The organism is Alloalcanivorax gelatiniphagus, assembly GCF_005938655.1.
Lineage (GTDB): Bacteria > Pseudomonadota > Gammaproteobacteria > Pseudomonadales > Alcanivoracaceae > Alloalcanivorax > Alloalcanivorax gelatiniphagus.
Map to the genome: position 1 here is coordinate 171,683 of NZ_VCQT01000027.1, position 57,400 is coordinate 229,082.

Annotated in this window: 52 protein-coding genes (2 of these 52 cut by a window edge); 19 read left to right on the forward strand and 33 right to left on the reverse strand. The window is 65.6% G+C overall.

The window, feature by feature from the left end; translation table 11 throughout:
- The 11 genes from lpxD to rpsB form a co-directional block, all read right to left on the reverse strand.
- On the reverse strand, positions 1-795 hold the 5' portion of the coding sequence (gene lpxD / locus FGS76_RS08550; protein ID WP_138772209.1) for a UDP-3-O-(3-hydroxymyristoyl)glucosamine N-acyltransferase. The gene continues 222 nt to the left of window position 1, outside the view; only the first 795 of its 1,017 coding nucleotides appear in the window; the start codon lies at positions 793-795; its stop codon lies off the left edge, out of view.
- 4 nt (positions 796-799) lie between these two features.
- On the reverse strand, positions 800-1,294 hold the full coding sequence (locus FGS76_RS08555) for an OmpH/Skp family outer membrane protein (protein ID WP_138772210.1): 495 nt from the start codon (positions 1,292-1,294) through the stop codon (positions 800-802).
- Between the two features lie 9 nt (positions 1,295-1,303).
- Positions 1,304-3,676: an outer membrane protein assembly factor BamA gene (bamA, locus tag FGS76_RS08560; RefSeq protein ID WP_138772211.1), complete on the reverse strand. Its 2,373-nt coding sequence runs from the start codon at positions 3,674-3,676 to the stop codon at positions 1,304-1,306.
- Entirely contained in the window at positions 3,673-4,986 is a 1,314-nt protein-coding gene (gene rseP / locus FGS76_RS08565) for an RIP metalloprotease RseP (RefSeq protein WP_138772212.1), read from the reverse strand. Before rseP ends, bamA begins: the two co-directional genes overlap by 4 nt.
- A complete protein-coding gene (gene ispC, locus FGS76_RS08570) occupies positions 4,980-6,188 on the reverse strand; it encodes a 1-deoxy-D-xylulose-5-phosphate reductoisomerase (protein ID WP_138772213.1) in 1,209 nt (402 codons plus the stop codon). Before ispC ends, rseP begins: the two co-directional genes overlap by 7 nt.
- Positions 6,185-7,009, reverse strand: a complete 825-nt coding sequence (locus FGS76_RS08575) for a phosphatidate cytidylyltransferase (protein ID WP_138772214.1) — start codon at positions 7,007-7,009, stop codon at positions 6,185-6,187. Before FGS76_RS08575 ends, ispC begins: the two co-directional genes overlap by 4 nt.
- Positions 7,003-7,788 carry a polyprenyl diphosphate synthase gene (gene uppS, locus FGS76_RS08580; protein ID WP_138772215.1) on the reverse strand — a complete coding sequence of 262 codons (786 nt, stop codon included), beginning with the start codon at positions 7,786-7,788 and terminating at the stop codon, positions 7,003-7,005. The genes FGS76_RS08575 and uppS overlap by 7 nt, the downstream gene beginning before the upstream one ends.
- 90 nt (positions 7,789-7,878) lie before the next feature.
- Positions 7,879-8,436: a ribosome recycling factor gene (gene frr, locus FGS76_RS08585; protein ID WP_138772216.1), complete on the reverse strand. Its 558-nt coding sequence runs from the start codon at positions 8,434-8,436 to the stop codon at positions 7,879-7,881.
- Between the two features lie 16 nt (positions 8,437-8,452).
- Positions 8,453-9,196, reverse strand: a complete 744-nt coding sequence (pyrH, locus tag FGS76_RS08590) for a UMP kinase (protein ID WP_205717222.1) — start codon at positions 9,194-9,196, stop codon at positions 8,453-8,455.
- A gap of 268 nt (positions 9,197-9,464) precedes the next feature.
- The gene (gene tsf / locus FGS76_RS08595) at positions 9,465-10,343 is read right to left on the reverse strand and encodes a translation elongation factor Ts (RefSeq protein WP_138772218.1); all 879 of its coding nucleotides are present in this window, start codon (positions 10,341-10,343) and stop codon (positions 9,465-9,467) included.
- A gap of 64 nt (positions 10,344-10,407) precedes the next feature.
- On the reverse strand, positions 10,408-11,166 hold the full coding sequence (rpsB, locus tag FGS76_RS08600; protein ID WP_138772219.1) for a 30S ribosomal protein S2: 759 nt from the start codon (positions 11,164-11,166) through the stop codon (positions 10,408-10,410).
- A gap of 309 nt (positions 11,167-11,475) precedes the next feature.
- Here rpsB and map point away from each other — a divergent pair, with 309 nt between their 5' ends.
- From map to dapE, 6 genes are all read left to right on the forward strand, one after another.
- On the forward strand, positions 11,476-12,252 hold the full coding sequence (gene map / locus FGS76_RS08605; protein ID WP_138772220.1) for a type I methionyl aminopeptidase: 777 nt from the start codon (positions 11,476-11,478) through the stop codon (positions 12,250-12,252).
- Between the two features lie 33 nt (positions 12,253-12,285).
- Entirely contained in the window at positions 12,286-14,985 is a 2,700-nt protein-coding gene (locus FGS76_RS08610; RefSeq protein WP_138772221.1) for a [protein-PII] uridylyltransferase, read from the forward strand.
- Between the two features lie 18 nt (positions 14,986-15,003).
- Complete coding sequence (gene dapC / locus FGS76_RS08615; RefSeq protein ID WP_138772222.1) at positions 15,004-16,185, forward strand: succinyldiaminopimelate transaminase; 1,182 nt, start codon at positions 15,004-15,006, stop codon at positions 16,183-16,185.
- A gap of 86 nt (positions 16,186-16,271) precedes the next feature.
- A complete protein-coding gene (locus FGS76_RS08620; protein ID WP_138772223.1) occupies positions 16,272-16,616 on the forward strand; it encodes an ArsC family reductase in 345 nt (114 codons plus the stop codon).
- Between the two features lie 38 nt (positions 16,617-16,654).
- Positions 16,655-17,689 carry a 2,3,4,5-tetrahydropyridine-2,6-dicarboxylate N-succinyltransferase gene (gene dapD, locus FGS76_RS08625; protein WP_138772224.1) on the forward strand — a complete coding sequence of 345 codons (1,035 nt, stop codon included), beginning with the start codon at positions 16,655-16,657 and terminating at the stop codon, positions 17,687-17,689.
- Positions 17,690-17,806: 117 nt separating this feature from the next.
- Positions 17,807-18,934 carry a succinyl-diaminopimelate desuccinylase gene (gene dapE, locus FGS76_RS08630; RefSeq protein ID WP_138772225.1) on the forward strand — a complete coding sequence of 376 codons (1,128 nt, stop codon included), beginning with the start codon at positions 17,807-17,809 and terminating at the stop codon, positions 18,932-18,934.
- Positions 18,935-18,967: 33 nt separating this feature from the next.
- Here dapE and FGS76_RS08635 read toward each other — a convergent pair whose 3' ends face one another.
- Positions 18,968-19,171, reverse strand: coding sequence for a hypothetical protein (locus FGS76_RS08635; protein ID WP_138772226.1), 204 nt, complete (start codon positions 19,169-19,171; stop codon positions 18,968-18,970).
- A gap of 355 nt (positions 19,172-19,526) precedes the next feature.
- On the opposite strand from FGS76_RS08635, the gene FGS76_RS08640 reads away from it, so the two are divergent.
- Positions 19,527-21,119 (forward strand): aldehyde dehydrogenase family protein, encoded by a 1,593-nt coding sequence (locus tag FGS76_RS08640; RefSeq protein WP_138772227.1) that lies wholly within the window; start codon positions 19,527-19,529, stop codon positions 21,117-21,119.
- Here the strand turns inward: FGS76_RS08640 and FGS76_RS08645 are convergent.
- From FGS76_RS08645 to FGS76_RS08655, 3 genes are read right to left on the reverse strand one after another with little or no spacing between them, the layout of a single operon-like run.
- Entirely contained in the window at positions 21,097-21,390 is a 294-nt protein-coding gene (locus FGS76_RS08645) for a PIN domain-containing protein (RefSeq protein WP_138772228.1), read from the reverse strand. The genes FGS76_RS08640 and FGS76_RS08645 overlap by 23 nt on opposite strands.
- A 56-nt stretch (positions 21,391-21,446) precedes the next feature.
- Positions 21,447-22,391 (reverse strand): DMT family transporter, encoded by a 945-nt coding sequence (locus FGS76_RS08650; protein ID WP_138772229.1) that lies wholly within the window; start codon positions 22,389-22,391, stop codon positions 21,447-21,449.
- Positions 22,388-23,257, reverse strand: a complete 870-nt coding sequence (locus tag FGS76_RS08655) for a Dyp-type peroxidase (RefSeq protein ID WP_138772230.1) — start codon at positions 23,255-23,257, stop codon at positions 22,388-22,390. The genes FGS76_RS08650 and FGS76_RS08655 overlap by 4 nt, the downstream gene beginning before the upstream one ends.
- A 169-nt stretch (positions 23,258-23,426) precedes the next feature.
- Between FGS76_RS08655 and plsB the strand changes: the two genes are divergently transcribed.
- Entirely contained in the window at positions 23,427-25,985 is a 2,559-nt protein-coding gene (plsB, locus tag FGS76_RS08660; protein ID WP_138772231.1) for a glycerol-3-phosphate 1-O-acyltransferase PlsB, read from the forward strand.
- Positions 25,986-26,091: 106 nt separating this feature from the next.
- On the opposite strand, the gene FGS76_RS08665 is transcribed toward plsB, so the two are convergent.
- From FGS76_RS08665 to FGS76_RS08685, 5 genes are all read right to left on the reverse strand, one after another.
- Positions 26,092-26,832 (reverse strand): class I SAM-dependent methyltransferase, encoded by a 741-nt coding sequence (locus tag FGS76_RS08665; protein WP_138772232.1) that lies wholly within the window; start codon positions 26,830-26,832, stop codon positions 26,092-26,094.
- On the reverse strand, positions 26,829-27,626 hold the full coding sequence (locus FGS76_RS08670) for an undecaprenyl-diphosphate phosphatase (protein ID WP_138772233.1): 798 nt from the start codon (positions 27,624-27,626) through the stop codon (positions 26,829-26,831). Before FGS76_RS08670 ends, FGS76_RS08665 begins: the two co-directional genes overlap by 4 nt.
- A 272-nt stretch (positions 27,627-27,898) precedes the next feature.
- Positions 27,899-28,333, reverse strand: coding sequence for an acyl-CoA thioesterase (locus FGS76_RS08675; protein ID WP_138772234.1), 435 nt, complete (start codon positions 28,331-28,333; stop codon positions 27,899-27,901).
- Between the two features lie 58 nt (positions 28,334-28,391).
- On the reverse strand, positions 28,392-29,054 hold the full coding sequence (gene tsaB / locus FGS76_RS08680; protein WP_138772235.1) for a tRNA (adenosine(37)-N6)-threonylcarbamoyltransferase complex dimerization subunit type 1 TsaB: 663 nt from the start codon (positions 29,052-29,054) through the stop codon (positions 28,392-28,394).
- Positions 29,032-31,047, reverse strand: a complete 2,016-nt coding sequence (locus FGS76_RS08685) for a DNA repair helicase YoaA (RefSeq protein ID WP_138772236.1) — start codon at positions 31,045-31,047, stop codon at positions 29,032-29,034. Before FGS76_RS08685 ends, tsaB begins: the two co-directional genes overlap by 23 nt.
- Before the next feature lie 103 nt (positions 31,048-31,150).
- On the opposite strand from FGS76_RS08685, the gene mobA reads away from it, so the two are divergent.
- Positions 31,151-31,705 (forward strand): molybdenum cofactor guanylyltransferase, encoded by a 555-nt coding sequence (gene mobA, locus FGS76_RS08690; RefSeq protein WP_138772237.1) that lies wholly within the window; start codon positions 31,151-31,153, stop codon positions 31,703-31,705.
- 117 nt (positions 31,706-31,822) lie between these two features.
- Here mobA and FGS76_RS08695 read toward each other — a convergent pair whose 3' ends face one another.
- The 3 genes from FGS76_RS08695 to FGS76_RS08705 all read right to left on the reverse strand — a co-directional run bounded on the left by FGS76_RS08695 (position 31,823) and on the right by FGS76_RS08705 (position 34,828).
- Positions 31,823-32,209 carry an SCP2 sterol-binding domain-containing protein gene (locus FGS76_RS08695; RefSeq protein ID WP_138772238.1) on the reverse strand — a complete coding sequence of 129 codons (387 nt, stop codon included), beginning with the start codon at positions 32,207-32,209 and terminating at the stop codon, positions 31,823-31,825.
- 132 nt (positions 32,210-32,341) lie between these two features.
- Complete coding sequence (locus FGS76_RS08700) at positions 32,342-33,637, reverse strand: ammonium transporter (RefSeq protein WP_240692474.1); 1,296 nt, start codon at positions 33,635-33,637, stop codon at positions 32,342-32,344.
- A gap of 321 nt (positions 33,638-33,958) precedes the next feature.
- Positions 33,959-34,828: a tetratricopeptide repeat protein gene (locus tag FGS76_RS08705; protein ID WP_138772239.1), complete on the reverse strand. Its 870-nt coding sequence runs from the start codon at positions 34,826-34,828 to the stop codon at positions 33,959-33,961.
- 233 nt (positions 34,829-35,061) lie between these two features.
- On the opposite strand from FGS76_RS08705, the gene FGS76_RS08710 reads away from it, so the two are divergent.
- Positions 35,062-37,518: an acyl-CoA dehydrogenase gene (locus tag FGS76_RS08710; protein ID WP_205717223.1), complete on the forward strand. Its 2,457-nt coding sequence runs from the start codon at positions 35,062-35,064 to the stop codon at positions 37,516-37,518.
- 141 nt (positions 37,519-37,659) lie between these two features.
- On the opposite strand, the gene FGS76_RS08715 is transcribed toward FGS76_RS08710, so the two are convergent.
- The 3 genes from FGS76_RS08715 to FGS76_RS08725 are packed head-to-tail and all read right to left on the reverse strand — an operon-like array spanning position 37,660 to position 40,305.
- Positions 37,660-38,466 (reverse strand): ABC transporter ATP-binding protein, encoded by an 807-nt coding sequence (locus FGS76_RS08715; protein ID WP_138772241.1) that lies wholly within the window; start codon positions 38,464-38,466, stop codon positions 37,660-37,662.
- Between the two features lies 1 nt (position 38,467).
- Positions 38,468-39,289 (reverse strand): ABC transporter permease, encoded by an 822-nt coding sequence (locus FGS76_RS08720; protein ID WP_205717224.1) that lies wholly within the window; start codon positions 39,287-39,289, stop codon positions 38,468-38,470.
- A gap of 5 nt (positions 39,290-39,294) precedes the next feature.
- Positions 39,295-40,305 (reverse strand): ABC transporter substrate-binding protein, encoded by a 1,011-nt coding sequence (locus FGS76_RS08725; protein WP_138772243.1) that lies wholly within the window; start codon positions 40,303-40,305, stop codon positions 39,295-39,297.
- Positions 40,306-40,495: 190 nt separating this feature from the next.
- On the opposite strand from FGS76_RS08725, the gene FGS76_RS08730 reads away from it, so the two are divergent.
- Positions 40,496-41,413 carry a LysR family transcriptional regulator gene (locus FGS76_RS08730; RefSeq protein WP_138772244.1) on the forward strand — a complete coding sequence of 306 codons (918 nt, stop codon included), beginning with the start codon at positions 40,496-40,498 and terminating at the stop codon, positions 41,411-41,413.
- Positions 41,414-41,439: 26 nt separating this feature from the next.
- Here FGS76_RS08730 and FGS76_RS08735 read toward each other — a convergent pair whose 3' ends face one another.
- Positions 41,440-42,150: a TetR/AcrR family transcriptional regulator gene (locus tag FGS76_RS08735; protein ID WP_240692475.1), complete on the reverse strand. Its 711-nt coding sequence runs from the start codon at positions 42,148-42,150 to the stop codon at positions 41,440-41,442.
- Between FGS76_RS08735 and FGS76_RS08740 the strand changes: the two genes are divergently transcribed.
- From FGS76_RS08740 to minE, 4 genes are all read left to right on the forward strand, one after another.
- Entirely contained in the window at positions 42,143-43,717 is a 1,575-nt protein-coding gene (locus tag FGS76_RS08740; RefSeq protein WP_205717225.1) for a DHA2 family efflux MFS transporter permease subunit, read from the forward strand. The two genes, FGS76_RS08735 and FGS76_RS08740, sit on opposite strands and share 8 nt — an antisense overlap.
- Before the next feature lie 255 nt (positions 43,718-43,972).
- Entirely contained in the window at positions 43,973-44,686 is a 714-nt protein-coding gene (gene minC / locus FGS76_RS08745) for a septum site-determining protein MinC (RefSeq protein WP_138772245.1), read from the forward strand.
- A 37-nt stretch (positions 44,687-44,723) separates the two neighbouring features.
- Entirely contained in the window at positions 44,724-45,536 is an 813-nt protein-coding gene (gene minD, locus FGS76_RS08750; RefSeq protein ID WP_138772246.1) for a septum site-determining protein MinD, read from the forward strand.
- Positions 45,537-45,538: 2 nt separating this feature from the next.
- Complete coding sequence (gene minE, locus FGS76_RS08755; RefSeq protein ID WP_138772247.1) at positions 45,539-45,793, forward strand: cell division topological specificity factor MinE; 255 nt, start codon at positions 45,539-45,541, stop codon at positions 45,791-45,793.
- Between the two features lie 273 nt (positions 45,794-46,066).
- Here the strand turns inward: minE and FGS76_RS08760 are convergent, their stop codons facing one another.
- The 6 genes from FGS76_RS08760 to FGS76_RS08785 form a co-directional block, all read right to left on the reverse strand.
- Entirely contained in the window at positions 46,067-46,846 is a 780-nt protein-coding gene (locus FGS76_RS08760; protein ID WP_138772248.1) for a 3-hydroxybutyrate dehydrogenase, read from the reverse strand.
- Positions 46,836-48,035, reverse strand: a complete 1,200-nt coding sequence (locus FGS76_RS08765) for a branched-chain amino acid ABC transporter permease (protein WP_138772249.1) — start codon at positions 48,033-48,035, stop codon at positions 46,836-46,838. The genes FGS76_RS08760 and FGS76_RS08765 overlap by 11 nt, the downstream gene beginning before the upstream one ends.
- Positions 48,036-48,048: 13 nt before the next feature.
- Complete coding sequence (locus FGS76_RS08770; RefSeq protein ID WP_138772250.1) at positions 48,049-49,107, reverse strand: branched-chain amino acid ABC transporter permease; 1,059 nt, start codon at positions 49,105-49,107, stop codon at positions 48,049-48,051.
- 30 nt (positions 49,108-49,137) lie between these two features.
- Positions 49,138-49,863 (reverse strand): ABC transporter ATP-binding protein, encoded by a 726-nt coding sequence (locus tag FGS76_RS08775; protein WP_138772251.1) that lies wholly within the window; start codon positions 49,861-49,863, stop codon positions 49,138-49,140.
- 1 nt (position 49,864) lies between these two features.
- The gene (locus FGS76_RS08780; protein WP_138772252.1) at positions 49,865-50,665 is read right to left on the reverse strand and encodes an ABC transporter ATP-binding protein; all 801 of its coding nucleotides are present in this window, start codon (positions 50,663-50,665) and stop codon (positions 49,865-49,867) included.
- A gap of 160 nt (positions 50,666-50,825) precedes the next feature.
- The gene (locus FGS76_RS08785) at positions 50,826-52,046 is read right to left on the reverse strand and encodes a substrate-binding domain-containing protein (protein WP_138772253.1); all 1,221 of its coding nucleotides are present in this window, start codon (positions 52,044-52,046) and stop codon (positions 50,826-50,828) included.
- A gap of 324 nt (positions 52,047-52,370) precedes the next feature.
- Here FGS76_RS08785 and FGS76_RS08790 point away from each other — a divergent pair, with 324 nt between their 5' ends.
- The 4 genes from FGS76_RS08790 to FGS76_RS08805 all read left to right on the forward strand — a co-directional run.
- Complete coding sequence (locus FGS76_RS08790; RefSeq protein ID WP_138772254.1) at positions 52,371-53,030, forward strand: TetR/AcrR family transcriptional regulator; 660 nt, start codon at positions 52,371-52,373, stop codon at positions 53,028-53,030.
- Positions 53,027-53,782 carry an enoyl-CoA hydratase/isomerase family protein gene (locus FGS76_RS08795; protein ID WP_138772255.1) on the forward strand — a complete coding sequence of 252 codons (756 nt, stop codon included), beginning with the start codon at positions 53,027-53,029 and terminating at the stop codon, positions 53,780-53,782. Before FGS76_RS08790 ends, FGS76_RS08795 begins: the two co-directional genes overlap by 4 nt.
- A 99-nt stretch (positions 53,783-53,881) precedes the next feature.
- Complete coding sequence (locus FGS76_RS08800; RefSeq protein ID WP_138772256.1) at positions 53,882-56,353, forward strand: NHL repeat-containing protein; 2,472 nt, start codon at positions 53,882-53,884, stop codon at positions 56,351-56,353.
- 105 nt (positions 56,354-56,458) lie between these two features.
- Positions 56,459-57,400: the 5' portion of an acyl-CoA synthetase gene (locus tag FGS76_RS08805; protein WP_138772257.1), read on the forward strand. 576 nt of this gene lie beyond the right edge of the window; only the first 942 of its 1,518 coding nucleotides appear in the window; it begins with the start codon at positions 56,459-56,461; its stop codon lies off the right edge, out of view.

Genomic DNA, 57,400 nt, shown 5'->3' on the forward strand with positions numbered 1-57,400 from the left:
CATGCATTGGGCGCCGATGCGCGTGCTGCCGGCGATGCCCACCTTGCCGGCGATGGCGGTGTGATCACCGATCACCACGTTATGGGCCACCTGGATCTGATTATCCAGGATCACCCCATTGCCGATCACGGTATCGTCGATGGCGCCCCGGTCCACGGTGGTGCCGGCGCCAATTTCCACGTCGGCGCCGATGCGCACACCGCCCACCTGGGCGATCTTGGTCCAGCCGTCGGCACCGGGCGCGAAGCCGAAACCGTCGGCACCCAGCACGCAATGGGCGTGTATGATAGAGCGCGGCCCGATGGTGACACCATGGTAAATTGTAACATTTGGCCAGATATGACAGCCGTCGCCGATCTCACAGCGCGCGCCGATCACGGTGTTGGCGCCAATCACCACGCCCTCGCCGATCACCACGTCCGCCTCGATCACCACATTGGGCCCGATGCTGGCCGACGCCGGCACCCGCGCGGCGGGGTCCACCACCGCCGAGGGGTGCACCCCGGGCGGGGCCACCGGCGCCGTGTCGAAGTGCCGGCTGACGCGGGCATAGGCCATGTAGGGGTCGCTCACCACCAGCGCCGCCACCGGGCAATGTTCGAGCTGGTCGGCGCGCAGCAGCACCGCCGCCGCGCCGGTGGTTTCCAGCTGCGAGCGATAGCGCGGATTGGCCAGAAAGCTGAGCTGGTCGCCCCGGGCGGACGCCAGGGTGCCGAGGCCGCTGACCTGGAGATCCTCCGGGCCGTGCAGCTCGGCACCCAGTTCCTCGGCGAGAAAAGCCAGAGTCACCGCCATCGGATTACTTCATGCTGTTGAGTTGTTTGGTGACAGCGCCGGTGATGTCCATATTGGATTGCACATACACCACCGCCTGGGCGTTCATCACCACGTCCAGATTCTCACGCTCGGCCACGGTTTCCACCGCCTGCTTGAGCTTGGGCTCCATCACTTCCAGGATTTCCTGCTGGCCCTTGTTCAGTTTGCGCTGGGCGGACTGACGCAGGTTCTGCAGCTCGATCATCTTTTGCTGACCCTTGGTTTGCAGGTCCTGGCGCTCGTCCTCGCTCATGGTCATGCCTTCTTTTTCCAGGCGACCGCGCAGTTTTTCCACTTCACCACCGAGACGGTCCAGGCGGGCCTGTTCGTCCTTGAGGGAGGATTCCAGTTTGCCAAAACGGTCCTGGAATTCACTGGCCTGTTGCAGCGCACCGATGGGGTCGACAACCCCGATGCGTTGTTCGGCGGCGGCAAGGACGGGCAGCATCAGCAAAGCGGCAAGCAATGTTTTTTTCATGATTGACTCCTAAAAGGTTTGTCCCAGGGAGAACTGGAACACTTCCGTGTCATCACCGGACTGGTCGTTGAGCGGCGTGGCCAGGTTAAAGCTCAGGGGCCCGATGGCGGTGAGCCAGCTCAGACCGATACCGGCGGAAGCACGCAGTTCGTTGGTGTCGAATTCGTCGAGTCCGTTATCGTCATTGGTATCGAACACATTACCCGCGTCCACGAACAGGAAGGTGCGCACGCTGCGCGATTCCGTCGCGAACGGGGTCGGGAAGATCAGCTCCAGGCTGGCTTCGGTGAGCAGGTTACCACCGATCGGGTCCGGATCGGGATCACCGACGCCACGGTTTTCATAATAAAGCGCCGGTGAACGGGGACCCAGGGAGCGGGATTCATAGCCACGCACCGAGCCGATGCCACCGCCGTAGTAGGCTTCGAAGAACGGCAGGCCCCGGTCGTCGGCGTAGCCGTCACCGTAGCCCACGTTGCCTCGGGTGCGCACGGTCCAGCGGTTGGTGATCGGGAAGTACTTCTCCCCTTCCCAGCCGACCTTGTAGAACAGGTAGTCGGAGCCCGGCACCGCCGCTTCCAGGCGGAAGGTGCTGGCCCAGCCCCGGTCGGGCAGGATGCCCCGGTTCAGGGTGCTGGTGCGCAGCGAGGCGTTGAATTTGAACTCGTTGAACTTGTCGCCTTCACGCTGCAGGAAGTCGTTGATGGCCACGGCGATGTAATCGCCCTGCTGCACCTTGGTCTGCTCGATACCACCGCCGAAGTTCAGGCGGGTGTACTCGGAGATCGGGTAACCGAAGGTGACGTTGCCGCCGGCCCGGTCCGCCCCATAGGAGGACAGGCGGGTCTCGTCGAAGTCGATCTTCGAGTAGAACAGGCTGAAGCCACGGCTGACACCGTCCAGGGTGTAGTACGGGTTGTAGTGCGAGAAGCTGTAGGAATCGCGGATGTCACTGCGGCTCAGGGAGAACGACACCCGGTTACCGTTACCACGGAAGTTGTTCTGGCTGATGTTGGCGCCGAAGATCACGCCGGAGGCATCGGAATAGCCCACGTTGGCGCCAATCGAACCGGACGGCTGCTCCTGCACGTCGTAGTTCACGTCCACCAGGTCATCGGCGCCGGGCACCCGGTCGGTTTTCGCTTCCACGGTGGAGAAATAGCCGAGCCGCTGCAGACGCTCCCGGGAAAGGTCGATCAGGGAGGTGTTGGCGGGGGCGTCCTCGAACTGACGCAGCTCCCGGCGCAGCACTTCATCCTCGGTCTTGATGTTGCCGCTGAAGCCGATGCGGTTCACATAGACGCGGCGGCCCGGGTCCACGTAGAAGGTCACGTCCACGGTATCACCGTCGCCGGTTTCCTGCTCCACGCCACGCACTTCGGCGAAGGTGTAGCCCTCGTTGCCGAGGCGGCGCTTGATCAGATCACTGGTGTAGGTGACCAGCTGCTGGCTGAACACCTGACCTTTCTGGATCACCACCAGCGGTTTCAGTTCTTTCTCATCCACCACCAGGTCGCCGGACAGCCGCACGTCGTTGACGCGGAACTGCTTGCCTTCGGCCACGTTGACGGTGATCAGCACGCGCTCGCGGTCCGGGGTCACCGACACCTGGGTGGATTCGATGGAGAAGTTGATATAGCCCCGGTCCAGGTAGTAGGAGCGCAGGCGCTCCAGGTCACCGGCCAGACGCTGGCGGGAATACTTGTCGTCGCCCTTGATGAACGACCAGAAATGGGAGGGGCTGAGTTCGAAGTCTTCCAGCAACTCCTCGTCGCTGAACAGGCTGTTGCCGACGATGTTGATGTCGCTGATGCGCGCCGCCTTGCCTTCGTAGATCTTGATCTTCAGCGCCACCCGGTTACGCGGCAGCGGCGTCACCTCGGTTTCGATGTCGGCGCCGTAGCGGCCCTGGGCGATGTACTGCCGCTCCAGCTCACCGGAGATCGCCTCCAGGGTGGAGCGCTGGAACACCTCGCCCTCGGCGAGACCCGCCTGGGTCAGGCCCTTGCGCAGGTCTTCCTCCTCGATGGACTTGTTGCCCTCCAGCTCGATGCGGGCGACGCTCGGCCGCTCGGCCACCACCACCACCAGATCGTCGCCGTCGCGGCCCAGCTGCACGTTCTCGTAGTTGCCGGTGGCGAACAGGCGCTTGACCGCCTCGCGCACCGCCGCCTGGTCGATGGTGTCACCGGCCTGGATCGGCAGGGCCGCGTAGACCCGCTCCACCGGAAGCCTCTGCAGCCCCTCGATGCGGATGTCGCGGACCTTGAACGGCAGACCGGCTTCGGTCTGCGCCTGGGCCGGGAAGAAAATACAGAAACAGACGATAACCAGGGTGGCGCCCAGCAGGCGTCTCAGGGAGGTATTTGCGGCGAAATTCATGAAAACTGTCGCACCAGGTCGTTATAGATGGCCAACAACATGAAACTGACCACCAGCGTCAGCCCGACGCCCTGCGCGGTACTCAGGAACCGCTCAGGCAGGCTGCGCCCGCGTATCATTTCAATGATGCCGAAGAGAATCCAGCCACCGTCCAGCATGGGCACGGGCAGCAAATTGATGATCCCGAGCGTGATGCTCAGGTAAGCCAGCAACATCAGGAAGCTGGCGAAACCCACGGCGGCGCTTTCACCCGCCACCTGGGCTATGGTCACCGGGCCGCCGAGACTGTCCAGCGGCAAATGACCGGTAAAGAGTTTGGCCACGCTGGCCCAGATCACATTGACCTGCTGGCCGAAGCGGTCGGCGGCGGCGCCCACCGCCTGGGCCGGCGCGTAGGTGTGTTCCACCAGACCGCCAGGGCCGACGCCCAGCTGCCCCACGGTGGCGCCTTCGAACTGCACCGGTTGCGGATACAGGGTCAGGTCCAGCACCCGGCCGTCGCGCAGCACGGTGGCCGGCAGGGCCTGGTCGGCGCTGCTCTGCAGCAGCTCCCGCCAGGCCCCCCAGCCCGCCACCGGCTCGCCGTTGGTGGTCAGAACCAGATCGCCGACCTGGACGCCGGAGCGCACCGCGCCGCTGTCCTCGGCGATGCGGCCGATCTGCACCGCCGGGCGCAGGCCCAGTACGGTGAGCGGCGACTGGTCCGGGGCCGCCGACCAGCTGGCCATGTCCAGGGCCCGGGTGGCGATGTCGCCATCCGCCTCACGCACCTTCACCGGCACCGGCGCGTCCTCGCCCAGATGCAGCACCAGGGCGCTGATCACGTCCTGCCAGCCTTCCACCTCGCGGCCGTCCACCGCCAGCCAGCGGTCGCCGGCCTGGAAGCCGGCCTCGGCGGCCGGGGATTGCGCCACCGGCAGGCCGATCACCGCCAGGCTGTCGCGCTGGCCCACGGACATCATCAGCAGCCAGTAGATCAGGAAGGCGAGAATGAAATTGAACACCGGCCCGGCCGCATAGGTGATCACCCGCTGCCAGGCCGGCTTGCCGGAAAATTCCTCGTCGTCGCGGGCGTCCGGCGGCAATTCGCCGTCGCGGCGGTCCAGCGGCTTGACGAAGCCGCCCAGAGGAATGGCGCTGATCACCCAGTCGGTGCCCTTCTTGTCGGTGAAGCGCAGCAGACGGGGGCCGAAACCCACGGAAAAGGTGAGCACGCGCACGCCAAAGGCACGCATGGCCAGAAAGTGACCCCACTCATGGAAGGCCACGATGACCAAGATGGTGACGACAAAGGCCAACAGCGTCAGCATGCCCACTCCTTGATAAGGCGCCGGGCCAGAACCCGGGCCTCACTGTCCACATTCATGACCGCGTCCACGTCGGCGCAGTCCGGGGCCGGCAAACCGGCCAGGGTATCCTGCACCACCGCCGCGATGCCGTTGAAACCCAGCCGCCGGTCGAGAAAAGCGGCCACTGCTTCCTCGTTGGCGGCGTTGAGCACCGCGGTGGCGGCGCCACCGGTCTCCATCGCCTGCCGGGCCAGGCCCAGGCAGGGGAAGGCGGCGTCGTCCGGGGCCCGGAAATCGAGCCCCGCCAGGGTCCGGAAATCCAGCGTCTCGGCGCCGGAGTCGATGCGCTCCGGCCAGGACAGCGCGCAGGCAATCGGCGTGCGCATGTCCGGGGTGCCCATTTGCGCCAGCACCGAACCGTCCAGGTATTCGACCATGGAATGCACCACGCTTTGCGGGTGAATCACCACGTCGATGCGTGCCGGCGGCACATCGAACAGCCAGCACGCCTCGATGAACTCCAGCCCCTTGTTCATCAGGGTGGCGGAATCCACGGAAATCTTGGGTCCCATGTCCCAGTTGGGATGGCGCACCGCCTGTTCCGGCGTCACCGTCTCCAGCCGCGCCCGGTCCCAGCCCAGGAAAGGGCCACCGGAGGCGGTCAACAGCAGCCGCCGCACCCCCGGCCCGACGCCCTCCCGGGGCAGGCACTGGAAGATGGCGTTGTGCTCCGAGTCCACCGGCAGCAGGGTGGCGCCGTGACGGCGCACCGCGTCCATGAACAGGGCGCCGGTGACCACCAGGGTCTCCTTGTTGGCGAGCAGGATCTTCTTGCCCGCCTCCACCGCCGCCAGGGTCGGCCGCACGCCGGCGGCGCCGACGATGGCGGCCACCACGGTGTCCGCCTCGTCCAGGGCCGCCACCTGGGCCACGCCCTGATGGCCGCCCAGGACCTCGGTGTCTGACCCGGCCTCCCGGAGATGGTTCCGAAGCAACTCGGCGCCGGCCTCATCGGCCAGTGCCGCGTAGCGCGGGCGCCAGTGCAGGCAGTGCTCGGCCAGTTCCCGCCAGCGGTGGCCGGCGGTGAGGCCCACCACCCGGTAACGTTGCGGATGGCGGGCCAGCACATCCAGGGTCTGGCGGCCGATGCTGCCGGTGGCGCCGAGAATGGTAACCGCTTCGGGGGCTGTCGTCTCCCCGCTGGGGCCGCTCGGGCCGCTCAAAGCTGGCCTCCGGGGAGCGCGAACCAGTTGAGCCCGGCCAGCGCCACCGGCAGGGCCGCGGTGACGCTGTCGATGCGATCCAGCATGCCGCCGTGGCCGGGCAGCACCGTGCCGCTGTCCTTGATGCCCCGCTGGCGCTTGACCATGCTTTCGAACAGGTCACCCAGCACCGAGGCCAGCACCGTCAGCAACGCCACCAGCATCAGCGCCGGCAGGCGCGCCTCCAGCCAGCCGGTGTAGAACACCGCGGCCACCACCAGCAGCGCCAGCAACGCGCCGCCGATCAGCCCTTCCACGGTCTTGCCCGGGCTCACCCGGGGCGCCAGCTTGTGGCGGCCCAGGGCGCGGCCGGCGAAATAGGCGCCGGTGTCCGCCGCCCACACCCAAACCAGAATGAACAGCAGCGCCCAAGGGCCCGCCAGCCCCAGGGCGCCGTGGTCCTGCAGCTCCACCACCGCCATCCAGGACGGCACCAGCACCAGCCAGCCCACCGGCACCATCACCGCCGGCCGGAACCAGTAGCCGGCGTTGCGCGGATAGCCCAGCACCGCCACCAGCGCCAGCAGCCACCACAGTGGCAGCAGGGTGAACAGCCAGGCCGGTCGGAATACCTCGGTGGCCACCATCAGCAGCGCCAGCGACAGGCACCAAAGCAGGCGCAAGGGGCGGCTCAGAGCGCCGATCATGCCGGCCCATTCCCAGCCGCCGACCAGGAAAAAGGCCCCGGCCACCACGGCGAACGGCAGGCGCTCCAGGCCGAACACGGCGCCCAGCACCACCGGCAGCAGTACCAGAGCGGTGATCACCCGCAATTTCAGCATTCGGATTCTCCGTCGGCGCCGAGTTGTTCACCGGAACGCCCGAAACGACGCTGCCGGCCGGCGTAATCGGCCAGAGCGGCGTCCAGTTCGTCGCCGTCGAAATCCGGCCACAGGGCCGGCGTGAAGTAGAGCTCCGCGTAGGCCGCCTGCCACAGCAGAAAATTGCTCAGGCGGTGCTCGCCGCCGGTGCGGATCAGCAGGTCCAGCGGCGGCAGGTCGGCGGTGGAGATGCGCTCGCCCAGGGCGACCGCGTCGATATTGTCCGGGTCCAGCGTGCCGTCGCGCACTTCCCGGGCCAGGGACGCGGCGGCCTGGGCCAGATCCCACTGGCCGCCGTAGTTGACCGCCACCACCACCGTCATGCGGTCGTTGCCGGCGGTGCGCCGCTCCGCTTCCACCATGCCGTCGCGCAGGGTCTTGTCGAAGGCGGAACGGTCGCCGATAAAGCGCAGCCGCACCCGGTGGTCGTGCAGCTGGTCCACCCGCTGGCCCAGCGCGTTGACGAACAGGCCCATCAGATGATTGACCTCATCCTCCGGGCGGCGCCAGTTCTCGGAGCTGAAGGCGAACAGGGTGACCACCTCCACGCCGTGGCGGGCGGCGCGGCGAATCACCTTCTGCAAGGTGTGTTCGCCGGCACGGTGCCCCTCCGCGCCGGGCAGACCCCGGCGCCGGGCCCAGCGATTGTTGCCGTCCATGATGATCGCCACGTGGCGGGGCACCGCGCCCTGGTGGCTATCGATATCCGGTGCCGAGGAGTCGGGTTTATTATCGTCCATAAAAAAGGTCGGGCTGCCGACCAGCGGCATCCCGACGTCACCGTTCGATTGTATTCGGACAACGGCCGGAGGGGGCAGCACCCCACCCGATCACACCGTCATCAGTTCCTCTTCCTTGACCTTCAGCATTCTGTCCACTTCAGCCACCATCTTGTCGGTGAGCTGCTGGATCTGTTCCTCGCCGTGACGGGCCTCGTCCTCGGAGATTTCCTTCTCCTTGAGCAGGTCCTTAAAGTCGCCGTTGGCGTCCCGGCGAATATTACGGATCGCCACCTTGGCATGTTCGCCCTCGGCGCGCACGTGCTTCACCAGGCCCCTGCGGGTTTCCTCGGTGAGCGGCGGCAGCGGCAGGCGGATGACCACGCCGGCGGTGGACGGGTTGAGGCCCAGGTCCGAGGTCATGATCGCCCTTTCGATGTCCGGCACCAGGGACTTGTCGAACGGCGTGACCAGCAGGGTACGGCCCTCTTCCACGGAAATGTTGGCCAGCTGGTTGAGAGGCGTGTCCGAGCCATAATAGGACACGTGCAACCCATCCAGCAGGCTCGGATGGGCCCGGCCGGTGCGGGTTTTCTTGAGTGCCACGTCCAGCGCATCCAGGCTTTTCTTCATGCGCGACTGGGCGTCTTTCTGAATATCGTCGATCACCTTTGTTCCTCTCTGACTATTGCTCTCTGGCGGCTTCCACCAGGGTGCCTTCGCTGCCGCCCAGCATCAGGTTGAGCAGCGCGCCCTGCTTATTCATGTTGAACACGCGCAACGGCATGTCGTGGTCGCGGCACAGGCAGATCGCGGTGAGGTCCATGACGCCGAGCTTGCGGTCGATGACCTCGTCGTAGCTCAGACGCTCGTATTTTTCAGCGTTGGGATTGGTCACCGGATCGTCGTTGTAGACACCATCCACCTTGGTGGCCTTGAGCACCACGTCGGCGCTGATCTCGATGCCACGCAGGCAGGCGGCGGAATCCGTGGTGAAAAACGGATTGCCGGTGCCGGCGCAGAAAACCACCACTTCGCCGTTCTTCAGGTGCCGGTTGGCGTTGCGGTGGTCATAATGCTCCACGATGCCACTCATGGGAATGGCCGACATCAACCGGGTACGGATGTTGGAGCGCTCCAGGGCGTCGCGCATGGCCAGGCCGTTCATCACCGTGGCCAGCATGCCCATATGGTCGCCGGCCACCCGGTCCAGGCCCGCGGTCTGCAGCGCCGCGCCACGGAACAGGTTGCCGCCGCCGATCACCAGGCCCACCTGCACGCCGATACCCACCAGTTGGCCGATCTCCAGGGACAGGGTGTCCAGCACCCGGGGGTCGATACCGAACCCCTCTTCACCCGCCAGCGCCTCACCGCTCAACTTCAACAGAATACGGTTGTAGCGCGGCGAGCGCTCCTTGTTCTTGGCCATCTCTTGTTCTCCGCCACTCATGAATACCCGCCGTTTGTCCGACCGCCGGTGATGCTCCGGCGGTTAATGAAACCATTTGGGGGCGGCCAAGCCAAGGCACCCTGCCGATTTGGCCGGTTTTCCCACCCCCGGTGCTCTCCCGATGTGCCATCGGGTCCAACCTCCGGCCGGTCGCGCCCACCGGCGCACCAGCCGAAAAAAACGCCTTGCTGGACCTGGCCAACAAGGCGTTTTTGCGCGGCAGCGCGACAAACCAGGTCCCAGGGGACTACTGTTTTGCCTGTGCCATGACTTCGGCGGCGAAGTCCACCTCTTCCTTCTCGATGCCCTCGCCCACCACCAGGCGCTCAAAGGCCACCACTTCGGCACCGGCGTCTTTCACCAGTTTGCCCACGGTGGTGTTCGGATCCTTAACGAACGGCTGATCGTTGAGGCTCACTTCCTTGAGGAACTTGTTGATGCGGCCACCGACCATCTTCTCGACGATCTCGGCGGGCTTGCCTTCCATGTCCGGCTGGGCGCGGATGATTTCACGCTCCTTGTCGAGCACTTCGGCGGGCACTTCGTCGGACTTGACCACCATCGGGCTGACGGCGGCCACGTGCATGGACACGTCCTTGCCCAGCTCGGCGTCGCCACCGGTCAGAGCCACCAGCACGCCGATTTTGCCGCCGTGCACGTAGGAACCGACCAGACCTTCGGCGTTCAGACGCACCGCGCGGCGCACCTGGATGTTCTCACCGATCTTCTGAACCAGGCCCTGGCGGGCCTCTTCCACGGTACCGCCACCCTCAACGCTGAGTTCGGCGATCTTGGCCACGTCCACTTCGTCCGCGGCCAGGGCGGCGGCGGCCACCTTGTCGCAGAAGCCCAGGAAGTTGTCGTCACGGGCCACGAAGTCGGTTTCGGAATTGATTTCCACCATCACGGCGCGCTTGTTGTCGTCGCTGGTGGCCACTACCACGGCACCCTCGGCGGCGGTACGACCGGCTTTTTTGGCGGCTTTCGCCTGGCCGGACTTGCGCAGATCATCAATGGCCTTCTCGATGTCACCACCCGCTTCGACCAGGGCGTTCTTGCATTCCATCATGCCCAGACCGGTGCGCTCGCGGAGCTCTTTCACCATTGCAGCAGTTACAGCAGCCATGCTTACCTCTTGAAACTTTGAATTCGGGGAATGCGTGGGGCGGGCCGTGGCCCGCCCCGGGTGATCAGCCTTCGGCCTGCTCGTTCTCGGCCTGGGCGTCCTCGACTTCGACGAACTCGCTTTCACCACCGCCCTGGGTCTGGGCGTACTCGCGGCCTTCCAGGATGGTGTCGGCGGCTGCCTGCACATACAGGTGGATGGCGCGGATGGCGTCGTCGTTGCCCGGGATCACGTAATCGATGTCATCCGGGTTGGAGTTGGTGTCGACCACGGCCACCACCGGAATACCCAGCTTGCGGGCTTCCTGAACGGCGATGTCCTCGTGATCCACGTCCACCACGAACAGAGCGTCCGGCAGGCCACCCATGTCCTTGATGCCGCCGATGGAGCGTTCCAGCTTCTCCATCTCACGGTGACGCATCAGCGCTTCTTTCTTGGTCAGCTTGCCGAGGGTGCCGTCCTGCTCCTGGGCTTCCAGGTCGCGGTAGCGCTTGATGGACTGACGGATGGTTTTCCAGTTGGTCAGCATGCCACCCAGCCAACGGTGATCCACGTACGGCATGCCGCAACGCTGGGCTTCCTCGCGGACCGCCTTCTGCGCGGCGCGCTTGGTGCCGACGAACAGGATCTTGTTGTTGCTGGCCGCCAGCTTGTTCAGGAACGCCATGGCGTCGTTGAACAGCGGCAGGGTGCTTTCCAGATTGATGATGTGAATCTTGTTGCGTGCGCCGAAGATGTAAGGCTTCATCTTCGGATTCCAGTAACGGGTCTGGTGGCCGAAGTGCACGCCTGCCTTCAGCATATCGCGCATGGTTACGCTCATTGAGGTTATCTCCTGGGTTAGGCCTCCACGCCCCCCATGACTCAACCCCCTTCCCGAAGGAGCGTCCCGAAGGACGCTGGGGCACCCAGAGCCATGTGCCGGAGCGTGTGTGTGATTTCCCTTCGCCGACACCCAGCGGGTACAATGACGCACCGTTTGGCGGCGTCCTGGCCGCCGGGATCGAGGAAGGCGCGCGCTTTATACCACAGCCCCCCTTCACGGGCAACGGAAAAGCGGCCGGCGCGACCCGTCACCGCCCGCTTTCCAGCCGCCCAAGCCACTGAAAATGCTGGAGTTTCCCTTTTCACCATGAATGTCACGCTGAAAACACCGGACGACATCGCCAAAATGCGCGAGGCCGGCCGCCTGGCCGCCGAAGTGCTGGAACTGATCGGCGAGCATGTGCGCCCCGGCGTCACCACCGAGGACCTGGACCGCATCTGCCACGACCATATCGTCAATGAGCAGAACGCCATCCCCGCCTGCCTGGGCTACCGGGGCTTCCCCAAATCCGTGTGCACCTCCGTGAACCATGTGGTCTGCCACGGCATCCCCAGCGACAAGAAGGTGCTCAAGAAAGGCGACATCATCAATATCGACGTCACCGTCATCAAGGACGGCTGGCACGGCGACACCAGCAAGATGTTCTACGTGGGCGAGCCCTCGGTGCTGGCCAAGCGCCTGGTGGACACCACCCGCGAGTGCATGCTGGCCGGCATCAAGATGGTCAAGCCGGGTGTGCGCCTGGGCGACATCGGCCACCGCATCCAGAAACTGGCGGAATCCGAGCGCTTCTCGGTGGTGCGCGAATACTGCGGCCACGGCATCGGCCAGGTGTTCCATGAAGAGCCCCAGGTACTGCACTACGGCAAACCCGGCACCGGCCTGGAACTGAAGGAAGGCATGGTGTTCACCATCGAACCGATGATCAACGCCGGCAAGGCCGCCAACAAGGTGCTGCCGGACGGCTGGACGGTGGTCACCAAGGACCGCAAGCTGTCCGCCCAATGGGAGCACACCCTGGCGGTCACCGCCGACGGCTACGAAGTGCTCACCGCCCGCCGGGAAGAAACCGACCTTTATTAAGGACGCCATCATTAAGGAAGCAACGCCGCCGCTATGGATTTGACGCCTCCGCTCAGCCCCGACCAGCTGCTCGACGCCCTGCGCGACAGTGACCAGCCCGGCCAACGTGCCCGCGCCTTCCTGGAGGAGGGCCAGGCCCGGCTCGACCAGGCCTTTGATCAGGTCCCGGTGGCCGAGCTGGTGCATGCCCGCGCCCGCCTGGTGGACCGGGTACTGGTGGCCGCCTGGTCGTTGTTTCAGCTGGACCGCTTCGCGGACGTGGCGCTGGTGGCGGTGGGCGGCTACGGCCGTGGCGAATTGCACCCGCACTCCGACGTGGACCTGATGGTGCTGTTCCGCGACACCCCGGCCCAGGACGCCTGCTCCGCCCTGGAAGGCTTCGTCGCCTTCCTGTGGGACATCGGCCTGGAAATCGGCCACAGCGTGCGCACCCTGGACGAGTGCGAAAAACTGGCCGGCCAGGACATCACCGTGGCCACCAATATCATGGAAGCGCGCACCCTGGCCGGCGACGACCAGGTACGCCAGGCCCTGTCCGACCGCACCGGGCCGGACCGCATGTGGCCCACGGACCGCTTCTTCGCCGCCAAGTGGGAAGAGCAGACCGCCCGCCACCGCAAGTACAACGACACCGAATACAATCTCGAACCGGATCTGAAAAACGCCCCGGGCGGCCTGCGCGACGTGCAGATGATCGCCTGGGTGGCCAAGCGCCATTTCGGCGGCGACAGCCTGGAAGCCCTGGTGGACGCCGGCTTCATCACGCGCACCGAATTCGACGCGGTGACCCGCTGCCTGGACTACCTGTGGCGGGTGCGCTGGCAATTGCACTCGCTCACCGGCCGCAACGAAAACCGGCTGCTGTTCGACCACCAGCGGCAACTGGCGGAGCGGCTTGGCCACCAGGATTCCAACGCCAACCTGGCGGTGGAACTGTTCATGAAGGAGTTCTACCGGGCGGCGCTGGCCCTGTCGGTGCTCAACGACATGCTGCTGCAGCTGTTCGACGAAGTAATCCTGCGCGCCGGCCAGCCCGAGCAGGTGCGCCCGCTCAACCGCCGCTTCCAGGTGCGCAATGAATACCTGGAAATGAGCGCGCCGGATATTTTCCGCAAGCACCCCTCGGCGCTGCTGGAAGCCTTCGTGCTGATGGCCCAGAACCCGGACCTGAAGGGCATCCGCGCCGCCACCGTGCGCGAGCTGATCCATTGCCGGCGGCTGATCAACGACGAGTTCCGCGACAACAAGGCCAACAGCGCCCTGTTCATGCAGCTGCTGCGCAGCCCCCATGCCCTGTTCACCCAGCTGCGCCGCATGAAGCGCTACGGCATTCTCGGCAAGTACCTGCCGGAGTTCGGCCGCATCGTCGGCATGATGCAGTACGACCTGTTCCATATTTACACGGTGGACGCGCACACCCTGCTGGTGGTGAAGAACATGCGCCGCTTCCGCTATGAGGATCAGCGCGATGCCTTCCCGGTGGCCTGCGAGGTGTTCTACCGCCTGCCCAAACCGGAACTGCTGTACGTGGCCGGCCTCTACCACGACATCGCCAAGGGCCGTGGCGGCGACCACTCGGAACTGGGCGCCGACGACGCCATCGCCTTCTGCCAGCGCCACGGCCTGACCGCCTGGGACGCCAAGCTGGTAGCCTGGCTGGTGCGCAACCACCTGACCATGAGCGTCACCGCCCAGCGCAAGGACATCTCCGACCCGGACGTGGTGCACGAATTCGCCCGCACCGTGGGCGACCTGGTGCATCTGGATTATCTGTACGTGCTGACCGTGGCCGACATCAACGCCACCAACCCGGCGCTGTGGAATTCCTGGCGCGCCTCGCTGCTGCGTCAGCTGTACCTGGAAACCAAACGCGCCCTGCGCCGTGGCCTGAACAACCCCCAGGACAAGCAGGACTGGATCGACGAGACCCGCGACGAAGCCCTCAAGCTGCTGGCCGAACGGGACCACGACATCCGCGCCATCGAAACCCTGTGGGCCAACATCGGCGACGAATATTTTCTGCGCGAAACCCCCTGGGACATCGCCTGGCACACCGAGGCGCTGCTGGAACGCAGCAACAACCAGGACCCGCTGGTGCTGATCCGTGAATCGGAAACCGGCCAGCAGGGCAGCCAGGGCGACGGCGGCTCACAGATCTTTATCTACACCCCGGACACCCGCAATCTGTTCGCCGCCACCGTGAACGCCCTGGACAGCCTGGGCCTGACCATCATGGACGCGCGCATTATCACGAGCGCCGACGGCTTCAGCCTGGACACCTATATCGTGCTCGACGAACACGGCACGCCGATCGGCGACGACTGGCCGCGCATCGAGCACATTCGCAAGACCCTCACCGAAACCCTCAAGCACCCGGAGCAGTTCGGCACCACGGTGAGCCGCCGCATGCCGCGCCGTAACAAACACTTCGACGTGCCCACCCAGGTGACCATCAGCAACGACATCGTCAACGACCGCACCGTGGTGGACGTGCAGACCCTGGACCGCCCCGGTCTGCTGGCGCACATCGGCCGCATCTTCGTGCACTTCGAGTTGCTGGTGCAGAACGCGCGCATCGCCACCCTGGGGGAAAAGGCCGAGGACGTTTTCTTCGTCACCGACCTGGACGGTCAACCGGTATCCGACCCGCAATTGTGCGAACGCCTGCGCGATACCCTGACCCAGGAACTGGACGACCGCAGTAAGGACGACGCTCTCTCCGTCACTATCTAGCCCCTGACAAGGAACACCATGAATCCCGATCTGGAACGGTTGCATCCGTACCCGTTTGAAAAACTCGGCGCCCTGTTCAGCGGGCTGCCGGTGGCGGACAAACCGCACATCGCCCTGTCGATTGGCGAGCCGCAGCACCCGTCACCGGACTTCGTGCAACAGGTGCTGCGCGACAACACCGCCCTGCTCTCGCGCTACCCGGCCACCGCCGGCCTGCCAGAACTGCGCCAGGCCATCGCCGGCTGGCTGACCAGGCGCTTCAAACTCAGCGGCGTGGACGCGGGCCGCCAGGTGCTGCCGGTGAACGGCACCCGGGAGGCCCTGTTCGCCTTTGCCCAGGCGCTGCTCAACCGCGCCGACGATCCGCTGGTGTTGATGCCCAACCCCTTCTATCAAATCTATGAAGGCGCCGCCTTTCTCGGCGGCGGCGAACCGGTGTACCTGCCCTGCACCGCCGCCAGCGGCCTGCAGCCGGACTTCGACGCCGTCGACGAAGCGGTGTGGAAGCGCACCCGGCTGCTGTTTATCTGCAGCCCGGGCAACCCCACCGGCGCGGTGCTCAGCAGCGCCCAGCTCAAGGCGCTGATCCAGCTCGCCGACAAGTTCGATTTCGTGATCGCCTCCGACGAATGCTATTCCGAGATCTACCGCGACAAGGCGCCGCCGGGTCTGCTGCAGGCCTGCGCGGAACTGGGCCGCCACGACTATCGCCGCTGCGTGGTGTTTCACTCGCTCTCCAAGCGCTCCAACCTGCCCGGCCTGCGCTCCGGCTTCGTGGCCGGCGACGCCGATATCCTGGCCGGCTTCCTGCGCTACCGCACCTATCACGGCTGCGCCATGCCCGTGCATCACCAGCTGGCCAGCATCGCCGCCTGGAACGATGAAGCCCATGTGGCCGCCAACCGCGCCCTCTACAACGAGAAGTTCAAGGCGGTGCTGGACATTCTGGGCGAGCCACTTAAGGTATCCGCCCCGGACGCCGGCTTTTACCTGTGGCCGAAAACCCCGGTGGACGATGAAACCTTCGCCCGCCGGCTCAAGGCCGAGGAAAACGTGACGGTGCTGCCCGGCCGCTACCTGTCGCGCACCGTGGACGGCCGCAACCCGGGCAAGAACCGGGTGCGCATGGCGCTGGTGGCGGAGCTGGACCAATGCATCGAAGGCGCGCAACGCATCCGCGCCCTGATTGAAAGGCTGTAACGGTATCGCGGCTGAAGCCGCTCCTACCATGCCGATCACGGTAGGAGCGGCTTCGGCCGCGACCCCAGCACGAAGGAAGAACCACGATGACCACCCTCTACGGCATCAAGAACTGCGATACCATGAAGAAGGCCATGAAGTGGCTGGACGAACAGGGCGTGGACTATCATTTCCACGACTATCGCAAGGAAGGCGTGCCCGAAGCCGCGCTGCGTGAATGGATCGCGGAGCTGGGCTGGGACACGGTAATCAACCGTCGCGGCACCACCTGGCGCAAGCTGGACCCGGCCACCCGCGAAAACATGGACGCCGACGGCGCCGTGGAACAGGCGCTGGCCAATCCGTCCCTGATCAAGCGACCGATCCTGCGTACCGAAAAACACCTGCGCGCCGGCTTCAACGCCGACGAGTGGAAGGCACTGATTCAGTAAGCGCCGGCGCCGACCGCGCCACGCTAAAGGAGAATGACATGAGCACGATTTTCGCAATGGCACTGGGCTGCGGCACCAAGAACCGCGACGAGCAATGGCTGGAAGTGTTCTACCCGGACCCGTCCCTGAAACCGGACCCGAAACTGGTGGAAGTGGTCCGCGAGGAAGTGGGCTACGAAGGCGGCAACGCCGCCCTGGAACTGACCCACCGGCAGATCCAGCACCTCGCCCGGGAATGGCGCGAAGCCGGCTTCGAACACGAAGCCAGCTACGCCATCGCGTTCCAGGAAAGCGAGCGCCCGGTGGTGCTCACCATTCTGGAAACCGACGCCGAGCCCGCTTCCACCCCGGAGGCCTACCTCAAGCTGCACCTGCTCTCCCACCGTCTGGTCAAACCCCACGGCGTGGTGCTCAGCGGCATCTTCCCGCTGCTGCCCAACGTGGCCTGGACCAATGAAGGCGCCATCGACCTGAACGAACTGCCCGAGCGGCAACTGCTGGCGCGCCTCAACGGCACGCTGCTGGAAGTGAACAGCGTCGACAAGTTTCCCAAGATGACCGACTACGTGGTGCCCACCGGCGTGCGCATCGCCGACACCGCCCGCATCCGCCTGGGCGCCTACGTGGGCGAAGGCACCACCGTGATGCACGAAGGCTTTATCAACTTCAACGCCGGCACCGAAGGCCCGGGCATGATCGAAGGCCGCATCTCCGCCGGTGTGTTCGTCGGCAAGGGCTCCGACCTGGGTGGCAGCTCCTCCACCATGGGCACCCTGTCCGGCGGCGGCAACATCGTCATCTCCCTGGGCGAAAACTGCCTGCTCGGCGCCAACGCCGGCACCGGCATCCCCCTGGGCGACCGCTGCACCATCGAAGCCGGCCTGTACATCACCTCCGGCACCAAGGTGGAAGTGCTCGACGAAAACGGCGAAGTCGCCAACACCGTCAAGGCCCGCGACCTGGCCGGCCAATCCGACCTGCTGTTCCGTCGTAACTCGGTGAACGGCGCGGTGCAGTGCCAGACCAACAAAAGCGCCATCGCCCTCAACGAAGAACTGCATAAGCACAACTGACCAGTTGAAAGTTAAAAGTTAAAAGTTGAAACGCGGGCGAGGCGCCAGAATCACTGTATTGGCGCCGGCCCGCGCCTTGTAACTTTCAACTTGAAACTTTCAACTCATGGAGACTTCATGAGTCGCACACTGGATTACGCCAAGGAACTCATCCGCCGCCCCTCGGTCACCCCCGAGGACGAAGGCTGCCAGGACTGGATGATCGAAAAACTCGAAGCCCTGGGTTTCCGGTGCGAAACCCTGTGGTTCGAGGAAGTGCGCAACCTGTGGGCGCGGCGCGGCGAGGGCGGGCCGCTGTTCGTGTTCGCCGGCCACACCGACGTGGTGCCCACCGGCGCGGTCGAGCACTGGCGCCATGATCCGTTCGTTCCCACCGAGGAAGACGGCCTGTTGTACGGCCGGGGCGCCGCCGACATGAAAGGGTCCATCGCGGCGATGATGGTGGCGGTGGAAGAGTTCGTGGCCGCCCACCCGGACCACGGCGGCAGCATCGGCTTTCTGATCACCGCCGACGAGGAAGGCCCCTCGGTGAACGGCACCGTCAAGGTGGTGGAAACCCTGCAGGCGCGCAACGAAGCCATCGACTACTGCCTGGTGGGCGAGCCCTCCTCCACCGACACCGTGGGCGACGTGATCAAGAACGGCCGGCGCGGCTCCCTGGGCGCCGTGCTCACCGTCAAAGGCGTGCAGGGCCATGTGGCCTACCCGCACCTGGCCCGCAACCCGGTGCACGATGCCGCCCCCGCCCTGGCGGAACTGGCCGCCACCGAGTGGGACCGGGGCAACGACTTCTTCCCGGCCACCAGCTTTCAGATTTCCAACATCAACGCGGGCACCGGCGCCACCAATGTGATCCCCGGCCGCTGCGAGGTGGTGTTCAACTTCCGCTTCTCCACGGAACTCACCGAGGACGAACTGCGCCACCGCACCGAAACGGTGCTGAACAAGCACGGGCTGGATTACGAGATTGAATGGAAGCTCTCCGGCCAGCCGTTCCTCACCGACCGGGGCGCTCTGGTGGACGCCACCGTGGCCGCGATACAACAGGTCACCGGCCGCGACACCGAACTGTCCACCGCCGGCGGCACCAGCGACGGCCGCTTTATCGCCCCCACCGGCGCCCAGGTGGTGGAACTGGGTCCGGTCAACGCCACCATCCACAAGGTGGACGAACACACCGACATCGCCGAACTGGACACCCTCACCGTCGTCTACCGGCGCGTCCTGGAAAACCTGCTCACCTGACGGAAACCATCGCGGCTGAAGCGATACGCCGCTTCAGCCGCCCCCCGGCGTCTCCCGCATCCCCAGCACGATCAGATAGATCAACCCCACAATCGGAATAAACGCCGCCACGAACCCCGCCGCGGTCGGCACCAGCGGCCGCATCCCCTTGTGCCGCGCAATCAAAAAACTCAACAACGTACACACCAACACCCAAGTCGCCGCCAACGGCAACCACTCCGCATACTGCTCCAACATCAACACCTCCCCGGGGTCGGACCACCACAACCCACTGATTCATCGAACTTTTCTCGCCCCATGATAGCCCAGGGCGCCCTTAGCGGGCGTTTTTGACCGGTAAAAATCACCGCTGGAGAGCGAGGACCACAAGCTATACCCGACGTCCTTTTTTGTCCTCTGAAAACGGCCGCTAAGCCTCCCTGCGCCCCTTCCCTGAAAGAAAAATTCTTTTTAATCATGGACTTACCGAGGTCCGACCCCGATATTCCCGGGAATAGCGCCGCTCCGACGGCTGCTGGCGCCGGTTCTGCCATTTGCCCCGGCGCGGGGCTGTGTTCTGATCGAAGCCATTCAACCGTTACCAGGAGCCCCCATGACCGAGTCCACGCCCGGCACCGTTACCGATTACAACCCGGCCACCGGCGCCGCCGTGGCGGAGCTCAACCTGACCGACCTGGCGGGCATGCCCGAGCGCATGGCCCGGGCCCGGGCGGCCCAGCGTCAATGGGCGCGGACGCCATTCAAAACCCGTGCCCGCCATCTGCGCCTGATGCGCGACTACATTGTCGACCGGGCCGAGGATCTGGCCAGTATCGTCAGCGAGTCCAACGGCAAAACCCGCATCGACGCCCTGGCCACGGAGGTGCTGCCCTGCGCCCTGGCCTGCAACTGGTACGGCAAGCACGCGGGCAAGCTGCTGGCGCCGAAACGGCGGGCCGGCGGGCACCTGCTGTTCGCCAACAAAAGCACCACGGTGGAACATCTGCCGCTGGGGGTGGTGGGCATCATCAGCCCCTGGAACTACCCGCTTTCCATTCCCTTTGGCGAAATCGCCATGGCGCTGATGGCCGGTAACGCGGTGCTGCTCAAGGTGGCCGCCGCCACTCCGGCGGTGGGCCGCGCCATCGAGCGCATCGTCGCCGCCGGCGAATTACCGGACGGTTTGTTTCAACATATCGTCGGCTCCGGCTCACAGGTGGCCACCGCGTTGTTCGATAACGGCATCGACAAACTGTTCTTCACCGGCAGCGTGCCCGCCGGCAAAACCCTGATGGCCCAGGCCGCGCAAACCCTCACCCCGGTGTCCCTGGAACTGGGCGGCAACGACCCGATGATCGTGCTCGCCGACGCCGACCTGGAGCGCGCCACCAACGGCGCCGCCTGGGCCGGCTACCAGAACGCCGGGCAAAGCTGCGGCGGCGTGGAACGCATCTACGTGGAAGAACCGGTGTACGACCAGTTCGTCGCCCTGCTGGCCAAGAAAACCCGCGCCCTGCGCCATGGCCCCGGCCACCGGGACGGCGTCGAGGTGGACATCGGCAGCCTCACCACCGCGGGCCAGCTACGCACCGTGCAACAACACCTGGAGGACGCCCTCGCCAAGGGCGCGCGCATCGAAGCCCAATCCCAACCGGTGGGCGATGTGGAACACGGCCACTTCTTCCCCGCCACCCTGCTCACCGGCGTCAACGACACCATGCTCACCGTGTGCGAGGAAACCTTCGGTCCGATCATCGCCGTGGAAAGCGTCGCCGACGCCGAACAGGCCCTGGAGCGCGCCAACGCCTCCAACCTGGCGCTCACCTCCTCGATCTGGACCCGCGACACCCGCAAGGGCCGCGCCCTCGCCGCCCGCCTGGAAACCGGCGTCACCACCCTCAACGACCACCTCTACACCCACGGCCTCTCCGAAGCCCCCTGGGGCGGTTGGAAAGAATCCGGCATCGGCCGCACCCACGGCCCGGAAGGCCTGCTGGAAATGACCAACGCCAAGGTGATCAACTGGGACCGCCTGCCCGCCAAACGCAACCTCTGGTGGTACCCCTTCGACCAGGCCACTTACAAGGGCCTGCTCCACGCCCTGCGCTTCGCCTTCCCCACCGGCGTGGGCCAGTGGCTCGGCGCCAGCCTCAAGCTGACGCCCTTCCTGGTGCGCAAGATGTTCAGCAAATGGAAGGTGGATTAGCCCAATCCTCGACGACGAGCCCGTCCACCCGGTCGAATTCCCTACGGCTATTGGTGACCAGGCGGGCCTCGGTGGCGAAGGCATGGCCGGCGATCAGCGGATCATTGCCGCCAATGACTTCGCCCCGCGCGGACAAACGCGCAGTGATTTCCATTTGTGTCACTCCCTCCGGGTCAAACAATTTGGGTAAGCGTACGGCACGGCTGTTGCCGTTGCGGAAGATGGAAACGGTGAAATGCGGCTGCTGATCGGGGGATCGTTTATCTGTCATATCACTCTCCGAAGACTGGCTGGAGTGAAGCGCACATGCTCAATCCGCCACCGCCCCTACCGATCCCAAACCAGAATCAGCAGACCGCTGCCGACGATCAGGCCGATGCCGAGCCAGGTCCAGGGGTCGGGGAAGTCGCCGAAGATCAGCCAGCCGATAAGGACGGCGGAGACCATTTCCATGTAGCTCACCGGGGCGAGGATGGGAGCGGAGGCGTATTCGAAGGCGCGGATGATGAGGAAGTGGGCGAAGGCGCCGATGGCGCCCATCAGCACCATCAGGGCCCAGCCGGCGGGGTCCGGGGCGCGCCAGGTGGCGGGGACGATCAGGCTGAGTACGACGAGGCCGAACACGGCGGTGTAGAACAGGGTCACCGAGGGGCGGCCGCTGCCGGCCAGGCGGCGGGTGGTGAGTTGGTAGAAGGCGTAGGTGAGGCCGGCGCCGAGGGCCAGCAGGCTGGCCCAGTGGAAGTCGCCGACGCCGGGGCGGATCACCACCAGGGTGCCGGCAAAGCCGATGGCCACGGCGATCCAGCGGCGCGGGCCGGCGCTTTCGCCGAGGATCAGGGGAGCCAGGGCGGTGCTGGCCAGGGGGCCGATGAACACCAGGGCCAGGGCGTTGGCCATGGGCAGGTACGCCAGCGCGCCGAAGTAGCCCAGGGTGGTGAGCAGCAGACAGGCGCTGCGCAGGGTTTGCATGCCCAGGTGGCGGGGAATCAGGTCCCGGGGGCGCAGGCGCCAGAGCAGCAGCACGCCGAGCAGCAGAAAGTGGAACAGGTAACGGGCCCAGGTGACCTGGACCACGTGGTACTGCTCGCTGAGGTACTTGGCCAGGCCGTCCATGAGCGGCAGGGTCATGACCCCCGCCGCCATCAGCAGGATGCCCAGCCAGGGCCGCTGCGGGCGGGCGTAGAGCGCCGTGGCGGGCAGGCCCGGCGGTGCCGGTGGCGGATAACCCGGCGTCCGTGGCGGGGAGCTCGGCGCCGGCGGCGGATAACTCAAAGCGCCGCCAGCCACTGACGGGTGGGGGCATACCACCAGGAGCTGGTCACCGGGTGGGTGAAGTCCAGCATGCGGTCGCGGACGCCGTCCTCGGTGAGGCCGTACATGCGCCGCAGCAGGTATTCAAAGCGGTCCAGTTCGCAGCTGAAGGCGAGAAAGTACAGGCCGTGCTCGGTGGTGGAGCCGTAGGGCACGGAGCGGCGCCAGATTTTCTGCGGCACGCCGTCCCGGTCCACGTCGGTGCGGCCCACGTGGGCGTTGTCGGGCATGCGCTCGTCGTCGAATTCCACCGCGTCGGCCTTGGTGCGCCCGAACACGTTTTCCTGCTCGGCCACCGGCATCTTGTGGAAGTCCTCCAGGCCGCCGTGCACCCATTTCTGGCTGAGCACCCAGCTGCCGCCGGCGGCGGGATGGGGCTCGGGGATGATGGCGGCCTGGCGGGCGGCCTCCCCTTCCGGGTTGCCGATGCCGTCCACGAAGCCGCTCAGGTCGCGCAGGTCGTGGTAGACGAAGGCTTCCACTTCCAGTTGCAGGGCCAGTTCGTCGCGCAGCTGGCGGTGCACCGCCAGGCCGGTGTCGAACAGATCGCTGCGGTTGTCCGCCTGCACCCAGACGAACAGGTCGCCCTGGGTGGAAGGCACATGCCCCTGCAGGTGGAAGGCGGGAAAGTCGAAGTCCTTGGACAGGCGCGACCACAGCCGGGGGCCAAAGGCCACCAGCACCGGCGTGCGCTCGCCGGCCAGGGCCAGGGCCTGGCGCAGGGCCCGGCGTATGCGCTCCGGCTGGTGGCCGCCACCGAGGGCGAATTCGAGAAACAAATGCTGGGTGTAGCTGCGGTCGAAAATCCCCACCTGATGCTCTGACACCGGCTTTCCCCTTGTTTTGCGTTGAATCGGTGAGGCCGAAATTCTAGGGCCTCTTCACACGACTTGCATCACTCCCGTGGCGCCGCCGTGCCCCCGCGACATGCGGTGGTGCGCGGGACCGCCCTCCTTAGGTAGAATCGGCGGTCCATTCGCCACGATTTTGGCCCCTATGACACCCTGGTTAGGACTGGATCGCCTCTTTTTCCTGCTGATTCGCGCTTTCATGCGACTGTGCACCCGGATTCGGGCGCTGCCCGGCGATCCGGCGGAGCTGCAGCTGGACCCCAACAAACCCGTGGTGTACGTGCTGCGCGATCGCTCCGTGGCGGACGCGGCGGTGGCCGATCAGGCCGCCCGGCGGCTGGGCCTGAGCGCCCCCAAGGCGTCCCTGACCCTGGGCAAGCAGCATCTGTCGCGCAGCTATTTCCATGTCTATAAGCGCCAGGTGTCGGTGGCCCGCCAGCGGCGCGCCATCACCCCGGCCCGGCTGCAGCAGCTGGTGGCCGGCCTCAAGCAGAACCCGGAGCTGGACGTGCAGCTGGTGCCGGTGTCGGTGTTCTGGGGCCGCCAGCCGGAGAAGGAAAATTCCCTGTGGCGGATCATCTTCTCCGACACCTGGGCGCCGCCGGGGGTGATCAAGAAATTCCTGATCATTCTCACCCAGGGCCGCGACCTGTACGTGCAGTTCAGTTCCCCGGTGTCCCTGCGGCAGGTGATGGACCAGTGCCGCTCCGACGACCAGGTGGTGCGCAAGACCTCGCGCATCCTGCGCGTGCATTTCCGCCGCCAGCAGGAAGCGGCCATCGGCCCCGACCTGTCCCACCGGCGCACGCTCAGCAATGCCATCATGGAAGCCCCGTCGGTGCGCGAGGCCATCGCCCAGACCGCCGCCGAGAACAACGAGAGCGAGGACAAGGTGCTGGCCCGGGCGCGCGGCTATGCCATGGAGATCGCCGCCGACTATTCCCATACCGTGATCCGCGCCCTGGAGCTGTTCCTTAACTGGCTGTGGAACCGGCTCTACGACGGCATCCGCCTCTACAATCTGGACCACCTGACCCAGGTGGCCCGCGACCACGAGGTGATCTATGTGCCCTGCCACCGCAGCCACATCGACTATCTGCTGCTCAGCTTCGTGGTCTATCGCAACGGCCTGGTGCCGCCGCACATCGCCGCCGGCATCAACCTGAACCTGCCGGTGGTGGGCACCATCCTGCGCCGGGGCGGCGCCTTCTTCATGCGCCGCAGTTTCCGCGACAACCCACTCTACGCGGCGGTGTTCTACGAGTACCTGCACAGCATCACCACGCGGGGCTTTTCCATCGAGTATTTCGTGGAAGGCGGACGCAGCCGCAGCGGCCGCATGCTGCCGCCGCGCACCGGCATGCTGGCCATGACCGTGCGCAGTTTTCTGCGCGACGCGCGCAAGCCGATTGCCTTCGTGCCGGTCTACATCGGCTACGAGAAAGTCATCGAGGCCGGCACCTACATGGGCGAACTGGGCGGCGGCAAGAAGAAGAAGGAATCGGTCTTCCGGCTGGTGAAATCCCTGAAGGTGCTGCGCAGCCACTTCGGCCAGGTGCACGTGAACTTCGGCGAGCCGATCAAGCTGGTGGACCACCTGGACGACCACCGGGAAGGCTGGCGCAACGAGGAACTGGGCGTGCACGAAACGCCGGACTGGTTCAAACGCACCGTCGATGATCTGGGCCGCGACGTGGTCACCGGCATCAACGCCGCCGCCGTGGCCAATCCGGTGAACCTGATCAGCCTGGCGCTGCTGGCCACGCCCAAGCACACCATGGACCTGCAACAGCTGCGCCAGCAGCTGCAGCTCTATATCAACCTGCTGGGCGAGGCGCCCTACAGCGACACCGCGCGGCTGGCGGAAACCGATCCGGAAGCGATCATCGAGTACGGCCTGGAGCACGAGTTCCTGCTGCGCGTAACCCACCCGCTGGGCGACGTGGTCACCACCGATCCGAAAACCGCCCTGCAGATGGCCTATGTGCGCAACAACAGCCTGCACCTGTTCATCCTGCCGGGGCTGATCTGCTCCCTGTTCCTGAACGCCCGCAGCATCGGGCTGGACACCTTGCAGAGCATGATCACCCTGCTCTACCCGTTCTTCCGCAACGAGTACTTCCTGCACTGGCGCGAGGACGAGGACCTGCCGGCGGCGGTGGAACGCATCGCCACGGTGCTGGAAGCCCATGGCCTGGTCACCCGCGAGAACCACTGCCTGCACGGCGCCGCCATCCACACCCATGCGTCGGACATGCTGGCCCACCTGGGGCAGACGGTGATGCCGTCGCTGGAGCGGTTCTATCTGACCATCCGCCTGCTGGTGCAATACGGCGACGGCAAGCTCACCTCCGACCAGCTCGGCGATCTGGCCCACCACACCGCCCAGCGGCTGTCGCTGCTCTACGAGTTCAACTCACCGGAGTTCTTCGACAAGGTGGTGCTGCGCAACTTCATCCGCCAGTTGCTCGATACCGGGCTGGTGTGGCTGGACGACGACCAGCAGCTGCACTTCGGCGACAACCTGCGCGCCCTGGACGATGAGGCCCGGCGCATTCTCAGCGCGGACATCAGCCAGGCGATTCAGCGCGTCACCCGCGTGCCGCAGTTGGAAGAGGCGCTGGCGAAAACCGCCGAGCGCGAGAAAGAAAAGGCAAAACGTCAGGACGGCGATCCGGCCAAGGGCACCGAAGCCGGCAAGTAAGTGGCGTTCCAGCGCGAGCCGGCGGGCTGATCGCGACTAAAGCGGAATGCCGCCCAGTCGCTCCTACCGCTAGGGAGAGGGTCCGTAGGAGCGGCTTCAGCCGCGATCAAACCGGCCCATAAACGTCAAACCGCACCGTCTTGCCCTCATGGCTGTGGTGCGGCGCCACCCCGGCCAGCGGCGGCGCCTTGCGCGGGCGCTTCACCACCATCCGGCGGGCGCCCAGGCCCCGGGCCCGGGCCAGCAGGGCCGCCTCCTCCGCCGCGTCCGGATAGGCGCACAGCGTCTGCAGCCATTGCAGGTCCTGTTTGACCGCCGCGCTCTTGCCCCGGGCCGGGAACATGGGGTCCAGATAGACCCCGTGCCAGGGCCCGGCGGGCAGCGTCAGCTCGGCGGCTTCCCCCACCGGCAGCAGGGTCAGGCGCGCCGCCAGTTCACTGCCGGCGGCCCGGGCCAGGCCATCCGCCAGCAGCGCGTGCAGCACCGGTTGGCGCTCCACCAGAGTCACCGGAAAGCCGGCGGCGGCCATCAAGGCGGCGTCCCGGCCCAGGCCGGCGGTCAGGTCCAGCACCCGGTCCACGCCGTCCTGGGGCTTGCCCAGGGCCTTCACCAACCGCTCATGGCGGGTGCGCTCGGCGGCCAGCCGGTACCCCTGCCGGCCGCCCATGAAATCCACCTTCAACGGCAGCGCCCGGGCCGCCGGGTCCCACAGCGACAGGGCCCGGTCGTCGCCGGCGGGGCCCAGCACCAGGGCCAGGCCCCGTTGGCGGGCCGCTTCCACTGTCGCCACCGGCTCGCCGCCGGCGGCCACCGGCGCGCCGGGCAGGCGCCCCACCCGACCGTTCATACCAGCCAGATAAACAGCGCGGCGCCCAGCAGCAGCCGGTAGATCATGAACGGCAGCATGCCGATGCGATCCAGCAGACGCAGGAAAAAGACGATGGTCACATAGGCGGTGACGGCGCTGACCACCACGCCCAGGGCCATGTGCATCCAGTCCACCGGCAACCGGCTTTCCAGCAGGTCCTTGGTTTTCAGCAGGCCGGCGCCGAGAATCACCGGCACCGACAGCAGAAACGAAAAGCGCGCCGCATCCTCGCGGCGGAAGCCCAGCGCCAGGGCGGCGGTGATGGTAATGCCACTGCGCGAGGTGCCCGGAATCAACGCCACCGCCTGGGCCAGGCCGATCAGCAGGGCGCTGCCCACGCCCAGCTGCTCCACGCCGCGCCGGCGGGCGCCGAGCACGTCCGCCAGCCACAGCGCCACGCCGAACACCACCGTGGTGGTGGCGATCACCGCCGCCGAGCGCAGCTCGTTCTCGATCAGGCCCTTGAGCAGGAAGCCCGCCGCCACCGCCGGGATGGTGGCCAGCACCACCAGCAGCCCCAGGCGCAGGTCCGGGTTCAGACGCCGCTCCACCAGCCCCTGGCCGGCGCCCCGGGTCATGCCCCACAGATCACGGCGGTAGTACACCACCACCGCCAGCAGCGTGCCCAGGTGCACCGCCACATCAAACGCCAGCCCCTGATCCGGCCAGCCCAGCACCTGGGAAGGCAGAATCAGATGGGCGGAACTGGAGATCGGCAGGAACTCCGTCAATCCCTGAATCAGCGCCAGCATCAGCGCCTGAAAGTTGTCCATGCAATGCGTCCTTCAATTGGGGGCTGCAAGCTGCAAGCGAGTCAGTGTGTGGCTGCGGGGCCGGGCCGGTAATGGGCCAGTTGAAAGTTTAAAGTTAAAAGTTGAAAGGGGGACCCTGGCTACGCTGAGGAGCCCGATCGCGCTTCAACTTGTAACTTGCAACTTGTCACTTTTCCCGACCGCTGATCGCGACTGAAGTCGCTCCTACAAGATCCGCGCGTAGGAGCGACTTCAGTCGCGAAGCCATCCGGCCGCTCCTACAGAGTGATCCGTTATTCTTGGGCGGTGACCTGATAACCGCTCAGAAATTCCGGGGGCATGCGCCGGGGTTTGCCGGAGTCCAGCGCCACGCACACCCATTTGGTGTGGCCGCGCAGCAGGGTCATGCCGTCGGCGTCGCGCACGATCTGGTAGCGGCGGGTGATGCTGATGCGCTGGTCGTTTTCCACGATCCAGGTGCCGATGCGCAGCTTCTCGCCCTGGTAGGCCGGCGCCAGGTAATCCACCTCGGTGTGGCGGGCCACCATGCAGCGGTTGAGGCGCTGGTATTCGTCCCAGCCCAGGCCCAGCACCTGGGTGTGCTGCCAGGCGATTTTTTCCATGTAGCGCAGGTACTCGGTGTTGTTCAAATGGCCGAGCACGTCGATGGATTCCGGCGCCACCACCACTTCCAGTTCATGTACGTTGGGCAGGTCCCATTCGATCATTGTCCCTCTCTCCTCAAGCATGGCTTGATCGCGGCTGAAGCCGCGATCAACGCCGATATCATACTACCCGGTCGCGCAGATACACCGGCTGCGCCTGCTCCGCCGGCACGGTGAGCCCTTGCGCCACCAGCGGCGCCGCCAGCCGCGCCACCGCCGAGGCCCGGGGCATGATGGCCTGGTCCACCGCCGCCAGGGTGACGCGGGCGGCGATGCGCTCCTGGTAGATCGCGCCGGAGCCGGCCAGCAGCCAGTCCTCGCCGTCCAGGGCCGGCACGTTGTCCGGGTCGAACAGCCCGTCCGCCAGCAACGTTTCCATGCCATCGGCGCCGCACTGGTAGGCGCCCAGATACAGCTCGCCCATGCGCGCGTCGAACGCCGCCAGCACCCGCGACCGGGTCGGGTGGACATCAAAGGCGGCCAGCGCGCAGGCCGCCAGGGTGGAGACCCCGGCCACCGGCAGGTCGCGGGAGAACGCCAGCCCCTGCACCACCGAGGTGGCCACGCGCACGCCGGTGAAGGCCCCCGGCCCCTGCCCGAACGCCAGGGCGTCCAGGGCGCCCAGGCCGATGCCGGCCTCCGCCAGCAGGTCGTCGATCAGCGGCAGTACCCGTTCGGTTTGGCGGCGGGCGCCGGGTTCGAAGCGCTCCAGCACCTCGCCGTCGCGGTACAGCGCCACGGAACAGGCGTCGGTGGCGGTTTCAATGGCCAGAATGTGCGTCATTAGAGGGCTCTTGCGGGGTGGGCGCCGGCGTTGGCGCCTCACCGGTTTGCGATTTGTTCAAACGTTCCGCCTGCAGTTTGGCGATGTGCGGGAAGAACCGCTGCACCACCTCCGCTTTGCGGGTGCGGGTCATGCCCGGCAGGCTGTCCAGGAACAGCCGGCCGTAGCCCTTGGTGACCAGGCGCGGGTCGCCCACCACCAGCAGGCCGGTGTCGTCCGGGTCACGAATCAGCCGGCCGGCGCCCTGGCGCAGGGCCAGCACCGCCTGGGGCAGCTGATAATCGCGGAAGGCGTTACCGCCGTTGCGATTGATGTGCTCGATGCGCGCCGCCGCCACCGGGTCGCCGGGGGAGCCGAACGGCAGCTTGTCGATGATCACGCAGCTGAGCGTTTCGCCGCGCACGTCGATGCCCTCCCAGAAACTGCTGGTGCCCAGCAGCACCGCATTACCCAGACGTCGGAACTCGTCCAACAGTTCCCGGCGGCCGGATTCGCCCTGCACCAGCAGCGGGTAATCCAGCTTCGCCTCGCGCAGCAGCGCCGCCGCCTCGCGCAGGGCCCGGTGGCTGGTGAACAGGAAGAAGGTACGGCCCTCGGCGGCGCGGATCACCGGAATCATGGCCCGGGTAAGGCTGGCGGTGTAGTCCGGCGAGGATGGCGCCGGCAGCCCCTCGGGCACGTAGAACACCGCCTGACGCTTGAAGTCGAACGGGCTTTCCAGGCGCAGGGTGTCGGCCTCGTCCAGCCCCAGCCGCTTTTGCAGGTGCTCGAAGCGCCCCGCCACCGACAGGGTGGCGGAGGTGAGAATCCAGGCGCAGGGATGCTTGTCGCGCTGGGCGCGCAGCTGCCCGGCCACCGACAGCGGCGTGCTGTGCAGCACCACCGTGCGGCGGAAGGTCTCGAACCAATACACCCGGTTGGGGCCGTTGGCATCGAGGATCGATTTCAGGGTCAGCACATGCTCGGCGGCGCGCCGGGCGCAGGACTCCAGGCCCCGGCTGGAGCGCGCCTGGGGCTCGAGGAAATCGTTCAGGTCGATGAGCGCATCCAGCAGCGCCTCGCCGGCCTCCTGCACCGGCTTTTCCTCGGCCACTTCGGACCAGGGGGCGCGGCGTTCCTGCTCCCCCAGGCTCAGGCGCAGATCCTGGCCGGCCTTCTCCAGGGCGGAGACCCGCTGGTTCAGTTCCGCCAGGTCCAGGGCCGAGTGCGCCGCTTCCGAGAGCGCATCGCGGCCCAGTTCCTGGACCTGGCGGGTGCTCAGGGAGTCGCCGAAGAAGTTGGCCGCCACCTCGGGCAATTGGTGGGCCTCGTCGAAGATCACCGTGTTGGCGCTGGGCAGCAACTCGGAAACGCCCTCCCCGCGCAGCGCCGCATCGGCGAAGAACAGATGGTGGTTGACCACCACCAGGTCCGCCTCCTGGGCTTCCTTGCGGGCGTTCATCAGCGGGCATTCGCTGTATTTCGGGCACTCGGTGCCCAGGCAGTTATCGGCGGTGCTGGTGACCCAGGGCCACACCGGCGCGTCCTCGGCCAGCTGTTTCAGCTCGGCGATATCACCGGTGCGGGTGCGCGAGGCCCAATGGGCCACCACCTGCAGTTGCTCGGCGGTTTCCCGGGTCAGGAAGCGCGCTTCCTCCTGGTGCAGCTCCAGGCGGTAGGGGCACAGATAGTTGGCGCGGCCCTTGAGCAGCGCCGCCTTGCGCGGCAGGCCCAGGGCCTTGAGCACCATCGGCAGGTCCTTGAAGAACAACTGATCCTGCAGACTCTTGGTGCCGGTGGACACCAGCGTGGGGCCGTCGGACAACAGCGCCGGCAGCAGGTAGGCCAGGGTCTTGCCGGTGCCGGTTTCCGCCTCCACCAACAGGGTGCCACGCTTGTCGATGGCCTCGGCCACCGCATCGGCCATCAGCAGCTGCGGCTCCCGGGGCCGGTAGCCGTGCAGCAAGCGACCGAAACGGTCGATGTCGTTAAGATAGTCGCGGGCGCTGTTCACTCGGGGTCTCGTGCGGCTGCGGGCATGGCGGTTGCCTGGGCGCAGAGGATAGCGGATAACTTCGCCCACTCCCAATAGGACCCTTTGCTGACAGGAAAACGGCATGGATGTTTTCTATACATTGCTGATTCTGGCCGGCGGCGAAGGCCGGCGCATGGGCGGCCGCGACAAGGGGCTGGTGGAAGTGGACGGCCGGCCCCTGGTGGACCACCTGCTGGCGGCGGTGGCGCCGCCGGGGCCGGTGGTGATCAGCGCCAATCGTAATCTGGACGCCTACCGGCGCCGGGCGGGCACCGTGGTGCCGGACCGGCGCGACGACTATTGCGGGCCCATGGCCGGCCTGGAAGCGGGCCTGGCGGCCTGCGGCGACGGCCCGGTGCTGTGCCTGCCCTGCGACCTGCTGGCGCCGCCCACCGCCCTGCCCGGCCTGCTCCTGGACGGCCTGGACCCGGGGCGGGTGCGGATGATCGAGGACCAGCGGGGCCCCCAGCCCCTGTGCCTCGGGCTGTATGGCGGGCGCTGGGTGCCGTCGATCACCGAGTACCTGGACCAGGGCGGGCGCAGCGTACGCGGCTGGCTGGAGCGGGTGCCCCATGAGGTGGTACGGCTCCAGGGGCGGCTGGAGAATCGTAATCGGCTGACGCCGGATCGCGACTGAAGTCGCTCCTACAGGCAAAGTGTGCTGTAGGAGCGACTTCAGTCGCGATCAGGCCCCCATCCAAACAAAAACGCCCGCGCAAGGCGGGCGTTTTCGGTTCACCGGGAAGGCGCCGGTTCAGGCGGTCACTTCCTGAATCTTCTTCATCAGCTGCTTCTGATCGTCGGTGGGCTGCGCGGACTGCAGGGACATGAGCTTGCTCATGTCGCCGTCGACCTTGATCTGGCCGCTCATGAAGCCCTGCATGCCGGCGGACTGGTCGCCTTCGATAAAGATGCGCTTGGCCAGGTCGGCGGGCAGGGTCAGGGTGGTGGCGGCGTCGTCATGCTGGCCTTCCTCGATCATGCCACCCACCAGAGCCAGGTGCTTCTCGCCCTCGTCGGTTTTTACATTGATGTTGATGACCAGGTCGGCCAGTGCCGGCGGAGCCTGCACGTCACCGGCGGATTCACGGATTTCCTTTACCTTCGCGAACCATTCGTCGGACAGAAATTCCACGCTCATTGTTATCTCCTAGGTTGTATGCGACTTCGACGCCCGAACCGGATTCAAACGAGCGTTCGAAACTTTTCCGTACCTTATCGAAAGCCCCCGGGGCTGACAATGGTTTCAAAGCGCCAAAAACGCGCCCGTCGCTCACAGGTCGTAGCCACGCTCCTCGTGCAGGGCGATATCCAGGCCCTGGCTTTCCTCCTCGGCGCTCACCCGCAGCGGCGTGAACAGGGCCACCAGCTTGAGCAGCAGCCAGGTAATCGCCGCCGTGTACAGGATCGTCACCACCACGCCCAGCAGCTGCACGCCCACCTGTTCCAGCATGCCGTATTCCGGCTTGGCGAAGCCGTAACCGGAGAACACGCCCAGGCCGGTGGAGGCGAACACGCCGGCCAGCACCGTGCCCAGCATGCCGCCGATGCCGTGCACCGGAAACACGTCCAGGGAATCATCGATGCGCCACTTCTGCTTGACCACCAGCACCATGTAGAAGCACACCACCCCGGCGGTCAGGCCGATGATCAGCGCCCCGCCCGGCCCCACGAACCCGGACGCCGGGGTAATGGTGCCCAGGCCCGCCACCATGCCGGTGGCGATGCCCAGAGCCGACGGCTTGCCGAACTTCACGTACTCCAGGGTGATCCACACCAGGGAGCCGGCGGCGGCGGAAATATGGGTGACCAGCATGGCCATGGCGGCGTTGCCGTCGGCGGCCAGCGCCGAGCCGCCGTTAAAGCCGAACCAGCCCACCCACAGCATGCCGGCGCCCATCACCGTCATGGTCATGTTGTGCGGTTTCATGGCCTGGCCGGGCCAGTCCTTGCGGCGGCCCAGCACCATGGCCGCCACCAGGGCGGCCACGCCGGCGGTGATGTGCACCACCGTGCCACCGGCGAAATCGTACAGCCCCAGCTCCGCCAGCCAGCCGCCGCCCCACACCCAGTGGCACACCGGCACGTACACGCCCAGCACCCACAGCACCGAGAACGCCAGCATGGCGCCGAAGCGCATACGCTCGGCGAAGGCACCCACGATCAGCGCCGGGGTGATAATGGCGAAGGTCATCTGGAACAGCCCGTGCAGGCTCTGCGGCACGGTGCCGGCGACGCTGTCCCGGTCAATGCCGGCGAAAAAGGCGTGCTGCAGGCCGCCGATCCAGGCGTTGGCGGCGCCGCCATCGGCGAACGCCAGGGAGTAGCCGGCGATCAGCCACACCAGCGACACCGCGCAGGCGATGGCGAAGCACTGCATCAGCACCGACAGCACGTTCTTGGCGCGCACCAGGCCGCCATAGAACAGGCTCAGGCCCGGCAGGGTCATGAACAGCACCAGCGCGGTGGCGGCGATAATCCAGGCGGTGTCGCCCTTATCCAGGGTGCCGGCGAGGGCCGCCGACGGCGTCAGGGCGGCCAGCGCCGCCATGGGGTAGATTATTTTCATGGTTGGTTTCCCGGTCCTCGAGGCCGAACAACGGCCGGAATCGCACCGCCGGAAGGCACGCCGACGGAACTGCACCGGGAAAGGGCATACAAGAATCAGGCCAGAACGGAATAGCGGGAAAGACGGGGTGGGCAGGCGTTGCCCGCACTAAAATCGGGCAAAGGCGCACCCATCAAGTGCATGGAAGCGCTAGAGGGCACCAATATTGAGCACGGGGAGAGGGAGAGGTTGCGCCATTAGAAGGCGGGATCGCGGCTGAAGCCGCTCCTACAGGGGGGGTAATACCCCTGTAGGAGCGGCTTCAGCCGCGATAGGCAAGCCTCAATGCAAATAGGTAAACATCTTGCGGCGGTAACGGCTGGCCATGGGATCGCCCTTGGGCAGGCAATCGAACACTTCCAGCAGCGCCTTGCGGGCCACCCCGTCCTGGTAATCCGGGTGATCACGCAGCAGCGTCAGCAGCGCCTCCAAACCGGTCTCGAACTGGCCGGCGGCGGCGGCGCGCAGCCCGTAGGCGTGCAGATCGGCGGGGGCCGGGTCGTTGTCGATGCGCGCGGCCAGGTCACGCAGGGTTTCGTTGCCGCCTTCCAGTTTATCCAGCAGCGCGAACCGGGCGCGGAACGGGCGCAGTTCCTCCACGTCCTCCACCACCTCGGCGAGCGTGGACTGGGCCTCGTCAACGCGGCCCTCGCCCAGCAGATACTCCACCAGCAGGGCGCGGAAAGCGTGCTTGTCGGGCTGCTCCTGCAGGGTCTGGCGCAGGGCCTGCTCCGCCTGGGCACCGTGGCCGGCTTCAATGGCCTGGCGCACCTGCTCCAGGAACTGCTCTTCCTGCTCCGCCTGGGCCGCGTCCGGGTCCACCACCGGCGCCAGCCAGCCGCGCAGGGCGCCCTCGGTCTGGGCGCCGTCCAGTTCACTGACCAGCTGGCCCTGATAGACCAGTTTCAGGGACGGCAGGCTGCGCACCCCGAACTGGGCGGCGATGTTCTGCTGCTCGTCGGCATTGACCTTGGCCAGCACGAACTTGCCCTGGTACTCGCCGGCCAGTTTCTCCAGCAGCGGCGCCATCTGCAGACAGGGCTGGCACCAGGACGCCCAGAAGTCGAACAGCACCGGAATTTGCCGTGAGCTTTCCAGCAGCTGCTGAATGTTCTGTTCGGTGACATCGATGATCGAAGCGTTATCCTGCACCGTGGGCTCCTGTGCCGAAGAGTGAGTTTTCCAGGGGATTCCTTGATTGGCGCCAATTGTACGGAATTCCAAGGGGCCATAAACAGATTAAATACTGTTAAAGCGCCAACAAATCGATAGCGGAGGGGTACACTGGTACAGACGTTCACGCCCTCTACATACTGGCTGGGTAAGGTAATGAGCGTTTTTAGGGTATCCACTCTCGAGCACGCATCCTGGCAAAGGAGATGACCATGCTGAGCCTTTTGGCCCTGGTAATTTTGGCCGGCACTTTGTTGGCCCTGTTTTATGCGCAAATGACGTTGACCACCGGGAGCGTGGTCTTCGCCGTGGTCTGGCTACTGTGCGGCCTGCTGGCGCCGTGGCTGTACAACCCCATTCTGCTGATCCTGCTGGCGGCGGCGCTGCTGGTGCTCAATCACCCGGGCCTGCGCAGCAAGCTGATCACCCGGCCGGTGTTCAACACCCTCGGCAAGATGATGCCGCCCATCGGCGACACCGAGCGCGAGGCCATCGAGGCCGGCGCCACCTGGTTCGAGGCGGAACTGTTCGGCGGCAAGCCGGACTGGGACGACTTCTCGAAGACCAATTTCACCCAGCTCACCGAGGACGAGCAGTCCTTCCTCGATAACGAGGTGGAACAGCTTTGCGGCATGCTCGACGAGTGGAAGATCTGTCACGAGCTCAAGGATCTGCCCGAGGAAGTGTGGGAATTCCTCAAGACCAAGGGCTTCTTCAGCCTGATCATTCCCAAGGAATACGGCGGCCGCGACTTCAGCCCCTACGCGCAAAGCCGCACCATGAGCAAAATCGCCACCCGCTCCCTGACCACGGCGGTCACCGCCATGGTGCCCAACTCCCTGGGCCCCGGTGAGCTGCTGGCCAAGTACGGCACCGATGAACAGAAACAGCGCTGGCTGCCCGGCCTGTCCTCCGGCGAGGAAATCCCCTGCTTCGGCCTGACCGGCCCGGAAGCCGGCTCCGACGCCGGCGCCATCCCCGACAAGGGCGTGGTTTGCAAGCGCACCGTGGACGGCGAGGAAGTGGTGGGCATCAGCCTGAGCTTCGCCAAACGCTGGATCACCCTGGCCCCGGTGGCCACCGTGGTGGGCCTGGCGTTCAAACTGTATGACCCGGAACACCTGCTCGGCGACCAGGACGAGCTGGGCATTACCTGTGCCCTGCTGCCCGCCGACACCGAGGGCGTGGAAATCGGCCGCCGCCATAACCCGGGCGGCTCGCCGTTCATGAACGGCCCGATCAACGGCAAGGACGTGTTCGTGCCCCTGGACGCCATCATCGGCGGCCCGGAAATGGCCGGTAAGGGCTGGCGCATGCTGATCGAATGCCTGGGCGCTGGCCGGGGCGTGTCCCTGCCGGCCCTGGCCACCGCCAGCGGCGAGATGGGCTACCGCATGACCGGCGCCTTCGCCCGCATCCGCCGCCAGTTCGGCCTGCCGGTGGGCAACTTCGAGGGCGTCCAGGAAGCCTCCGCCCAGGTGGCCGGCCTGGCCTACACCCTGGAAGCCTACCGGCACCTGGTCACCCGGGGCCTGGAGGAAGGCACCATCTCGGTGGTCACGGCCATGGCCAAGTACCACTCCACGGAAATGATGCGCATCCTGCTCAACAACGGCATGGACATCGCCAGCGGCCGCGCCGTGCAGATGGGCCCGCGCAACTTCATGGCGCAGCCCTACCAGTCCATCCCGGTGGCGATCACCGTGGAAGGCGCCAATATCCTGACCCGCTCGCTGATGATCTTCGGCCAGGGCGCGCTGCGCTGTCATCCGTACCTGTACGACGAGCTGCAGGCAATCCAGGACGAGGACCAGGAGCGTGGCTTCAAGCGCTTCGAGGATTTGTTCTTCAAGCACGCCGGCCATTCCCTGGGCAACATCAGCCGGGGCCTGGTGCACGGCCTGAGCGGCGCCCGGCTGGCGGACATCCCCGCCAACGCGGACAGCTTCAGTGCCCCCTGGTACCGCCTGATCACCCGCTACAGCGCGGTGCTGGCGAGCCTGTCCGACGTGGCCTTCGCGCTGCTCGGCGGCGATCTCAAGCGCCGCGAGATGGTCTCCGCCCGGCTCGGCGATCTGCACAGCCAGCTGCTGATCAGCTGCGCGATCCTCAAGTACCACGCCACCCTGCCCCGGGACGAGGCCAACGACGCCCACGCCACCTATGCGCTGCGCCGTTCGCTGAGCCAGGCCCAGAACGCCATCGACGATTTCTGCCGCAACTTCGGCTACTTCGGCGTGGCGCGGGTGCTCAAGGCGCTGTTCTTCCCGCTGGGCCGGCCCTGTCTGGCGCACAAGCCGGACGACGTGCTGGTGCGTACCCTGGGCGAGCAGATCATGAGCCCCACCAGCGTGCGCGACGCCCTGGCCGCCAACGCCTACATCTCCCAGGACCCGGAGGACAGCATTGGCCGGGTGGAAACCACCTACAACAAGCTGCTGGAAGTGGAAGAGGACTTCGAGGCGTTCTACAAGGCGGACATCAAGGGCAAGCTGCAGGGCGACACCCTGCGCGCCAAGGTGGAAGACGCCGCCGCCCAGGGCATCATTCCCTCCGACAAGGTGGAAGCGATCCTGGAGTACGACGAAATGCGCTACGACTGTCTGCTCACCGACGCCTTCGACAAGGACCTGAAAGAAGTGCAAATGCACACCGAGCGGCCGATCTGATCCGCCCGGCAATCGCCAACAAAAAACCGCCCTCCGGGGCGGTTTTTTTATGGATCACGCCTGGCTGGAAAATCCGGCCCTCCGCCTCGCTATGCCCCCCGTAGGAGCGGCTTCAGCCGCGAAAGCAATTCGCCTCCCCCTTCAACGGCGCACCTCGCGCTGAAAAATCTCCAGGGTTCGCTTCTTCACCGCCACGAAACCGGCGTCACTGAGCGTGTCCACGGTGCGCGGGCGGGGCTCGTCGTAGAGTACCTGCTCGGCGATCCGCGTCGGTCGCTTGGTCAACAGCAGCACCTGGTCGGCCAGATACACCGCCTCCTCGATATCGTGGGAAACCAGAATCATGGTGGTGCCGGTGTCCATGAACACCTGCTGCAGCTTTTCGCGGATGAACAGGGTCATCTCGAAATCCAGCGCCGAGAACGGCTCATCGAGCAGCACCACCTCGGGCTCCGGCGCCAGGGCGCGCATGATCGAGGCGGTTTGCTGCTGCCCGCCGGACAACTCGTAGGGATAGCGGTGCAGGTCGAAGCCGATGCCGAAAGAGGCGATCAGCTCATCCAGGCGGCGCCGTACCCGGTCCTTGCTCCAGCCTTGCAGCACCAGCGGATAGGCAATGTTGTCCAGGGTGCGCATCCACGGGAACAGCGCCTCCCGATAGTTCTGGAAGACGTAACCGATCTTGGTGTCCTGGCGGGTTTTGCCGTCGAACAGAATCTCTCCGCCATCGATGGGTATCAGGCCGGCGATCATATTGATCAGGGTGCTTTTGCCACAGCCATTGGGCCCGAACACCGACATAATCTGGCCCTTGGGAATATCCAGATCGAAGCCGTCGTAAAGTGCCGAACCGGCGAACCGTTTGACCAGTCCGCGAATGGTGATATGCGTGCCCGGGGGACCGGGATAGTGACGCCTCAGCGGCGCGGTTGAGCCTTGCCCGGCCATATTACCTCCCGTTCCAGTGAACAATCAGACGTTCGATCAGCAGAAAAACGATATTGAGCAGATAACCGAGCACGCCGGTGGCCAGAATCGCCGCGTACATCAGCCGCACATTGAGCACCTGCTGGGCGTTGAGCACCGCGTAACCGAGGCCGTTGTTGGAGCCGATGAACATCTCGGCCACCACCACAACAACCAGCGCCATGGACACCGCCGTGCGCAGCCCCACGAAGCTCTGCGGCAGGCTCTCCCAAATCAGCACATCGCGGAACACCCGCCAGCGCGACGCGCCCATCACCCGCGCCGCCATGATCCGTTGCTTGCGCGCGTTCATCACGCCATAGGCGGCATTGAAGATGACGATCAGCAGCGCGCCGAACGCGGCGATGGCCACTTTGTTGATGTCGGATACCCCGAAGATCAGCAGGAACAGCGGGATCATCGCCGAGGCCGGCGTGGAGCGGAAAAAATCAATCACGAACTCCACACTGCGGTAGGCATTGACGTTACTGCCCAGCAACACGCCCAGCGGCAAGCCCAGCACCGCCGCGATCACGAAGGCCTGCAGGGTGCGCATCAGCGTCATCAGGGTATCGGTCATCAGCGCGCCGCCGGCGAGCCCGGCGGCCAGGGTTTGCAAGGTTGGCCAGGGGCCGGGCAGCAGAATCGGCTTGATCCAGCCGCTGCGCGCCAGCAACTCCCAGGCCAGCAACAACAGCACCGGCCCCAGCAGCGGCAGCAGCGCATGTTTCACCTGGCCCGCGCGCAGGCGCGGCCAGGCCCGGCGTGCCGCCTTGCGGCGCCGCCCACTATCCGTCGACTCCACCTCCATCACGCCGCGCCACCCGCATAGATCATGGGCGCCACTTGCAGCGGCGAGGAAAAGATACCGGCCTCGGAAAACAGATCGAAGAAATCCTGGAAGTACTGGATCGACTCCGGGGTGAACTCGTCGTACATGGTGTAGCCGGAAATCGGCACCTCCCGGGCCAGGTCCCCTTTTACCCATGAATAGCCGTCCAGGTACTGGCGGGCATCGTCCGGATTGTCGCGCACATACGCCACGCCCTTGCGGTAGGCCTCGATAAAGGCGGTGGATTCGTCCGGGTAGTCGGCCAGGAACTGGCTGGTCAGCGAGGCGGCGCCGCCGTGCCAGGGGGCCATCGGGTCGCCCAGGATGTAGTGGGCGATCACCCCGGTCTCCAGCACCCGCGTGCTGCCATTGAGGCGGCCGATGGTGCCCTGGGGCTCCAGGGTGTAGGCGGCATCGATATGGCCGGCGACGATCGAGGGCACATGCTGGTTGAAAGGCAACTCCACCACTTCCACGTCCTTGGCCCCGGCGCGCTCGAACACGGTGCGCGCCAGCGTCATGTTCTGAATACCGGGGCCACCGGCCACCCGCTTGCCGGACAAATCGGCGATGGTGTTGGCGTCGTTGTCGGCGCCGACGATGATCTCGTCGAGCACATTGCGGGCGTTGGTGGGGTTCGAGCAGAAGAACTTCAGAAGCCCGGGCTGGGCCAGTTCGCCAATCGCCTGGTTGGCGGTGCCGGTGCCGTTGGCGCAGCCGTCGCAGCGGCCGGCCAGCATCGCTTCGGTGATCTGCTGGGCGCCGGCATAGCGCTGCACCTCGACCTTCAGGCCGGCCTGATCAAAGAAGCCCTTCTCGATGGCCACGTAGTACGGCAGGCAGGCGGAAATCGGCCAATAACCCACCCGGATGGTGGGCGTGCCACGGGCTCTCAACAAACCCGGCATGGCCAGCGCGCCGGCCAGGGCGGCGCCGGCCTTGAGTACGGTGCGCCGGTCGATCCCGGCGGCGGAGTTCACTTTCTTCATGGCGGTCTCATTTGCGGTGGGAGGCCGCTACGGCGCGGCCGACACAGGCCGGCGGGCGGCCTGATGGGTTCGTTGAAAAAATGAGTGATCGCCGCGTAGAATGGAAATGCTATAAATACCGATATGTGCTGCATTTTTTGCAACACCAACTCTTCCAGCACCGATGATTAGCCGTTTTTCCGGAGCGCCCATGCGCCACTTGCAGACTTTCCGCCTGATCGAAGCGGTGGCCAAAGCCGGCTCCATCCGCAAGGCCGCCGAGGACGCCAACATCACCGCCTCCGCCCTGAACCGGCGCATCCAGCGGTTCGAGGAAGAATTCGGTTTTCCGATTTTCGAGCGGCTGTCCACCGGCATGCGGCTCAACCCGGCCGGGGAGCTGGTTCTGCAGCACTACCGTGGCCAGCATTCGGACTTGCAGCGTGTGCAATCCCAGGTGGCGGACCTGGCCGGCGTGCGCCGTGGCCATGTGACCATCGCCTGCTCCCAGGCGGTTCTGCCCTACTTCCTGCCCTGGCAGATCGCCCACTACCGCCAGGACCATCCCGGCGTGACCTTCCGCGTCCATGTCCGTGACCGGGAGCAGGCGGAGACCGATCTGGCCAGTTTCAGCAGCGATCTGGCCCTGGTGTTCGAGCCGGTGCACCTGGTGGACTTCCAGATCATTCATCAGGTCCCCCAACCGGTGTACGCGATCTTCGCCCAGGACCACCCCCTGGCCCGCCGGGAACAGGTGCGACTCAGTGAGTGCCTGGCATACGACCATGTGATCCCGACCCCGGATTACGGCGTGCGCAACCTGATCGACATGGCCTTGAAGCAGCGCTCCAGCCGCCTGTCTCCGGTGTTGGAAACCGACTCCTTCGAGCTGATACGCCACTATGTGCTGAATGAGCGGGCGGTGGGTTTTCACATCGCGGTGGGGCTGGAAGCGGACCCGCGCCTGGCATTCCGCCGCATCTCGGAACGGGACCTGCCCCCCGGCAATCTGATTCTCGGGCAGAAGCGCGGCCGCAGCCTGCCGGTGGCCACCGCCCGTTTCGCCGCCCAGGTGGCCGATGCGCTGGAGGCCCTGGAGCAGGCCGGGGGCGCCCCGGCGGCGCCCTGAGCCGGCCCGGAGCGGCGCGATTCGCCCTATTGTTTGGGGGTTGCCGGGCTGCTCTCTGGAAAGACGCCGAGCATGTGCAGGCAGCTTGCCGTGATGGCCTGCGCGAACGCCGTGCAATCCTTTGATTGATTGGCGATCACCTCATCGGTGGCGCCATGCACCCCGGAGTAGATCAGCAGCGCCACCACTCTCGGGTTTTCCGGTGCCCAGAGACCGGCGGCCATGCCGCCCTCAATGATTCCCAGCAACTGATCGAGAATGGCGTTCCTGGCCGGGTTGGAACGATCATGGTGGTGATGGTTGGTGTAGACGATGTCGTGCAGGCGAAAGGTGTCAACGTAAGTGACCACACTGGCGTGAATCCAGGCACCGAGCCGCCCGACCCAGTCCCCTTCCGCACAGGCGTCCACCGCCGTTTCCAGACGGGCGAGGAATTGCTCGGTATAGCGCTTGCCCAGCGCCTCCAGCATCTCGCTCTTGGACGAAAAATAGTGGTAGAAGGTGCCCTTGGCCACCTGCGCCGCCTCGACGATTTCGTTAATCGTGGTGGACTCCACGCCCTTGTCCAGGAATAACCTTTCCGCCGCGCTCATCAGCTCGTCCAGGCGAACTTCCGCTGGTTTGGTGCGGGGACGGGCCCCGTGCTTGCCCGGCCTGTTCCCATCGGAAGGCTTGTTGTGCATTTCTCTGTACCCGGCTTGCGTCAAAGCCAGCAGTTTAAAGGAGGTAATGGCCAACGTCTCAATCGCTCGAAACCTTCCATTGACCGACGGTCGGTCGGAAGTTAATTTATACCCCATGACGACGCTCAATCCCTCCGCCTCCTCCGTTGCCGCGCCGCGCTCCCGCCGGCGGGCCGCCCTTGGTGCCGCCTATCTGGGCACCTTCCTGGCCACGCTCGACATCAGTATCGTCAACGTGGCCCTGCCCACCCTGCAAACGGCGCTGAGCACGGATATCGCCGGCCTGCAGTGGGTGGTCAACGCCTATGCCATTTGTCTGTCGGCGCTGATGCTGTCCGCCGGCCCCATCGGCGACCGGTATGGCCACAAGCGCGCCTGGATGGCCGGTGTGGCGTTGTTTACGCTGGGTTCGGCGTTATGCGCGGTGTCGGCTTCCCTGACGCTTTTCCTGATCGGGCGGGCGGTCCAGGGCGTGGCGGCGGCGCTGTTGATTCCCGGCGCCATGACGATCCTGACCCATGCCTTCACCGATCCCCGGGAGCGGGCCCATGCGATTGGCGGCTGGTCCGCCTTCACCGCTCTTGCCTTGATCCTGGGGCCCCTGCTGGGCGGGCTGCTGCTGCACAGTGCCGGTTGGCAAAGCATTTTCCTGATAAACCTGCCCCTGGGGTTTATCGCGCTCGGGCTGGGCGCATGGGGGATCACCGAACACCGTTACCCCGAGCAGGCGGCGCTGGACCCGCTGGGTCAGAGCCTCAGTATTGTCTGCCTGGGGGCGCTGACATACGGCATGATCGAAGCCGGCCGTACCGGTTTTCTCAGTGCGTTTTCCATGATTCCCCTGGCCGTTTCCCTGGTCGCGATGATCGCCTTCGTGATCGTGGAAATGCGTGTAAAGCGGCCCTTGCTGCCTATCTGGCTGTTTAAGAATCGGGCCTTCGCCATTGCCAACTTTGCGTCGTTCGCCCTGGGTTTTTCCTATTACGGAAGCCTGTTCTTCTTCTCGATTTTCCTGCAGCAAATTCAGCAATGGAGCCCATCGGAGGCCGGCTGGCGGATGATGCCGCAATTCGTCGTTACCGGCGGCGTATCCATGCTGTTTGGACGCCTCAGCACGCTCATGGGGGTGCGGAGGTTGATGGTGGCCGGTTACGGGCTGGTCGCCCTGTCCATGTCGACCATGGTCTTGCTCAGCGCCCAGACCCCCTATTGGCTGGTGGGAACGCTGTTCGCACTGCTCGGGCTGGGCGCCGGGCTGGCCGTTCCGGGCACCGGTATCGCCGTTATGAATGCGGTGCCGGCGGAACGGTCCGGTGCCGCGTCGGCGACAATGAATGCCCTGCGCCAGGCGGGCATGACCATCGGCATTGCACTGCTCGGCACCCTGCTGAGCAATCAAGCGGTGAGTTTTCTTACCCGGGCCGCCCATGAAAACGGCATCCGCGATGGGGCACGGGTGGCCCATCAAGCGGTAACCCAACATCTGTTCCCCGGGGATCTGCCGGTTATCTCGGACCTGTATGTGGCGGCCATGGAGCATGGCTTTCATAGCGCCATGCTGGCGGCGGGGGGCATGTGTTTCCTTGCCATGGTTCTTCTTTTGATGGACAGGCACGGCTGAGGGCCGGGTTGCCGGCGTTGCCCCGATTCGTTGAAGATAAGCCCTGACAATGGAGCCTGGCGGCCGCCAACTACGCCGTTCTTCCTACCCGGCGATGAATTTCTGCCCAATCCGTCCCAGAGCGGCGAAATTTAACAAAGCGCTTTTGTCACGCCGCTTTCACCGAATGGCGCTTTCGACTAGGCTTCTTCCGTTCCGCCGCCGGCCGCCCCGCTTTTCGCCGGCGTCCACCCATTCGGTACAAGACACCCTCCAATGACAGTGGCTTCCGAGGAAAAAGCGGTTCTGGAATTCAAGGGCCGCATGCTGATGATGACGGTCCTTCAGCTCAAGGACCTGGACCCCAACACCCTGCACCGCGAAGTGAGCCGCCGGCTCGAGGACGCGGCGCAATGGCTGCGCGACGCGCCGGTGGTGATCGACGTGGCCGCCCCCGAGGACGTCAATCAGATCGAGCTGCTGTCCGCGGTGGACACCCTGCGCGGCCTGGGCGTGAACCTGGTGGCCCTGGCCCGCAATCCGCACATGGACGGCGACACCGCCGCCATGCTCGGCCTGGGCAGCATCAGCCTGGCCGGCGGCCGCGATGTGCCCCGGGCGGAACCGGCCCCGGCCAGCGAAGCCGCCCCGGCCGCCGCCGAGACGCTGCTGGTGGAGCAACCGGTGCGCTCCGGGCAGCAGATCTACAGCCGTGGCGATCTGATCGTGCTGGCGCCGGTGAGCACCGGCGCGGAACTGCTGGCCGAAGGCCATATCCATGTTTACAACACGCTGCGTGGCCGGGCCCTGGCCGGGGTGCGCGGGGACACCTCGGCGCGCATCTTCTGCCAGGACCTGGACGCGGAGCTGGTGTCCATCGCCGGGCACTACCGGGTGGCCGAGGATCTGCCTGATAATCGACGCCGCAAGGCGGTGCAAATTACCCTGGACGGCGACGCCATGCGCTTCGTCGAGCTGAGCGGCAAGTAACGCCGCCCCGCGAACACTCATTCAAGGAGACGAGATCGTGACAAAAATCGTGGTCGTAACATCCGGCAAGGGGGGTGTGGGCAAAACCACCACCAGCGCGGCCCTGGCAACCGGCCTGGCGCTGCGCGGCCACAAAACCACGGTGATCGATTTTGACGTGGGCCTGCGCAACCTGGATCTGATCATGGGCTGCGAACGCCGCGTGGTGTACGACCTGGTCAATGTGATCAGCGGCGACGCCAACCTCAAGCAGGGCCTGATCAAGGACAAGCGCGTGGAGAACCTGTTTATCCTCCCCGCTTCCCAGACCCGCGATAAGGACGCCCTGACCCTGGAAGGCGTGGAGCAGGTGCTCAACGGCCTCAAGGACATGGGCATGGAATACATCATCTGCGACAGCCCGGCGGGCATCGAGAAAGGCGCGCTTACCGCCGCCTATTTCGCCGACGAGGCGGTGGTGGTGACCAACCCGGAAGTGTCCAGCGTGCGTGACTCCGACCGCATCCTCGGCATTCTCTCCAGCAAAACCCGCAAGGCGGAACAGGGCGAAGGCGACATTCCCGCCCGCCTGCTGCTGACCCGCTACTCCCCGCAGCGGGTGGAAAGCGGCCAGATGCTGTCCGTGGAAGACGTGACCGAGATCCTGGCCATCGACCTGCTGGGCGTGATCCCGGAATCCCAGGCCGTGCTCAATGCCAGTAACGGCGGCACGCCGGTGATCCTGGACGCGGAATCCGATGCCGGTCAGGCCTATGAGGACGCGGTGGCCCGCTTCCTCGGCGAGGAACGCGAACACCGCTTCCTGACCAGCACCAAGAAAAGCCTGTTCGGCCGACTGTTCGGAGGGTGACGATGAGCATCTTCAGCTATTTGCTACCCAAGAAGGAAAAATCGGCGTCGGTGGCCAAGGAACGCCTGCAAATCATCGTCGCCCGGGAACGCTCCACCCGGGGCGGGCCGGACTACCTGCCGCAACTGCAGGAAGAACTGCTGATGGTGGTGCGCAAGTACGTGCCGGTGGACCAGGACGCGGTCAACATCCAGCTCGACCGGGAATCCGGCTGCGAAATCCTGGAACTGAACATCACCCTGCCCGAGCAGGAATAAGCGCCGCAAGCTACAAGCCTCAAGCTGCAAGCTAAAAAAACGCCGGGGTCTCCCCCGGCGTGCACGGCTCTCCCGTCTTTCTTTGCCAAATCCGCTCGCTTCGTTGACTACTGTCCTTCCGTACAGTACATTCAGTGGTCCGGCGGGCCCCTTCAGGTTTTCCTTTTCTGCGACCCCTCCGAAGGCCTGATCGATCTCCAGGTTCCAGGGATGGAACCGGCCCCCGGACCTTTTCTGATCGCGGCCGAAGCCGCGATGCGATCCAAAACCGCCCTACCCCATATGCCAACCGTGGCTGACCACGAACGACTGGCCGGTGAGCGCCGCCGACGGAAACGCCGCCAGATCGGTGGCCAGCCGGGCGATGTCTTCCACGGTGGTGAACTCCCCGTCCACGGTGTTCTTGAGCATCACGTTGCGCACCACGTCTTCCTCGGAGATCCCCAGTTCCCGGGCCTGCTCCGGAATCTGCTTCTCCACCAGCGGGGTGCGCACGAACCCCGGGCAAATAATGTGGCTACGCACGCCGTGTTCGGCGCCTTCCTTGGCCACCGACCGGCACAGCCCCAGCAGGGCGTGCTTGGCGGCCACGTAGGGCGACTTCAACGGCGAAGCTTCCAGGGAATGCACCGAGCCCATGTACAGCAGGGTGCCGCCACCACTGCCGTACATCCGGCGCAGCGCCACCCGCGTCAGCAGGAAAGCGCCGTCCAGATGCACGCTGGTGACCTTGCGCCAATCCGCCAGGGACAGCTTGTCGAGGGCTTCAATGTGCTGCACCCCGGCGTTGGCAATGGCGATGTCGAGGCGGCCCCAGGTGTCGATCACCTGTTGTACGCCGTCCTCCACCGCGTTTTCGTCGGTGACATCCATGGTCACGGCGATGGCCTCGCCGCCGGCGCCGCGAATGGCGGCCGCCGCTTCCTCGGCGGTGGCGGCATCAAGATCCGCCACCGCCACCCGCGCCCCTTCCCGGGCGTACTGTTCGGCGATGCCGCGGCCAATGCCACGGCCGGCGCCGGTAATGATTGCCACACGGTCGTTAAGACGCATGATGTTGATCTCCTTGTTCCGCCAGCGGGCTGTCGCCGGCCCGGCGCTGCCGGCGGCGCGCCGCCCACAGCCGCAGCTGGCCGACGATGCCGGTGGGGAAGAAATACACGCTGAGCACAAACAGCAGGCCGAACCACAGCAGCCAGCGATCCGGCCCCACCAGATGCTCCAGCAGACTGCCGGGCTCGGTGAAGCCGGCCAGCAGCTTGAGCAGGTCTTGCAGGTAATTCTGCGCCAGCAGGAACACGGCGGTGCCCACCACCGCTCCGTACAGGGTGCCCATGCCACCGATCACGCACATCAGCAGGATAAACACCATCAATTCAAAGTTGAGCGTGTTCTCCGGGTTCACGTAGCGGTTGATCAGGGCGAACAGCACCCCGGCCAGGGTCGCCAGCAGCGCCGACACGATCACCACGGCGGTGCGGTAAAACACGGTGCGGTAGCCCAGCGCCTGGGCGCGGAATTCGTTTTCACGGATCGCCTGCAGCACCCGGCCGAACGGCGAGTTGACCATGCGCAGCAGGAACAGGAACACCAGCACCGCGCTGACGAAGGCCACGTAGTACATCAGGTGCTTGCCGCTGATGCGCACATCGAACAGGGCGTTCTGGAAGGCCCCGGCCGGGGCGCTGAACAGGCCGGTGATAAAGCCCACCACATCGAAACCCACCCAGGGCTCATCGAACGGCCGGAACGCCGGCCCAAGTTCCCGGGGCACCCGCATGGCCAGGCCGTCCTCGCCGCCGGTGAGGTTATACAGCTGGGTCACCAGGCTGAGAAAGGCGAACGCCACCGCCAGGGTCACCAGGGCGAAGAAGATCGCCTTGACCCGCAACGACAGCAGGCCCAGCAGCAGCGACAGCAGAATGGTGAGCAGCATGGCGCCGCCAATGCCGATGAACAGAGCGCCGTAGCCGCTGCCAAAGGCGTCCGAGGCCATCGCCACGCCGTAGGCGCCGATGCCGAAGAACATGGTGTGCGCGAACGACACGATGTGGGTGTAACCCAGCATCAGGTCGTAGGAAGCCACCACGATAATGAACACACAGATCATGCCGAGCATGGAGAAGGCACGCACCCCGGGAAACAGGAACGGGCCCAGCGCCAGGCTCACGCCGATGATCAGCAGCAGCGCGGTGAGCGCGCGGCTGCGCGGGTAATCGCCGGAAAGCAGTCGTTGCATCATAGCCAGGCGCCCCTTAAACCTTGATGACCGGAATCAGGCCCTGGGGCCGCCACATCAGCACGCCCACCATCAGACCCACGGTGGCCACCGCCGCCAGACGCGGCTCCAGGTAGCCCACATAAAGATTGATCAGGCCCACCAGCACGGCGCCGTAGAAACAGCCCTTGATGGAACCCAGCCCGCCGAGAATGATCACCACGATCACCGAGATCATCAGCTCATCGCCCATGTGCGCGGTGATGATCTCCCGGTACATGGCCCACATGGCGCCGCCCAGCCCGGCCAGCGCCGAACCGGCCACGAACACGCCCAGGAACAGCAGACGGATGCGGTAGCCGTGCACCTCCACCATCTCCTGGTCTTCCACGCCGGCGCGGATCAGGATGCCGGTGCGGGTATGTTCGATCACCCAGGTCATCATGCCGTACACCGCCAGCCCCAGAATCACCGCGATCAGCCGGTATTTCTCCAGCGCCACGCCGCCGATCACCGGCCAGGACTCGGGCACCAGAAAGGCGCCGGTGAGCGCGTCCGGGCGCGGCACCGGAATCTCGTTGGGGCCCCAGATCACATGGATCATTTCCATCAGAATGATGGAGCCGCCCACGGTCACCAGAATCTGCTTGAGGTGGTCGCCGTACACCGGCCGGATCACCAGCCGCTCGAACAGCAACCCGACCACGCCGGCCACCGCCAGGGCAAAGCCCAGCGCCGGCACCACCGCCGCCAGGTTGGCCAGCAGCGAGGACTCGCCGGCGCTGGCGTTGAGCCAGTGCACCAGCACCGTGGCGCCGGCGAAGGCGCCCAGGGAAATAAAGGCGCCGTGGGCCAGGTTAAGCACGTTCATCAACCCGAAGGTGAGCGTCATGCCCGAGGCCATCAGGAACACCATGGCGCCCATGGCCAGGCCGCTGATGGTGAGCACCACCCAGGTGCGCGGGTCCATCATGAAAAACGCCACCAGCATCATCAGCACCAGCAGAAACAGGTGCGGCTGTTTCTCGCGGAAAGCGCGGAACCGGGCGATGGCGCCCTGGGGCCGCGGTTCGAGAATTTCGTCGTGCGCCGACATGGCTGTGTTCTCCTTATTCATGGCACGCCCCTATTGATGCGCGCCGAGACCGAGGCCCAGCAGTTCCTGCTGCAGTTCCTCGTTATCGGCCAGCTCGGCCATCTGGCCGGCGTACACCACCCCGCCGTCGTTCATCACCGCCACGGACTGGCCCAGACGCCGGGAGAAATTGAAGTTCTGTTCCACCAGCAGGATGCTCACCTGCTGCTGCTTGAGCTGCTCGAAGGCGTCCGCCAGATCATTGATGATGGCCGGCGCCAGGCCCTTGGTGGGCTCATCCACCAGCAGCAGTTCCCGGGGTTCGATCACCGCCCGGGCAATGGCCAGCATCTGTTTCTGGCCGCCGGAAAGATTGCCCGCCGGCCGGTTCCAGAATTTCTTCATGGGCGGGAACAGTTCAAAAATCCAGTTCAGGCGCTGTTCGTCCATGGGCCCGCTCACCGCCGCCAGCACCATGTTTTCGCGCACCGTCAGCAGGCTGAAAATGCCCATGTTCTCGGGCACGAAGGCAATGCCCTTGCGGGCAATGCGCGGGGTCGGCTGGCCGGTGATGTCCTCGCCCTGGAAGCGCACCTGGCCGCCGGTCACCGTGGTCAGGCCCATGATGGTGCGCAGGGTGGTGCTCTTGCCGGCGCCGTTGCGGCCCAGCAGCACGGTCAGCTCGCCCTTCGGCACCTGCAGGTCCACGCCATGCAGAATGTGGTACTGATCGATGTCCGCGCGCACGCCGGTGAGGGAAAGAATCGGATCGCTCATATCAGGCTTCCTCGGCGGGTTCATCGGCGCTGGCGCCCAGATAGGCTTCCTGGACGATGGGTGAGGCGATCACCTCGGCGGGCTCGCCGTCGGCCACCAGTTCACCGTTGTGCAACACCACGATGCGGTCGGACAGGGAGCGCACCACGTCCATTTTGTGTTCCACCAGCAGGATCACTTTGTTCTGCTTGTTCTTGATGTCGGCGATCAGATCCAGGATCACCGGCACTTCGTCCACGCTCATGCCGGCGGTGGGTTCATCGAACATGAACACTTCCGGCTCCAGCGCCAGCATCAACGCCACTTCCAGTTTGCGCTGATCGCCGTGGGGCAGATTGGCCACCAGGTCGCCGGCCCGGCGGCCCAGGTTGACCTGCTCCAGATAGGCGGCGGCGCGGTCGGTAAGGTCCCGGCGGCGGCTGGCCATCTGCCAGAACACATGGCCGATGCGATGGCGCGAGGCCACCGCCAGACGCACGTTTTCCAGCGCCGTCAGATTGGGAAACAGATTGGTCAGCTGGAACGCGCGGCCCAGGCCCTTATCGGCCCGGGCGGCGGCGCCCAGCCTGGTGATGTCTTCGTCGAACAACCGCACGCTGCCCGCGGACGCGGCCAGCTGCCCGGAAATCAGATTGAACCAGGTGGTCTTGCCCGCCCCGTTGGGCCCGACGATGGAGGTCAACGTGCCCGCGTGAAACGCGCAGGACACCCGGTTCACCGCCACATGCCCACCGAAGTTGATGGTCAGGTCGCGGGTTTCCAGCACCGGACGGGAGGCGGTTTCGGGATGCAAGGAGGCCATGGATGGTCCCTTTGTGTTATCGGAATAATGGGAACAGGTGTTGCGAAAATCACCAGTTGCAAGTTGCAAGTTGAAAGGAAAACCGGGCGCGGGCACGGCGTTTCGGATGGTACGAACCGGCCCGCGCTTTCAACTTTTAACTTTTAACTTTCAACGGTCTTCACTTATTGCGGATCGGGATGTTCATCTGATCGATGGCGATGGTGCGCACCAGCTCCGGGACACCGGCGGTGACGGTGCGGTTGGCGAACCAGTCATCCCGCTCCTCGGCCTTGATGCGGAAGTGGTACATCTCCTGCAGGGCCTGGTGGTCCTCGTCGCGGATGATCATCTTGCCTTTCGGGGTTTCGAACACCAGCCCCTCGAACGCCTTGATCAGGTCCTCGGTGTCGGTGGAGCCTTTCGCTTTGCGGATCGCGGCGGTGATCGCCATGGCCTGGGAGAAACCCTGGGCGGTGAAGAAGTCCGGCGCCGCGTTGTAACGCTTGAAGTGCTCTTTCACGAACCAGTCGTTGATCTCGTTCTTGGGCGACTCGAAGTAGTAGAAGCCGGCCCCTTCCATGCCCGGAAACTCGGAGTAGCTCACCAGCGCCGGCAGGATGTTGCCGCCGGTGGCCAGCTTGATGCCGAAGCGTTCCGGCTGCAGGTCCTGGATGCGGCTCAGCGGGTTGGCGCTGCCGGCCCAGATGGCGAAGATGTACTTGCCCTGCTCACAGCCGTCCCGGTCCTTGAGCGCGTTGAACAGGCGCTGGGCGGCGGCGGTGAAGTCGGTGGCGTCGGTGGGCAGGTATTCCTCGTGCACCACCTTGCCGCCCTGGCCTTCCATGGCTTCCTTGTAGGCGGCCACGCCATCACGGCCGAAGGCATAATCCTGGGCGATGGTGGCCACGCAGACCCCGGGTTCGCCCAGCGCCACGGCGTTGGAAACCGCGTCCTGGGAAGAGTTGCGGCCGACCCGGAACACATAGCGGTTCCAGTCGGCGCCGGTGATGGCGTCGGCCACGCCCTCGGGCATGATGATGCGTTCGTACTGTTCGGCGATCGGCAGGGTGGCCAGGGCCACGCCGGAGGATACCGGGCCCACCACGATCTGGGCGTCGTCCTCGGCGTAGGCTTCCTCCACCAGGGAGCGGGCCCGGGCCGGGTCCAGCTGGGTGTCCTTGTCGATGATCTCGATCTTGCGGCCTTCGATTTCCATGCTGCCGTCGGTGGCGTACTCGAAGCCCATTTTCATACCCACGCCAAGCTGCTCCGCATAGGCGGACAGGGGGCCGGTGAAGCCGGTGACATGGGCGATGCGGATGGAGTCGGCGGCCTGCGCCAGGGGCGCGGCGGCCAGGGCCGTGAGGGTGAAGGCCGTGGCGGTAATAAGACGCTTCATAGGATCTCTCCCTATTCTTGTTCCGGCCGTTGGCCGTGAGTTGTTGTTGTGCTGTTCTTGAAAGCGTGCGCCAACAATATGACAACTGATTCACCTTTCCGCAAGAGTCTGGCGAAAAAAATTCCACGACCGTGGAATATTTCCACCCGCCCCCACCAAAACGCCCCTAAACCCCTATAAATACAGTGCTTTAGCCAATAAATCACAGCATCCAAGAAGCCGTTAAGGCACGCTATTCAGGTCTTCATAGTTGACAGAATGATCACCCAAACCTAATTTAGTTGAATACCGATTCAACTTTCAAAGAACAAAATACGGGCTCCCATGACCACGACCGCCAACGCCAAATCCGTTCCCGGCTCCACCTCCAGTGACGCCGGCCCCGGCGCCCCCAAGACCGCCCGTGGCGCCCGCACCCGCGCCCGCATCCTGCAGGCGGCGGAGGACACCTTCGGCACCCTCGGCTACCACCGCGCCGGCATCACCGACATTACCCGCGCCGCCGGCGTCGCCCAGGGCACCTTCTACACCTACTTCGCCGGCAAGGAAGAAATTCTCCGCGAGCTGGTACGCGACATGGGCCATCAGGTGCGCGCCTATCTGGCCGCCGAGATCGTCGGCGTCGGTGACCGCCTGCAGGCGGAGGAAAGAGGCCTGCGCGCCTTCCTCCAGTATCTGTTCGAGCACCCGTCCCTGTACCGGGTGCTGCAGGAAGCCCAGTTCGTGGACGAGTCCATTTACCGGGAATACTACGAGGCGTTCGGGCGCGGCTATCTGCGCATGCTCGCCGACGCCACCCGCAAGGGTGAAATCCGCGCCGGCAACAACGAGGTGCGGGTGTGGGCGCTGATGGGCATGTCCAATTTCCTGGGGCTGCGTTACGCCCTGTGGGAGCGGGACGTGCCGTTCGACGAGATCGTCGCCACCATCTCCGACCTGTTCCGCCACGGCCTGGCCCTGGACGGCAAGGAGAAAACCCAATGAGCGCGGCGACCCTGCATATCGAGGACCGCATCGCGCGGCTCACCCTGAACCGGCCGCAACGCCACAACGCCCTGGTGCCGGAACTGCTGGACGCGGTGCGCGAACAACTGGCGCGGGTGCGCGACAGCGATGCGGCGGTGCTGATCCTGGACGCCGCCGGCCGCTCCTTTTCCAGCGGCGGCGACGTGGCCGGCTTCCATGACACCCCCCGCGCGCAGCGCCGCGCCTACGCGGACAAAGTGGTGGGCACGCTCAACGCCACCCTGCTGGATCTGCTCGACCTGCCGGTGCCCACGGTGGTGGCGGTGCACGGCCTGGTCACCGGCGGCTCCCTGGGGCTGGTGCTGGCCTGCGACATCGCCGTGGCCGGCGACCGGGCCAGCTTCGCGCCCTGGTACACGGTGGTGGGCTTCAGCCCGGACGGCGGCTGGACCGCGCTGATGCCGGAACGCATCGGCCGCGCCCGGGCAATGGATATTCAGCTCACCAACCGCCGCCTGGACGCGGACGAGGCGCACCGGCTGGGCCTGGTGCAGTACCGCGCCGGCGCCGACGACACCGGCGCCCAAGCCCGGGCGGTGGCGGAGAAAATCCATGACGCCAAACCTGACAGCGTGCGCCGGACCCTGGCGCTGACGCGGCCGGACCGGGCCACGGTGGCCGCCGGCCTGGAAGCGGAACACCGGCATTTTCTGGAGCAGATCGAAAGCGACGAGGCGGACCAGGGCATGGCCGCCTTCCTGAAACGATAAGCAGCATATCGCGACTGAAGTCGCTCCTACGGAGTCCCTGTAGGAGCGGCTTTAGCCGCGATAACGCACGCAAAGAATAAAAACCAACGGGAGAGCATCATGAAAATAACAAACCTGGCCGGCACGCTGTTACTCGGCGCCCTGCCCTTCACCGCGCTACCCCTCACCGCCGGCGCCTTCGACACCTTCGCCGACGAGGACCGCTCCGCGGAACTCAGCGGCGAGCCGGTGCAGCAGCGCTACCAGTTCAACACCCCCACCACGGTGACCTACGACCGCGACTCACTGAGCGGCGGTGCCAGCGGCTCCCGCGTCTACGTGGCCGACATGGGCAACCATGAGATCAAGGTGCTGAATCTGAACGGCGCCCTCACCGGCCGCCTGGACGACGGCGACACCACCCTGGCCGCCGACAGCCCGGCCAGCTCGGTACCGCAAATCCGCGCGCCCCTGGGCATCGCCTTTCTGTCGAAAAGCGAAGCGGACGACGACCGCCTGGCGGGCCTCTATGTGAACGACGTGGGCCTGCAGCAGGTGCACTTTTTCCGCACCGTGTCCGGCGCCGCCGGCGATTTCGAATACGTCACCTCCATCGGCCAACCCGGCCACGGCGGCGGCGAGGACCTGTACCTGCCGCGCAACATGACCATCACGCCGCAGGGTTTCATCTATGTGTCCGATGAATTCAACCATCGCATCAAAGCGTTCAGCATCGACCCGGACAACGGCTACCAGGTCTCCCTGATCCAGACCCTGGGCCACCAGAACGTGAGCGGCCGCTACGTGGGCGCCGGCCCGCGTATTCGCGGCGTGGACAAGGACCACGGCAGCGACTCCACCTATTACGACGACTACGCCGGCGAGCCGGACAAGCGCGATGGCTTCCGCATTCCCCAAGGGATGACCTACTACACTTCGCCGGACAACGGCGCCACCTATCTGTACGTGGCCGACAACGGCAACAACCGCATCAAGATCTTCCGGGTCGATACCACCACCGGCCAGCTCACCCTGGACGACATGCTCGGCCGCTTCCGCGACGGCGGCAGCGCCGATCATCTGAAACGACCGCGCGGGCTGCGCACCGACCTGGCCGGCAACCTCTACGTGGCGGACACCTACAACGGTCGCATTCTGCGTTTCAACAACCTGGCCAGCACCAGTGACAGCAACCCGGTGCGTTACCGCTCCAGCAAAAGCAGCGACGCCTCCGCCGCCTGGGTGTATGGCCGGCTCGGTATCCACCAGGTGGAAATGCGCGCTCCCACCAGCGCCGGCACCGAGGACGAAGCCTTCCAGCTGCCCAACGATCTGGTGCCGGTGATCCGCGCCGACGGCAGTTTCTACCGGGAGAACATTTATTCCTGGGGCTACTACTACAGCAACGCCCGGGTGCACCTGGTCAGTGATTCCGGCAACAACCGCATCAAGAAATGCTGGACCAATTCCAGTGGCACCAGCCTGCTGCGCTGCTCGGTGTCCGCCGGCGTGGGCACCGTGTCCAACAACGAATTCTGGGGCCACCCGCGCACCCTGGCCGGCCAGCTGCACTCCGCCAGCGGCATGGCCTGGTTGGGCAGCAAGAACCGTCTGCTGGTCAGCGACACCCCCAACACCCGCATCAACATGTACGACAGCAGCGGCAACTATCAGGGCCGCTTCCCGGGCACCAACATCAGCTACGGGGTCACCGGCATCGCCACCTTCACCGACAGCAACATCGGCGAAGGCGTGGCGGTGCTGGTGGGCGCCGACGCCACCCTGCCCTGGCCCTACATCGGCGACGCCAGCCTGCGCATCTATGACGCCAACGGCAATCTGGAAGAACTGTTCAATCTCAGCTACCGCACCGGCGGCCTGTCGGTGCCGGAGATCGGCCTGTCCACCAGCAACACCAACTACCCGGTGTCGGTGAGCGTTACCCAGGGCGGCGACGAGCACGCCGTCTACATCACCAGCTTCGACAACTATGTGTGGCGCTTCGACTACGACAGCGGCAGCGGCACCCTGAACGGCAACTGGTACGCCGGCGGCGTGGACACCTCCAAGGGCACCGACCTGGGCGACGGTTGGAGCCTGGGGCCGGACTTCTTCGAACAGGGCAGCGCCGGCACCTTCGACCAGATCGGCAGCGTGCTGGCCCTGGACGACCGGGTCTATGTCACCGACCGCCGCAACCAGCGCATCCAGGCCCTGAACCCGGCCAACGGCGCCCTGATCGGCCAGCTCGGCGAGGGCGGCGGCACCTATGACCACCCGGACGATCTCGACCCGGACCGCCTGTTCCTGCCCGCCGGCCTCGCCTACGACGCCGCCCGCGATGCCCTGGTGGTGGCCGACGGCTTCAACATGGTGGCGCGGGCCTGGGCCAACCCGGACGACTACAGCCCGGACGGCGCCGGCGTGATCCGCCCGGCCTACCAGGGCCACTGGCTGCAGCGGTCCCTGGGCACCCGCCCCGGCGGCCTGTTCGACACCGAGCAGGTGGCCGTGGGCGGCGACGACGTCTATGTGTTTTCGCTGATCAGCAACCGTATTACCCGGTTCGACTGGTCGGAACTGAATCCCTGAACGTCTGATCGCGACTAAAGTCGCTCCTACAACGCACCCTGTAGGAGCGACTTCAGTCGCGATAGCCACGAACCCCCGAACAACGCAAAACCGGGAGAATAAAAAATGGAAATGTTCGACCTGCTTGCCCACCGGGCACGGGTAACGCCGGACCGCCCGGCGCTGGAGGACCTGGACAGCGGCGAACGCTACGACTACGCAGCCCTCAACGAGCGGGCCGCGCGGCTGGCCGCCGCCGCCCGCCAGCACTGGGGCCTGAAGGACGGCGCCCGGCTCGCCTACCTGGGCCACAGCCGGGCGGAGTTTTTCGCCATGCTGTTCGGCTGCGCCAAGGCCGGCCTGATTCTGGTGCCGCTGAACTGGCGTCTGGCGGTACCGGAACTGACCGTGCTGATGGAAGACTGCCAACCCGGCGCGCTGATTTTCGGCGCGGAGTTCGCCGACGCCGCCGCCACCCTGGCGGAGCAACATCAAGGTCTGACCCTGGTGGCCCTGGACGGCGCCGCCGCCGGCCAACGGGACTACGCCGAGGATTTGGCGGCGGTGCAGCCGGATCTGAGCGGTCACCCGGACAAGGACCCGGACACCCCCTGGTACCTGCTCTATACCTCCGGCACCACCGGCAAACCCAAGGGCGTGATCCAGACCTTCCGCATGATGCTGGCCAACTATCTGAACATCGGCCTGGCGGTGGAACTCACCGGCCGTGACGTGCTGCTCAACGTGCTGCCCCTGTTCCACACCGCCGGCATCAATCTGTATTCCTCGGCGGTGTTCCTGGCCGGTGGCAGCGTGCTGGTGGCGCGGGCCTTCGACCCGGATCAGGCCCTGCGGGTGCTGGAAAACCGGGCGACCATCTTCTTCGGCGTGCCGGCGGTGTATCAGGCGCTGCTGGAACACCCGTCGTTCTCCGGCGACCGTCTCAAGGGCGTGCGTTCCTGGGGCTGCGGCGGCGCGCCGCTGTCGCTGCCGGTGGCGCAACGCTATGTGGACCAGGGCATCCGTGTGCGCACCGGCATGGGCATGACGGAAACCGGGCCCACCGTG

Bases quoted from the DNA above. Each gene is read 5' to 3' on its own strand.
- tsf (WP_138772218.1), bottom strand. From the start codon at position 10,343: ATGGCTGCTGTAACTGCTGCAATGGTGAAAGAGCTCCGCGAGCGCACC.
- FGS76_RS08790 (WP_138772254.1), top strand. From the start codon at position 52,371: ATGACCACGACCGCCAACGCCAAATCCGTTCCCGGCTCCACCTCCAGT.
- mobA (WP_138772237.1), top strand. From the start codon at position 31,151: ATGGATGTTTTCTATACATTGCTGATTCTGGCCGGCGGCGAAGGCCGG.
- FGS76_RS08645 (WP_138772228.1), bottom strand. From the start codon at position 21,390: ATGACAGATAAACGATCCCCCGATCAGCAGCCGCATTTCACCGTTTCC.
- FGS76_RS08675 (WP_138772234.1), bottom strand. From the start codon at position 28,333: ATGATCGAATGGGACCTGCCCAACGTACATGAACTGGAAGTGGTGGTG.
- FGS76_RS08665 (WP_138772232.1), bottom strand. From the start codon at position 26,832: ATGAACGGTCGGGTGGGGCGCCTGCCCGGCGCGCCGGTGGCCGCCGGC.
- tsaB (WP_138772235.1), bottom strand. From the start codon at position 29,054: ATGACGCACATTCTGGCCATTGAAACCGCCACCGACGCCTGTTCCGTG.
- FGS76_RS08670 (WP_138772233.1), bottom strand. From the start codon at position 27,626: ATGGACAACTTTCAGGCGCTGATGCTGGCGCTGATTCAGGGATTGACG.
- uppS (WP_138772215.1), bottom strand. From the start codon at position 7,788: ATGGACGATAATAAACCCGACTCCTCGGCACCGGATATCGATAGCCAC.
- FGS76_RS08780 (WP_138772252.1), bottom strand. From the start codon at position 50,665: ATGGCCTCCTTGCATCCCGAAACCGCCTCCCGTCCGGTGCTGGAAACC.
- FGS76_RS08555 (WP_138772210.1), bottom strand. From the start codon at position 1,294: ATGAAAAAAACATTGCTTGCCGCTTTGCTGATGCTGCCCGTCCTTGCC.
- dapC (WP_138772222.1), top strand. From the start codon at position 15,004: ATGAATCCCGATCTGGAACGGTTGCATCCGTACCCGTTTGAAAAACTC.
- FGS76_RS08710 (WP_205717223.1), top strand. From the start codon at position 35,062: ATGCTGAGCCTTTTGGCCCTGGTAATTTTGGCCGGCACTTTGTTGGCC.
- FGS76_RS08800 (WP_138772256.1), top strand. From the start codon at position 53,882: ATGAAAATAACAAACCTGGCCGGCACGCTGTTACTCGGCGCCCTGCCC.
- bamA (WP_138772211.1), bottom strand. From the start codon at position 3,676: ATGAATTTCGCCGCAAATACCTCCCTGAGACGCCTGCTGGGCGCCACC.
- FGS76_RS08620 (WP_138772223.1), top strand. From the start codon at position 16,272: ATGACCACCCTCTACGGCATCAAGAACTGCGATACCATGAAGAAGGCC.
- FGS76_RS08715 (WP_138772241.1), bottom strand. From the start codon at position 38,466: ATGGCCGGGCAAGGCTCAACCGCGCCGCTGAGGCGTCACTATCCCGGT.
- FGS76_RS08700 (WP_240692474.1), bottom strand. From the start codon at position 33,637: ATGAAAATAATCTACCCCATGGCGGCGCTGGCCGCCCTGACGCCGTCG.
- plsB (WP_138772231.1), top strand. From the start codon at position 23,427: ATGACACCCTGGTTAGGACTGGATCGCCTCTTTTTCCTGCTGATTCGC.
- FGS76_RS08795 (WP_138772255.1), top strand. From the start codon at position 53,027: ATGAGCGCGGCGACCCTGCATATCGAGGACCGCATCGCGCGGCTCACC.
- FGS76_RS08770 (WP_138772250.1), bottom strand. From the start codon at position 49,107: ATGTCGGCGCACGACGAAATTCTCGAACCGCGGCCCCAGGGCGCCATC.
- rpsB (WP_138772219.1), bottom strand. From the start codon at position 11,166: ATGAGCGTAACCATGCGCGATATGCTGAAGGCAGGCGTGCACTTCGGC.
- FGS76_RS08730 (WP_138772244.1), top strand. From the start codon at position 40,496: ATGCGCCACTTGCAGACTTTCCGCCTGATCGAAGCGGTGGCCAAAGCC.
- dapD (WP_138772224.1), top strand. From the start codon at position 16,655: ATGAGCACGATTTTCGCAATGGCACTGGGCTGCGGCACCAAGAACCGC.
- map (WP_138772220.1), top strand. From the start codon at position 11,476: ATGAATGTCACGCTGAAAACACCGGACGACATCGCCAAAATGCGCGAG.
- dapE (WP_138772225.1), top strand. From the start codon at position 17,807: ATGAGTCGCACACTGGATTACGCCAAGGAACTCATCCGCCGCCCCTCG.
- minC (WP_138772245.1), top strand. From the start codon at position 43,973: ATGACAGTGGCTTCCGAGGAAAAAGCGGTTCTGGAATTCAAGGGCCGC.
- pyrH (WP_205717222.1), bottom strand. From the start codon at position 9,196: ATGGCCAAGAACAAGGAGCGCTCGCCGCGCTACAACCGTATTCTGTTG.
- minE (WP_138772247.1), top strand. From the start codon at position 45,539: ATGAGCATCTTCAGCTATTTGCTACCCAAGAAGGAAAAATCGGCGTCG.
- FGS76_RS08760 (WP_138772248.1), bottom strand. From the start codon at position 46,846: ATGCGTCTTAACGACCGTGTGGCAATCATTACCGGCGCCGGCCGTGGC.
- rseP (WP_138772212.1), bottom strand. From the start codon at position 4,986: ATGCTGACGCTGTTGGCCTTTGTCGTCACCATCTTGGTCATCGTGGCC.
- FGS76_RS08635 (WP_138772226.1), bottom strand. From the start codon at position 19,171: ATGTTGGAGCAGTATGCGGAGTGGTTGCCGTTGGCGGCGACTTGGGTG.
- FGS76_RS08775 (WP_138772251.1), bottom strand. From the start codon at position 49,863: ATGAGCGATCCGATTCTTTCCCTCACCGGCGTGCGCGCGGACATCGAT.
- FGS76_RS08695 (WP_138772238.1), bottom strand. From the start codon at position 32,209: ATGAGCGTGGAATTTCTGTCCGACGAATGGTTCGCGAAGGTAAAGGAA.
- FGS76_RS08785 (WP_138772253.1), bottom strand. From the start codon at position 52,046: ATGAAGCGTCTTATTACCGCCACGGCCTTCACCCTCACGGCCCTGGCC.
- FGS76_RS08610 (WP_138772221.1), top strand. From the start codon at position 12,286: ATGGATTTGACGCCTCCGCTCAGCCCCGACCAGCTGCTCGACGCCCTG.
- FGS76_RS08765 (WP_138772249.1), bottom strand. From the start codon at position 48,035: ATGATGCAACGACTGCTTTCCGGCGATTACCCGCGCAGCCGCGCGCTC.
- FGS76_RS08640 (WP_138772227.1), top strand. From the start codon at position 19,527: ATGACCGAGTCCACGCCCGGCACCGTTACCGATTACAACCCGGCCACC.
- FGS76_RS08575 (WP_138772214.1), bottom strand. From the start codon at position 7,009: ATGCTGAAATTGCGGGTGATCACCGCTCTGGTACTGCTGCCGGTGGTG.
- FGS76_RS08740 (WP_205717225.1), top strand. From the start codon at position 42,143: ATGGCCAACGTCTCAATCGCTCGAAACCTTCCATTGACCGACGGTCGG.
- FGS76_RS08725 (WP_138772243.1), bottom strand. From the start codon at position 40,305: ATGAAGAAAGTGAACTCCGCCGCCGGGATCGACCGGCGCACCGTACTC.